This window comes from Nocardia sp. X0981, from assembly GCF_977089955.1.
In genome coordinates, this window is the sequence record NZ_OZ372435.1 from 4873196 (window position 1) to 4929457 (window position 56262).

Genomic DNA, 56262 nt, shown 5'->3' on the forward strand with positions numbered 1-56262 from the left:
TCCTCGACGCGGCGCACGGCGGCGTCCCGCGCGGGGAACTACACCAGGGGTTCCTCGACGCGTGCACCCATGTCGTTCCGCACGCCGAACTCTGGCGCTGGTCACCGGATATCGACCGCGGTCTGGTCGGCTACCCGCATCGCATCACGACACTGGACCTGTACGAGCCCTTACCGGCGCAGGGAAAGCTGACCGTTCGTGCCCGGTTCGCCGGTTTCGAAGACGGCGAGCGTAGGCATCCCTGCTTCGATGTCCAGGTCTGCCGGGAGGACCGGGTGCTGGTCGCGTTCCACCTCGTCGACGCGCTCGTGCCGACCGGCCCGTTGGCCGCCCTCGACCATGCCGAGCGCCGGTCGTTCCTGCGGGACCGGGTGTTCGTCGCCGGCACCGGCCTGTCCCGGACCGAGAACGGGGAAACCCGGGTGACCCGGGCGCAGGTCGACGAACTCGACTGGCTCACCGGGACCGTCGCCGCGATCTACGCCCTCGACGGTACCGACCGGCTGGCGCAGATCGCGATGAAAGACCATATCGGCCGCAGGCTCGGCGTCCACCCCAGCGAAGTACATGCCGACGTCGCCGGATCCTGTGCCCGTTTCGGTAACCGCGTCTATCCGTTGAAGGTCAGCGTCCTGCCCACCTCCGTAGTGGTGCGAGACGCTTAGCGTCCGTCGCGAAGTGGTGTGTGCAGCAGGGCCGGACGCCGCCGCTGACTGGTGGCCACCGGCGGTGAGTGGACCGCCGGCACCGGACCAACTCACCGGCGAGGGCGCGGCCCTACTGATCGCGAAGCGGATAGCTCCCGACCGGCTCCCCCGGCCCCGCACAGCCGTCACAGCCGCGTGGAGCCACACCGAGCGATCAGGCCACCAGCGCGCGACGGGCATAGGCGCGGACATCCGCGTCGGAATCGTCCACCGCCCCCTTCAATGCCAGCCGGGCCGGCTCGTGCCCGGGCCAGCGGGCGAGGGTGAGCACCGCGGCCTTGCGCACATCCAGGTGCGGATCGGCGAGCGCCGCGGTGAGGGCGGGCACCGCGGCAGCGGGGCCGGCGGCGGCCAGGCCGCGGGCCGCACCGACTCGCACCTGCCAGGCGGTATCGCCGAGCGCGGCGAGGCAGCTCTCGATATCGGCCGCGGCGGCCCCGGTATCGGCGAACGCGGCCAGCGCTGCCGCCCGTACCAGTGGGTCGCGGTCGCCGGCCAGGACCCGGACGATCTCGGCCCCACCATCGCCGATGGTGGCCAGGCCCTGGGCCGCCGCGATCCGCACCTCACGATTGGGGTCGGCGGCCGCGGCCGCGATCGCGTCGCGTTCGTTCACCGAGACCAGTGCCCGCACTCCTTCGATTCGCACCCGGTGATCGGGATCCTCCAGTGCCGCGCGATAGTCGGCTGCCGCACCGGCGCGCAGAGCGCGCAGCAGATCCACGACCACCGCGCGGACCACCGGATCGGATGAGTCCAACCGATCCGCGAGCCCCTCGGCGCCGGGCAGGAGCTCCACCAGTTCGCGCAGCGCGGCCGCGGCGGCACCGCGCACGACCACCGCCGGGTCGTCGAGCGCACGCATCAGCAGCGGGGCGAAACCTTCCGGGGTGTGCTCGGTCAAGGCCGCGACCGCCGCGACCCGCACCCGCTCGTCGGTATCGGCCAGATATCCGGCGAGTTGCGCGGCGGTGGGCGCGTCGAGGGCGAGCAGTGTCACCAGCCGGGGCGATGCGGGTGGCGCGCCGGCGGGCACCGGGGCCCGGTTCGCGGACGCGGCGGTATTCGGGGCGCGCCGGTGCCCGACGAGCTCCGGCTGCGCGATCACGGTGGGCTCCCCCGGTGAGGGCAGCTCGTCCAGGCCGGGCACGGGCACCAGATACGGCGCCACCGGTCGTTTGAGGAACTCCATGCCACCATCGGCTCCCTTGCGGAGGTTGAGGTGGTAGCGCCACTGCTGGTCGTCGCGTTCGGGCAGGTCGGCGCGCTCGTGGTAGAGCCCCCAACGGGATTCGGTGCGGGTCAGGGAACTACGGGCCGCCATTTCGGCGCAATCCCGGATGAACGACACCTCGACCGCGCGCATGAGCTCGTGCGGGGTGCGCGCGCCCATTTCCGCGATATCGCCGCGCATTCGTTCGAAGGTCTCCACCGCCAGCGACAGTTTCGCCGCGGTTTTCGGCGGCGCCACATAGTCGTTGACGAAACGCCGCAGTTTGTATTCCACCTGGGGCTGTGGCGGCCCGTCGGGATGGCGCAGCGGGCGGTAGACGAGTTCGTGCGCGGCGGCGACCTGGTCGGCGGGCAACTCGCCGGGCGCGGCCACCTCCGCGCGGGTCGCCGCGGCATGGGCGCCGGCCAGTTCACCGAATACGAAGGCACCGATCATGTAATTGTGCGGGACGCAGGCCAGATCACCGGCGGCGTACAGGCCGGGCACCGTGGTCCGCGCGTTCTCGTCCACCCACACGCCCGAGGCGGAATGGCCGCCGCACAAACCGATCTCGGAGATGTGCATCTCGATATCGTGGGTGCGGTAGTCGTGGCCGCGGTTGGTGTGGAAGGTGCCGCGGGTGGGGCGTTCGGTGGTGTGCAGGATCCCTTCGAGGGTGCTCAGGGTTTCGTCCGGCAGATGTGACACCTTCAAATAGATGGGTCCGCGTGCCGAATCGATCTCGCGTGCGACCTCCGCCATCATCTGGCCCGACCAGTAGTCCGAGTCCACGAACCGCTCGCCGCGGGCGTTCACCTGGTAGCCGCCGAACGGGTTGGCCACATAGGCACAGGCGGGACCGTTGTAATCCTTGATCAGCGGATTGATCTGGAAACATTCGATACCGCTCAGTTCCGCGCCGGCGTGGTAGGCCATCGAGTAGCCGTCACCGGCGTTGGTGGGGTTCTCGTAGGTGCCGTACAGATATCCCGACGCCGGCAGCCCCAGCCGCCCGCACGGGCCGGTCGCCAGAACGACCGCTTTCGCGCCGACGGTGACGAATTCGCCGGTGCGGGTGTTCAACGCCGCCGCGCCGACGGCCCGTCCGTCCGCGGTGAGCACCCGCACGGGCATCAGCCGGTTCTCGATCCGGATCCGCTCCCGGTTCCTACGTTGCCGCAACACCCGGTACAGCACCTTTTTCACGTCTTTGCCCTCGGGCATCGGCAGTACGTAGGAACCGGAGCGGTGTACCCGCCGCACCGCGTAGTCGCCGTACTCGTCCTTCTCGAATTTCACGCCGTACCGTTCCAGCCGCTGCACCATGGCGAAGCCGCGGGTCGCGGTCTGATACACGGTGCGCTGGTCGACGATGCCGTCGTTGGCGCGGGTGATCTCGGCGACGTAGTCCTCCGGTTCGGCCTTTCCGGGGATGACCGCGTTGTTCACACCGTCCATCCCCATGGCCAGCGCCCCGGAGTGCCGGACGTGCGCCTTCTCCAGCAGCAGCACCTCCGCGCCCTGTTCGGCGGCGGTGAGCGCGGCCATCGTCCCGGCGGTGCCGCCGCCGATCACGAGCACATCGCAGTCGAGACGGACGGTGTCGGCGAGATCAGGCGCCACGAAAACAGGGGCGTTCACGACAGGGCCTCCACGAGTCGGGCACGATCGGCCTGCCGGTCGGCGGCCGCGCGCGGGGTCGGGACATCGATCAGGGCGCGCAATGGTCGACCGGCCCGCCCGAGTACGGCGACCCGGTCACCCAGCAGCAGCGCCTCGTCTACGTCGTGGGTGACGAACACGATGGTGGTGGGGTGGGTGCGCCAGGTGTCGATCAGCAGGCGCTGCATGGTGTGGCGGGTCTGGGTGTCCAGCGCGCCGAACGGTTCGTCCATCATCACCGCTCGCGGCGCTCCGGCCAGGCCGCGCGCCAGCTGGACGCGCTGGCGCATCCCGCCGGACAGATTCTTGGGCAGGAAATCACCGAAACCGGTGAGCCCGACTTCCTCGATCCATCGGTCGGCGGCGGCGCGCCGCCCGGCTTTCGGTTCGCCGCGCAACCGCAGCGCGAGTTCGATATTGGCGCGGACACTACGCCACGGCAGCAGCGCGTTGTCCTGGAAGACCACGGCACGGTCACGGGAAGTGCCGGTCACCGGTTCACCGTCGGCGAGTACCCGCCCGGCCTCGGGCGCCAGCAGACCGGCCAGGGCGCGCAGCACCGTGGATTTACCGCACCCGGACGGCCCGGTGAGGACGAGGATCTCACCGGGGCGGATAGCGAGGGACAGGTCCGTGATCACCGGTTCGCCGGTGTAGGACAGGCAGACATCGTCCAATCGCAGGCTCATCCCGTACTCACCGGAGTCCGCGCGCGCATCCGGGGTGGTGAGCGTGGTGGTCATCGGGCCTTCTCCTCTCCCCTGGGGAGCCAGCGGGTGACCCGGCGGCCGAGTAGTTCGATCGCCGCCGAGGTGCCGAAGCCGAGCACCCCGATGGTGACGATCCCGACGAACACCCCGGGGTAATCGACGATGGTGTAGGCCTGCCAGGTGCGATAGCCCACGCCGAGCCTGCCGGAGATCATCTCCGCGGAGATCAGGCAGATCCAGGCGACGCCGATACCGACCGAGAGCCCGCCGAAGATACCGGGCAGCGCCCCCGGGAACACCACTCGCGCCAGCACATCCCACCGGTTGCCGCCCAGGGTGCGCACCGAGTCCTCCCACAGGGTGGGCAGAGCGCGTACCGCGTGCCGGGTACTCACCATGATCGGGAAATACGCGGCGAGACCGGTGATGAACACGATGCCGGCTTCGTCGTCGGGAAACAGCAGGATGGCGATGGGTACCACCGCGATGGCGGGGATCGGCCGCGCCAGTTCGGTGAGGGGGCCGAGGATTCCGGCGAACAGCCGCGACCGGCCCAGGGCGATACCGCTGGCCACCCCGAGTACGGTAGCGATACCGAAACCGGTGAGGATGCGGATCAGTGATTGGGCGAGGTCCAGATAGTAGACCTCGGTGCCCAACTGCCGGCCGAACGCGGTGACGATATCGGTGACGGTGGGCAGGGTGTCGAACCGCAGCCACAACCGGACGTCCGCGGCGGTCAGTAGCTGCCAGATCAGGACCGCCCCGGCCACCGACCCCAGCCGCAGTGCCCGCCCCGGCCACACCGAGCGGGTGGTGTGCCCGGTACGGCCCCGGTCGCTGTGCAGGGCCGCGCCGGAATCGGCGGTGGCGGCCGCGGTCACGACCGGACCTCGGCGACGGCCTGCTCGTAGCTCACCGGCCGGGCGGCGGGATGCGCCTGCCGGTGGCGTTGCGCGGCGGCCGGGGTGGTGAACGCCAGGTAGGTGTCGCCGGCGCGCAGCCATACCGCTTTGTCGGCGAACCAGCGGGTGCCCAGTTCGGAATCGAGGACATAGGCGGCACGGATCCCCGTCCCCTGTGCGCGGGCGGTCTTGACGGCGCGCAGCAGTTCGGTGGGACTACCGGCCGGCCGGGTGGTGTCCTGTCCGTCGAGCCACAGCTCGGTACCCGAGCCGGCGGTGTGGTTGGTGGTGTCGGCCACCGCGGTGTCGTAGTCGAGGCCGCGGGCGGCGTAGGCGGCGCGCAGCAGACGGTCGTCGGCGAAGGCACCGGTGTCGAGGTCGGCGAAGTCGCCGATCGATTCCAGATACCGCACATCGTCTTCGAACGCCGCGAGCAGGCTCGGTTTGAGGGTGGTGTCGAAGGAGGTGCCGCCGGGCCCGTTGTAGAGGTACACCACCTCCTGCGGCAAGCCCGAGCCCTCGGCCACGATACGTGCCGCCTCCAGCGGTTCGCGCCACAGGAATTCGGTGGCGTCCAGCTGTGCCTGCAGGAACGCGTCGACCACCTCGGGATGTTCGGCGGTGTAGGCCTTGCGGGCCACCACACCGTGGAAGGTGGGGACGTTCAGCTCGGCACCGTCGTAGAGCAGTTTCGCCTTGTCCTGGAACACCAGCAGACCCGGCCATGCCACGAACTGCGACAGGGCGCTCACCTGCCCCGATTCCAGCGCCGATGCGCCGACCTGCGGCTGCTGGTTGAGTACCGCCACACCGTGGACCGGGTCGATACCCGCCCGGGTCAGCGCTTGTACGAGGGTACCGTGCCCGGCGGACCCGACACTGGCGGAGATCTTCGCCCCAGCCAGGTCGCGGAGTCCGGTGGCGGGCGAATCCGGGGGCACCACCACCATGTTCAACGCGCCCTTGGGGTTGTAGCCGGTGACCGCGATGAATTCGGTGCGGGAACGTTCGCCGGCCTGGGTGCGTGACCCGTTGATCAGCAGCGGATAGTCGCCCATCGAACCGATATCGATTTTCTCCGCCACCATCTGCGCGGTGATCGGTGCGCCGGTGTCGTAGTCCTGCCATTCGACTTCGTAGGCCGGGCCGCCGTTGTCGGTGAGTTGCCGCAGCCGCTGCTCCAGGTAGCCCTGGGCGCGGAGGAGGGTGCCCGCGGTGACGGTGTTGATGGTCTTGGACTGATAACCGATGACGACGCGCACGGTATCGCCGCCGGCGGCGTCTTCCAGCGAGCAGCCGCTCAGGGCGAGGACCCCGGCGGCGAGGAACGCGATCAGGCGTTTCGGAATGGACATGATGGGTCTACCTCAGGAGATACGGCATGTTGACGGTGACGGCACCGGTCGGGCAGCGGGCGGCGCAGGGACCGCAGTACCAGCATTCGTCGACGTGCATGAAGGCCTTGCCGTTGTCGGGATTTATGGCCAGCGAGTCGAGCGGGCATATTTCGACGCACAATGTGCATCCCTCGATACACAGGGATTCGTCGATGGTCACGGGGATATCGGTGCGCTGGTTCACCAGTGCCATCTACAGGACCTTCCATTCGGGGATGCCGCGGGAGAGGCTGCCGCGCAGCGTGATCCGGTCGCCGCGCATCCGGATGTATTCGAGGTCGACGGGGGTGCCGTCGTCGAGGTGGGTGAGGCGTTCGAGCATGAGCAGCGGCGCCCCGTCGGGGATGTCGAGGGTGGCGGCGGTGTGCCGGTCGGCGGGGATCGCCTCCACGGTGAGTTCGGCCGAGCCCAGCGACTGCCCGCTGAGCTGTTCGAGCAGGACGAACACGTCGGTGTGCGCGAGGTCGTGTCGCAGTACCCGGTCACCGATTTCGGGGCTCAGATAGGTGAGGTCCAGGCTCAGCGGCTGGTCGCCGAGGTAGCGCAGGCGTTCCAGGTACACCACCTGTTGCCCGGGGTCGAGCCCGAGACGGCGCGCCACCGTGGGCGGGGCGGTGATGCGCTGGCCGGCCCGGACTTCGTTGCGCACCGTCCCGCGACCTTCCAGTGTTTCCTGCAACCCCAGCAGCGCGTCCAGGCCGTGATCGTATTTACGCGCGGTCACCCGAGTGCCGATCCGGGGGGCGCGGGCGATCAGACCTTCGTCGCGCAGCAACGCCAGCGCGTCCCGGATGGTGTTACGGGAGGTTTCGTGTTCTGCGGCCAGCCGCTGTTCGCTGGGCAGGGTGTCGCCGACGGCGCCCGCGTGGATCTGCCGGCGGAGGATATCCGCGATGCGCCGGGCCTGGTCGGCGCGCAGCCGCCGGACGGTGGCCGCGCCGCCCGCCCGCTCGGTGTTCGTCTCGCTGACCTGCATGGACGCTGACGATAGTGGCGGCGCGGGCCCACCCTGGCCGCCCCGGCTGCCGATACTCGGGGCGACCCCGGGAATTCGCCGGTCGCTCCGCGCCGCGACCAGCACCGATACCGTGGCTCGTGGCCAATGCGCCACCCGGCACGTGAGCGGCCGGGTTGGGATCAGGCCGATTCGAATGATCGACGGCACGATCACCGGCTCGTCGGACCGGACGGGTCGAGCCACACGCAGGCGACCCGCGCAGCCGGGCCGGTGTTCGCTGTATCCGTTCGGGAACGATCTCCCGGTCGGTGTGCTCGACGAGAGAGGCGGTGTCGTGCCGCGAGTGGGTGTGCGGCACAGTGGCGGTTGTGGACGGCGGCCTGGACGAAGTGTGGCGGTCTGTGCGCGGTGCGCTCGGCGCGGCGGCCAAGGACTTCGGTGCGGCGGCCGCAGTGTGGCCCGCGCGAGCCGCCGACGGTCTCGGTGCGGCCCGCATTCATCGCCGGCCCGGTGCGGCCCGGCCGCGGCCCCACCGGATCCGGGACCTATGCCTCGCCGCTGCGGGAGGTCGCACTCCACTACGCCGATCCCACCCAGGCGAAGGACCCTTCCGCCCGGCAGGACCGGGTGGTGCGGATGGCGCTACGACCCGAGGCCGAGACGATCACTCTGCGTGCACTCGAGTCCGAACGTGCCAGCACCCTGAGGCACCTCGAGCGTGAACTACGGGCTGCGCGCGTGACAGCGGAACACACGGCCGCGGACAGAGCTCGCTACAACGCGCTGCTGAACAAGGAACTGGCGCTGGCCGATATCGGCCAGTACGGTGCTCTGCGCGGCTGGGACGCCATAGACGGATCCGATACCTGGTCGAACAAGGAGTGGGTCGTACTCAACCCGACCGCCCTGTTGATCCAACGCTGAGCCCCCACCGGGCGCCGGCGCACCGTTGCTTCTGTCTCCCATGATGTTTTCCTGCCGGCGCCGACTGGGCACGCGGTCCCCGACGATCATGGCGGTACGCCCGGGCCGCCCGTCGGTAACACTTCCGCGCGCCTTGACCTGGAGAGCACTCCAGGTCGTAGCGTATGGCCGAGGACCATCCACTACGGCAAGGGGAGAAAACCTGATGGAGCTCGGCTTCCACATACCGATTTTCGAAATCGACGGCGGTACCGGCGCCATCGCCGGGGAACTCGCCCGCGTGGGCGCGGCCGCGGAGAATGCCGGCGGAACCTGGCTGTCGTTCATGGACCATTTCTTCCAGATCGAGCCGACCGGGCTACCCGCCGAAGCGAACATGCTGGAGGGTTACACCTCCCTCGGGTTCCTGGCCGCGCACACCTCCACCATCGAGCTGGGACTGCTGGTGACCGGCGTGACCTACCGGCATCCGGGGCTGCTCGCCAAAACGGTCACCACGCTGGATGTGCTGTCCGGGGGCCGGGCCGCCCTGGGTATCGGTGCCGCCTGGTTCGAGCGGGAACACCACGGGCTCGGTGTGCCGTATCCGCCGGTCGGCGAGCGGTTCGACCGTTTGGAGGAGACCCTGCGGATCTGCGCGCAGATGTGGGATCCGCAGAACAACGGCCCCTTCGAAGGCAAGCACTATCGGCTGGCCGAGACGATCTGCTCGCCGCAACCGCTGCACCGGCCGACGGTGCTGATCGGCGGCGGCGGGGAGAAACGCACCCTGCGGCTGGTCGCGCGGTACGGCGACGCCTGCAATCTGTTCGCGTCCGCGCCGGAGGAGGTCGCGCACAAGCTCGATGTGCTGCGCCGCCACTGCGACGAGGCCGGCACCGATTACGAGCGGATCCGTAAAACCATCCTGGCGGGCACCCCGGATCCCGGTGCGCACGACGACTTCGTGCGTCAGATGGCCGGCTACGCCGAGCTCGGGGTGCACACCGCCATCGTCATGCCGCCCGGCGGGTCGCCGGCCGGGTGGATCGATACCCTCGCACCGGTGGTGCCGCGCCTGGCCGAGCTCTGAGCGGCGCCGGGCGGGCGCTATCCGGTGATCCGCACGGGTACCGCCCGCCCCTCGACGGCGTCGGCGGCCATATCGCGGAATATCCCGTTACCGGCGCTGGACCGAGACAGTGCGTCCGCGGCCAGGATTACCGCGGCACCGGTCCAGGTGGTGCGTTCCACCGGCCAGCGTTTCCCGTCCGCGTACACCAGTCCCGTCCAGTAGGAGCCGTCGGTTTCGCGTAGATGCTGCATATCGGCGAACAACCGGCGGGCGCGGTCGTGATCACCGAGCGCTTCCAGGGACAGGACGAGTTCGCAGGTTTCGGCGCCGGTGACCCACGGCCGGTCACTGACACAGCGGATGCCGATATTGCCGACCACGAAGGTATTCCAGCGCTCCGCGATCCGGGCGTACCCGGCGCGACCGCGCAGCGCGCCGCCGAGGACCGGGTAGTACCAGTCCATCGAGTACCGGTCCTTGCGGGTGAACACCTCGGGATGCTCCCGCAGGGCGGTGCCGAGCCGGATCCGGGCACGCTCCCAGTCGGGGCGGGGGTCACCGAACCGGCGCGCGAGCTCCAGTGCGGCGCCGATGCTGTGGTACATACTGGCCGAACCGGTGACCAGCGCTTCGGGCAGGACGTTCGCGCCGTCACGTAACCAGTAGATCTGTCCGTGCTCGCCCTGGGAGTCGATCACCAGGTCGATCGCGGCGGACACCACCGGCCACAGGTCGGCGGCGAACGCGGTGTCACCGGTGACGGCGAGATAGTGCCACAGACCGGTCGCGATATAGGCGCAGAAGTTGACGTCGGTGGCGGGGTCCTCCACCTCGCCGTCACGGAACTGCCGGGGCCAGGACCCGTCGGCACGCTGGGTGCGCGCCGACCAGGTGTAAGCGGCGACGGCTTCGTCGCGCAGACCGGCCACGGTGAGCGCCATCGCGGATTCGATATGGTCCCACGGGTCGGTGTGCCCGCCGGGGAACCACGGGATGGCACCGGACGGTTCCTGGGCCGCGGCAATGGTTTCCGCGGTGCGCAGGCACTGGCGACGGGTGAGAACCGAAGGTACCGACGGTAGTTCAACCGGCGGCACGGGTCACCGCCGGTTTACTGAAGTACAGGGCCACGCTCTTACCGATCAACGGGTCGAGCAACCGCTCGGCCGTCCGGGTGAGCGGCGGCTGTTTCATCATGTCCCACACCAGCATCCGATGGTAGGCGCGGACCAGCGGATGTTCGGTCTTGTGCACGCCGACCGCGCATTTGATCCACCAGTACGGTGAGTGCAGGGCGTGCACATGGGTGCGGTGGGTGTGCCGCAGACCACGCGCGGTGATCTTGTCGCGTAATTCGTCGGCCCGGTAGATGCGGATATGCCCGCCTTCGTTGGCGTGGTACTCGTCGGACAGCGCCCAGCACACCCGTTCGGGCAGCCAGCGGGGCACGGTCACCACCAACCGGCCGCCGGGCCGCAGCACCCGTACCAGTTCGGCGATGGCCGCGTCGTCGGCGGGGACGTGTTCCAGGATCTCCGAGGCGATGACGACCTCGAATTCGCCGGCGCCGTAGGGCAGGTCGAGCGCATCGCCGTGCACGGTCTCGGCTTTCGCCCCCGCGGGAACCTCCCCGGCCCGGTCCATCGCCTCGAACATGGTGGCGACATTCGCGAGTTCGGGCGCGTCCTGGTCGAAGGCGACCACATCGGCGCCACGGCGGTAGGCCTCGAAGGAGTGCCGGCCGGCGCCGCAGCCCACATCGATCACTCGCGTTCCGGGGCCGATTCCGGCGCGGTCGAAGTCGACGGTCAGCACGACGGTCCTCCTGTGGTGGTGAGTTCTACCGGTTTCCCGGCGCGCCGGTCGATGGCCCGCTGATACACCCGCACGGTCTGGGCGGCCACCGATTCCCAGCTGAATACCGAGACGGCGCGTTCGCGGCCGGCGCGCTGCATCCGCTGCCGGGTCTGCGGGGAATCCAGCAGACGCCCGATCACCCGGGCCAGGGCGGCGGAATCGCCGGGTTCGGTGAGTTCGGCGCACACCCCGGGTTCGCCCACGACCTCCGGCAGGGCCCCGGTCCGGCTGACCACCAGCGGGGTGCCCGAGGCCATCGCTTCCACGGCGGGCAGGGAGAAGCCCTCGTAGAGCGACGGGATGCAGGCGAGCTCGGCGGAGGCCAGGACCTCGGCGAGCTCGGTATCGGTCAGCCCGGAGCGGACGGTGACGATATCGGACAATCCGAGTTCGGCGATCTGTTTCTCGGTGGGACCGTTCGGTTCCAGTTTCGCGACCAGCTGCAGTTCGACGCGATGGGTGATCCGCAGGCGGGTGAGTGCCCGCAGGAGGTGGGTGATGCCCTTCAGGGGTTTGTCGGCGCTGGCGACGGCGACGATCCGGCCGGGTACCCGCGGCCCGCGTGGCGCGAAGAGTGCGGTGTCCACGCCGAGGGGTACCACCTGCAGTTGAGCGGGGTCGACCCCGAAGTCGGCGGCGATATCGTGTGCCGACGAGGAGGAGACGGTGAGCAGATCGGGGATCTGCCGGGCGATGCGCTGTTGCATTCCGAGGAATCCGTACCAGCGGCGCACCAGGGGTTTGCGCCGCCGGGTCGCGGCGGCCAGGTCGACTTCGCGGTCCTTGGTGATCGGGTGGTGCACGGTGGCCACCAGCGGCAGCCGGGCGGCGATATCGAGCAGCCCGCTGCCGAGGCACTGGTTGTCGTGGACCACGTCGAAGTCGCGGGCCCGCTCGCGCAGCAGCCGGGCCGCGCGCAGGCTGAAGGTGCGGGGTTCGGGGAACCCGGCGGTCCACATGGTGGCCAGTTCCAGCAGATCTATCCGGTCGCGGATCTCACTGGGACGCGGGGTACGGAACGGGTCGTCCTCACGATAGAGGTCCAGGCTGGGAACCTCGGTCAGGGTCACGCGCGGGTCGAGATCGGCCGGGTAGGGCTGGCCGGAGAACACCTCCACCTGATGGCCGAGGGCGGCCAGGCCGGCGCTGAGCCGGCGCACGTAGACCCCCTGCCCACCGCAATGAGGCTTGCTGCGGTAGGACAACAAGGCGATCCGCACTAGCTGTCCCCACCCGTCTCGGTGATCGAATTCATGCTTCGCAGTTTGCCAGCCAAGCGTTCGAGATAAGCACGCACCTCCGGTCCGGGCTTATCGGGCAATCCGTACAGCACATCGGTGACCCCGGCGTCGGCCCAGGCGGCCAGGCGTTCGGCGTCGGGTTTGACGTCCAGGGCCACCACGCGCGGCATACCCTCCCGGCCGGCGTCGGCCCAGGCCTTTTTCAATGTCGCCAGCCGTTCGGAGATATCGGTTTCTCCGGGGGTGGTGATCCAGCCGTCGGCGTGCGCGGCGATCCAGGCGCAGGTGCGTTCGGTGCCGGCTGCGCCGACGAGTACCGGCACCGTGCGGTCGACCGGTTTGGGCCAGGCCCAGCTCGGTCCGAAACTCACGTAGTCACCGTCGTAGGAGGCTTCGTCCTCCCGCCACAAGGCCCGCATGGCCTCCAGGTACTCCCGCAGTACGGTGCGTCGTTTGTTACCGGGCACGCCGTGGTCGGCGAGCTCGTCGGTGTTCCAGCCGAAACCGGCGCCCAGGGTGACCCGCCCACCGGAGAGGTGATCGAGGGAGGCGATGGTTTTGGCGAGGGTGATCGGATCGTGTTCGACCGGCAGCGCCACCGCGGTGGCCAGTTCGATACGGTCGGTGACCGCGGCCGCGGTCGCCAGGGACACCCAGGGGTCGAGAGTGCGCATATAGCGGTCGTCGGGGAGGGAGGAGTCTCCGGTCTGCGGGTGCGCGGCCTCGCGTTTCACCGGGATATGGGTGTGTTCGGGGACGTAGAACGAGGAAAATCCGTTCTCCTCGGCGGCGCGGGCCGCGGCGGCGGGGGTGATCCCGCGGTCACTGGTGAAAAGGACGATGCCGAAACGCATACCTCTGGGCCTTGTCTGTGGTGGGGGCCGGCGGGCCGCGGCGCGTCCCGGCGGATGGACAACGCGGTCGTCAGCGACCGTTGCGGTCGGCTTTCTTCGTCTTCTTCGCGTGCTGGTCGAGCTGGGCGCCGATCACATGGTCGAGGGAGGTACCGGCCGGCCAGCCGACGTAGTGGCAGAGGAACAGGGAGATCTCCCGCAACTGGGTTTCGTCGAGCTCTTCGTTGTGCAGTGCGGCACCGATCTGGATACCGGCCACGTCGAACAGGCCCTGCGCGGTGAGTGCGCCGAGGAGCAGCAGCCGCCGGTCGCGCAGGGTGAGGCCGGGGCGTGACCAGATATCGGCGAAGAGGTGGTCGGCGGTGACGGCGAAATGATCGCCGGGGCCGTCCCGGAATTCCCATCCGTAGACTTCCGCCATCTTGGCCAGTCCCCGCTCGCGCACGGTGGGCCCGGGGGTGGAGTCGGTCATGGTTGCTCCTTCCGCGCCGCAGCGATCCGGCGAGAGTGTCTGGACAGGTGTACGGAATATAATTCGGACACTTCCCGGCACGCAAGAACATGTTCCTGTTCGGCCGGTCGCCGGCGGGCGCGGTCGCATCGACGGCAACATCGGTGAATTCATCCGCGTCCCCCGTGAAATCTGGAAAAATTGCTGAATCGTTGTCGGCCGCAGGTGTCGGTGGTAGCGTCCAGACACATGTCCAGCTATGTGTCTCTCCCGCGGTCGGGTCCCCCGATACAGGGGAGGAACTCGTTCTCGGACCGGGTGGGTTCCACCTCGGAGACACCCGCTCCGGCGGCTCGGCGAACCCACCCCGCCGCGGCCGCCGGTCACCGCGCCCGGCCCGTCCGCGATGCCCGGCACACCGGCGCGCTCCGCACATCCGACGCCGAGGGAGCACACACCATGAAAATCGTGGCCGATCTGGACCTGTGCCAGGGACACGCCGTCTGCGCCGCCGAAGCGCCCGATCTCTTCTCCGTCCCCAAACGCGGCCAGGTGCAGATCCTCGATCCGAATCCGGGCCCGCAGTACGCGGCCGACGTCGGCAACGCCGTCCGCTACTGCCCGACCCAGGCCCTGCTACTCGTCGCCGACGACACCGACGACTGACTCCACACAGCCCGACTGGTTCTTTTCGAAAGGGACACGATGACAGGTTTCGATCGCGCCGAACTCGACGAGATGGTGCGCCGCTGGGTGGCGGAGAACGAACGCTGCGAGAAGGCCGGTGACTGGAAGCCGCTGGCCGAGATGTACACCGAGGACGCCACCTACGGCTGGAACTACGGTCCCACCGAGGAATTCATGGCGGTGGGCCGCGCCGAGATCCGCGACCTCGCGCTGGGCCAGGAGATGGAAGGCCTGGAAGGCTGGGAGTACCCGTACCAGAAATTCGTGATCGACGAACACAGCGGCGATGTCATCGGCTTCTGGAAACAGGAGTACCAGACCACCACTCGCGCCGACGGCAGCAAATACACCGTCAACGGTATCGGCGGCAGCTGGTTCCGCTACGGCGGCGACTACCAGTGGTCGTGGCAGCGTGATTTCTTCGACTACGGCAACGTCTCCGCGCTCTTCCTGGAGATGATCACCGACAAGGCGATATCGGACGGGATGAACGCGCGTATCGCGAAGGCCACCTCCGGCCGGCTGCCCGGCTGGTACAGGATCGGCACCGCCCCGGCGTCCCTGTGGTGAACCCGGTGACCGTACCCACCAGCCGGTTCCACGCGCTGAGCCGGGCGGAGCTGGCCGCGCTGGTCCCCGAACTGCTGCTGTGCGGACAGCTGATCGACCGGTCCGGTATGGCGCACTGCATCTCCGCATTCGGCCGGGAGGGAATGGCCGAGGTCGCGATCGAGGAGTGGCAGCTGTCCAGCCCGGTCTACACCCGGCGGATGCAGCAGGCCCTGGGATACACCGGCGACGATGTGATCACGATCTTCAAAGGTCTGCAGCTCGATATCGGCGCCCCACCACAGTTCATGGATTTCCGCTTCCGGGTCGACGATGCGCACCACGGCGAATTCTGGCTCGACCACTGCGGCGCGCTCGCCGATGTGGAACCGATGGGCACCGACTATGTGCGGTCGATGTGCCACGACATCGAAGACCCCACCTTCGACGCCACCGCTCTGGCCACCAACGAATACGCTCAGGTGCGGCCGATCCACCGGCCGCCGCGGGAACCCGCCGACCGGCACCCGGTCTGCGCGTGGACGGTGGTCATCGACGAATCCCATGTGCCGCCGCAGGTTCCGCGTAACGCACCGCTGGTCGCCGGGTCGGTGGCGGCACAGCTACCACTCGCCGATATCGACCGCACCGACGAAGGCCGGGGCGATTACGCCGGGCCACTGCTCAGCGATCTGCGGTTCGCCGACTTCTCCCGCTCGGCACTGGTACGGATCGCCGAGGAGGTATGTCTGCAACAGCATCTGCTGGTACTCGGGTTCATGATCGCGGTCCACGAACGCACCGACGACGATTCGGCACTCGAGATCGGGCGCAAACAGTTCACCGGTATCGCCGGGGTGGCCTCCGAGCGGATCCGCGCCTGCCTCGGGCTCGGCAACGATATCGAGGCACTCGCCCGGGTGATGGCCGTACATCCGGCGCTGAACCCCCGGCACTACACCGGTATCGAAGTCGAGCCCGGTACCGATGTTCTGCGAGTACGTTTCCCCCGGACCAGCGGCGCGCTCACCGACCGCGGCTGGGCATCGATGATCGACCCCGACCATCTCGGGCCACTGGACTCCCTGGTGCGCGGGGTCGACGCGCGGTTCCACAGCCGGGTCACCGATACGGGCGCACACGGGTGGACCGCCGAGATCGCGCTCGCCGCCGAACCTTTCGCCGAAGCCCCGGAGGTGGCGATCACCCGGTTCAGCACCGGCGTCGACTTCCGGTTCACCGATCGCGGGATACCGCTGCCTCTCACCGTTCTCTGATTCCTCCCCGCCCGGTGGAGGATCGGCACACCGCAGGATTGATATGGCCAACAATTTCGCCGACCTGTTCGAACACTCGGTCGACGCCATGCCCGACCGGATCGCGTTGATCGAGGAGGGGCGGCGCGTCACCTACCGGGAGCTGGACGAACGCGCCAACCAGCTCGCCCACCATCTGGCGTCGGTGGGCGTCGGCCGCGGCACCCACGTCGGGTTCCAGATGCACAACAGCATCGAGACCATGCAGACGCTGATCGCCTGCTTCAAACTGGCCGCGGTGCCGATCAACATCAACTTCCGGTACGGGCCGGACGAACTCGTCTACCTCTACGACAACGCCGATCTCGAATACCTCGTCTACCACGCGCGTTACGGAGACGCGGTCCGTGCCGCGCACCGCCGCGCACCGCGATTGAAATATCTGTTGTGCGCGGCCGACGACCGCACCGCCGCCGACCCGGACGTGGACTGCCTCGCCACGGTCACCGCCGCCGCGCCCACCACCCGGCCCGAGGTGCCGCGCACAGCCGACGACCTGTTCGTCATGTATACCGGTGGCACCACCGGTATGCCCAAAGGTGTGCTGTGGCGGCAGGAGGACATGTGGCGGGTCCTCGGCGGCGGCATCGATTTCTACAGCAACGAACCGGTCACCGACGAATACCAGCAGTCCCGCACCGGAGCGGCCGGTGCACCGTCCACCTGGCTGATCCTGCCGCCGCTGATGCATCTGGCGGCGATGATGCCGACCTTCATCGCGCTGTGGTCCGGTAACTGTGTGATCTTCGTGCCCCGGTTCGATCCCGCCCATGTGTGGCGGACGGTGGCCGCCGAACATCCGGGAGTCATGGTGATCACCGGCGACGCCATGGCCCGGCCGCTGATCGACTCCTATCGCGCCGGCCCGGTCGATACCACCGGACTGTTCATGATCGCCTCCGGCGCCGCGCTGCTCACCCAGCCGACGAAGAACGCGCTGCTGGAACTGATACCGGGTCTGTTCGTCTCCGATTCCATCGGCTCCTCCGAAACCGGTTTCGGTGGTATCGGCTTCGCGAGCAAGAACGACGATCCGGCCCGTAAACCGCGGGTTTCGATCGGGCGAGGCGCGGTGGTCGTCGACGACGAGGGGCACCCGGTGGAGCCGGGGGCCGAAGGCTGGCTGGCGAAAACCGGCGCGGTCCCGCTCGGCTACTACAAGGACGAGGCGCGGACCGCGACCTTGTTCAAGGTGGTCGACGGCCGGCGGATCGTGGTGACCGACGACCGCGCCCGGCTGGAGGACGACGGCACCATCAGCCTCATCGGCCGCGGCAACATGGTGATCAACACCGGCGGGGAGAAAGTGTTCGCCGAGGAGGTCGAGGGTGTGGTGAAGGCGTATCCCGCCGTCTACGACGCCACGGTGATCGGGGTGGACCATGTGCGGTGGGGACAGCAGGTCGCCGCCGTGGTCGCTCTCGCGGAGGGGGCCGGTGGCGAACTCGACCTCGCCGATCTCCAGGCCCATGTGCGCCGCCATCTCGCCGGGTACAAGGTGCCGCGGGCCATCTGGGTCGCCGAGGCCATCACCCGCTCGCCCAGCGGCAAACCCGATTACACCTGGGCACGCGGATATGCCGCCGGGCGGGCCCCCGATCATCGGTCGGAGTGATCACCTGTCCGTGCCGGGGAGGGTACGGTCCGCGCCTCCCGGTCGGAGTTCGGGGGACGGGACGGTCCGTTCCAGGATGCGCAGGGAATCGGTGGCCGAGACCTCCCGGAACTCGCCGCTGTCCAGGGCACGGCGGTAGATCCCGTAGGGCGCCTGCCCGCCGTCGGCCGGGTCGGGGAAGACGTCGTGGATGGCCAGGCCGCCGCCCGGTACCACCCATTTGGCCCAGCCGCGGTAGTCGCGGCCGGCGGCCTCCTCGGTGTGACCGCCGTCGATGAACAAGAATTCGATCGGCGTGCGCCAGGCGGCGGCGACCCGCGCGGAGGTGCCGACGACGGCGATCACGGTATCGCCGAGGCCCGCGGTGTCGATGGTGTGCCGGAAACGGGGCAGTGTGTCGAACAGGCCGGTCACCGGATCCACCAGGGTGGTGTCGTGGTACTCCCAGCCCGGTTGGTGCTCTTCGGAGCCGTGGTGGTGGTCGACGGTGAACACGACCCCGCCGCGGGCCCGGGCGGCGGCACCGAGCAGGATCGCGCTCTTACCGCAGTAGGTGCCGATCTCGGTGATGACGCCGCCGTGGCAGTACTCCGCGGCGGCGGCGTGCAGCGCGCGGCCCTCCTCCTCCGGCATGAAGCCGGTGGCGCGGCGGGCGTGCTCGAACAACTGTTCATCGGTCAGCTGCCGGGCGGGAGCCGGGAGGGACATCGAGTCTCCTTCGAAGCGGGTACATGCGGTCCGTGGCAGCGGCGGAGCGATCGCCCCATCGAGGTGGGTCCCTCTTCCGTAGCGCACCGGGGTCACGGCGGTGACCGACATTACGCGCCGGTCGCGGGCGGGGGAAGTTGATCCGGCACCTGACCGACACTACTATCTAGACACATGTCCGAAGGCGATTCCAGAATTCTCGAGGCGACCAGGCGCCGCCTCAGCGGCAAGCAGGCGGACACCGTCGACAAACTCACCAGAGCCGCGATGGAAGTCCTGGCCCGGGAAGGTTTCTCCGGACTCACCATCCGCATGGTCGCCGGAACCGCCGGCGTGGGCACCGCCACCGCCTACACGTACTTCTCCTCGAAGGAACACCTGGTCGCGGAAATCTTCTGGCGTCGCATCCGGTCCTCGCCGTCACCGGTCAGCCAGGACACCGACCCCACGGTGCGCGTCCTGGCCGAACTCCGGGGTATCGCCCTGCTCGTGGCCGACGAACCGGAACTGTCCGGCGCCGTGACCAGCGCGCTGCTGGGCCGCGATCCCGACGTACAGCACCTGCGCACCCGCATCGGTATGGAGATCCGCCGGCGGCTCACCCGCGCCCTGGAACCGGAAGCCGACCCGGAAACCGTCGAATCACTGGAACTGCTCTACGCGGGAGCGCTGGTACGCGCCGGAATGGGCTACGAATCGTATGCCGATATCGCCGACCGCCTCGAAAAAGCCGCGCTGCTGGTCCTGAAATAGCGGAACCGCCGCGCACCGCGGCCCTCAAGCGGAGGCAGCGGGACGACGCGTATGCGAGTAGACCAGCCGCGCGTACTCCCCGAGCAACTGCTCCAGGCTCACCTGCTGGCCGGCGGCCACCATCTGCTGATACCCGATCAGCATCGCCATCCCGAGTTCGGTATCGACCGCGGCGATCTCCTCGTCCCCGACCACACTCGCGATGGTCTTGCGCACGGTGCGCCGCCGGGATTCGTCCACCCGCTTCAACGCCACACCCACCGATTCGTCATTGGCCGCCCACGCCCGGATCGCGGCCTCGGCCCGATGATGCAGGCCCAGCGTGAGATCCGACAGCGCGCGAATCGCCTCATCGGGAGTGGACGGATCGAATCTCAGGGTGCGCAGGATCAACACCTGCCGGTTCTCCCAATGCTCCAGCAGCGCATCGACATAGGACTGCCAGCTGCCGAAATGATGATAGAACGAACCACTGGTCACACCCAGTCGCCGGCACAGCACGCCGATGTTGAGATGCCGGAAACCCAACTCGGACAAAACCTCCAGGCCGGTGTCGAAGTAGTTGTCCTTACTGACGATACGAGACATACGGCGCCGATCTCTTCGGTGAACGGGAGGGGATTCGAGCATCGAACAGTACCCCATCGGAGCCCGGAATCACCTACATGTAGGCAACGTTCACGAATCCGCCCGGCAGATCACCGACCACCCGACGACCGGACCGCGCCCGGTTCAGCGCAGCGGCACACCCAGCAGCGCGTCCACGGCCGCGGCGATTTCGTCCCCGGCACCGGGATCCGTACCGCCGTAGTCGAGTGTGTCCCGCGCCCAAGCCTCCACAGCCGCCAGCGCCCGCGGAGTGTCCAGATCATCGGCGAGATGGGTGCGCAAACGGGTCACGGTCTCGGTCGCCGACGGAGCGGCCGCGGCCGCGGCGGCCGCGCGCCAGCGCCGCAGCCGAGCCTCGGCATCGGTGAGCACGCTATCGGTCCACATCCGGTCGGCGCGGTAGTGACCGGCATACAACCCCAACCGGATCGCCGCCGGATCCACTCCCGCCGCGCGCAATTTCGACACCAGCACGAGATTGCCCCGGGACTTCGACATCTTCTCCCCGTCCAGCCCGATCATCCCGGTGTGCACATAGTGGCGAGCGAAACGACGCCCCGCCACCAGCGCCTCCCCATGGGCCGCCGAATACTCGTGATGCGGATAGATCAGATCACTACCCCCGCCCTGGACATCGAACTCCGCCCCCAGCCGGTTCACCGCGATCGCCGCGCATTCGATATGCCAGCCGGGACGTCCCGCGCCGAACGGCGCCGGCCAGGACGGCTCACCCGCCCGTTCGGCACGCCACAACAGCGCGTCCAGCGGATCGCGTTTCCCGGGCCGCTCGGGATCACCACCGCGTTCGGCGAACAACCGCTCCATCGTCGGCCGGTCGTAACCCGACTCGTACCCGAACTGTCCGGTGGCGTCGGTGCGGAAATAGATATCCGGGTAATCCGGGTCGTCGACGATGTAGGCGGCGCCTGAAGCCAGTAGTTTGCGCACCAACTCCACGACCTCGTCCACCGATTCGATCGCGCCCACATAATCCCGCGGCGGCAGCACCCGCAGCGCCGCCATATCTTCGCGGAACAACTCGATCTCACCGGTGCCCAGCTCCCGCCAGTCCACCCCGTCCCGCGCCGCCCGCTCGAACAGCGGATCGTCGACATCGGTGACGTTCTGCACGTAGTGCACCTCGTGACCGGCATCGCGCAGCAACCGGTTCACCAGATCGAACGTCAGATAGGTGGCGGCGTGACCGAGATGTGTGGCGTCGTAGGGGGTGATCCCGCACACGTACATGGTCGCCGTCGCACCCGGGGTGAGCGGGCGGATACAAGAATCGGCCGTGTCGTACAACCGCAACGGTGGCCCTGTTCCGGGGACCGCGGGGATCGGGGTATCGGACCAGGACTGCATACCTTCGAGAGTAGAGGCCGGGACGAGCCGGTCCCCGCCCACCCCACCGCACACTCCCGCACCACGGCCACCGGCGTGGCCTGTACCTGCGCAGAACCGGATTGCCGGCGAAAAGCAACCGTTACCCTCCGGCGGAACGGATCCCCGGCCGGACACCGGCGCGCCGAGTCAGAACGCCGGCCACGGGATCGGCCGCGCCGACGCCGGAAACGGCATCACCGGTTCGTCGAGCAACCGCTTCGCGCGGCGCAGCAGCGCATCGATCTCGGCGTCGGTGAGATGCTCGGCCAGCCGGTCGGCCGGCGCGCCGGGCAGGGCTTCGGTGAACGCGCCGATATCGTCGAGCAGGTCCGCCGGTATCGCCTCCCCGGCCCACCCCCACAGCACCGTCCGCAACTTGTTCTCCCGATGCAGGCAGATCCCGTGGTCCACGCCGTACACCCCGCCGTCCACCGCCTCCAGGGCATGCCCACCTTTACGGTCGGCGTTGTTCAGCAACACATCCAGCACCGCCATCCGCTGCAACCGCGGATCATCGGCATGAACCAGCGATACCTCGTTGCCGGCGCCGTCCTCGGCGCGCAGGATCTCCCGGTAGCCGTCCGGCACCAGCTCCGGCGGGCACAGATCCACCAGATCCATCCGGGCACCGCCCGGCTCCCGCGGCTCACGGGTGGTGACCCAGCGCTGCACCATCCCCGGCCCGTACGGCCCGTCCCGCAACACCGTCTCCGGAATCACCGCCCAGCCCAGCTCCGCGCAGATCAGATACGAGGCCACCTCCCGGCCGGCGAGCGTACCGTCGGGAAAATCCCACAGCGGCTGCTCCCCGCGCACCGGTTTGTACACCACCCGCACCGGCTCGGCGCCGGTCGCGAGCTCACACACCAGGGTCACGTTGCTGGCGACTCCCACCCGGCCCAGCACCGTCAGCTCACCGGTGGACAACGCGTCCCCGGTATCGGGCACGCTCATTCCTCCAGGTCGCCCGCGCCGAACAGCTCGCCCCGTTTGTACCCGTTGGTGCGCACACACATATGCCCCCGCGCGGACAACGGCTCACCACACAACGGACACGGCGGCCGCCCGGCCGCGATGACCCGCGTGGAACGCAACGCGAATTCCCGCGCCTGCCCGGGAGTGAGGAAAACCCGCACCGCGTCCGGCCCCTCGTCGGTATCGTCGAGCACCACCGATTCGTCGACCTCGGTCTCGGTGATCGCCAGCAACTCCACCACGACCGCACCGGCGTCGGCATCCCAGCCCAGCCCCATGGTGCCGACCCGGAACTCGGCATCGATCGGGGTCACCAGCGGTGCGTTGTCGTTGACCTGCTCGGCCTGCGGCGGCACCTCGGCGCCGAATCGGCGCGCCACCTCGTCCAGCAGCAGCCCCATCCGGTCGGCGAGAACCTTGACCTGCTGCTTCTCCAGCAGCACGCTCACCACCCGGGGTTCCTCCACTGCCTGCAGGTAGAACGCGCGATCGCCCGGCTCACCGACGGTTCCGGCGACGAAACGTTCGGGGGTGCGGAAAACATGGATTGCTCGTGACACATGCACCTCCTGATACGTGACCCTGTTCGGCTGCGGTACCCCGCTGCGCCGTCTCCCGACGCGGGCGTCGATCCGCCCGATGCCGAGAGGTAGCATGCCCGCCGGTTCCGGACATACCCATTATCCGTCCTTCCTTCCCGCCCCGATCTCCCCACCGGGTACCGGGCCGGCCGCGCCGGACTCGACCGACTGCGGAGGCACCAGGCCGGAGAGGTCCGAGCCCGTGTCGTTCATCCGGGTGACGAACGGCGCGGTACGGGTGTAGCGGACAACGCTGAGGGACGCGGGCTCGACCATGATCCGCTGGAATCCGTCCAGGTGGATACCGAGCGCGTCGGCGAGTACCGCCTTGATCACATCACCGTGCGTGCAGGCCACCCACAACCGGTCCCCGTCGTGTAACTCCGCCAGGGCCCGATCGTGTTCCCGGATCGCCGACACCGCCCGCGCCTGCACCTGCGCCAGACCTTCCCCGCCGGGGAACACCGCCGCCGAGGCGTGCCGCTGCACCACCTGCCACAGCGGCTCGGCCAGCAGATCCTTGATCCGGCGACCGGTCCACTCCCCGTAATCGACCTCCGCGAGCCGCTCGTCGATCACCGGTTCCAGCTCCAGATCGGCGGCCAGCGGCGAAACCGTGCGCTGGCAGCGCAGCATCGGCGAGGTGACGATCCGGGTGATCGGCAGACCCGCCAGCCGCGCCGCGACGGCGCGTGCCTGCTCGCCGCCGCGATCGGTGAGTTCCACGCCCGGGCTGCGGCCCGCCAGAGTGCCACCGGTATTGGACGTCGACACACCGTGTCGCAGCAGGATCACCGTCATGCTGCCAGCCTAATGGCCGCGGCCGCGCCCCGAGGCCCACTCCGCGGCGGTACCCCGGCCGCCCGGCCCGTGTGGATCATGTGGCCGAAACGACCCCACCGGCGAGCAGACCCAGAATCACCGCGCCCAGCACGATCCGATATCCGACGAACCAGTACAGCGAATGCTTCTCCACGAACCGCAGCAGCCACGCCACCGACGCGTACCCCACCACGAACGACAGCAGCGTCGCCACCAGCAGTTGCACCCCCGACGCATTCAGCCCTTCACCGGCCGGCTCGAAAGCATCCGGAAGGCTGAACAGACCCGACGCGGTGACCGCGGGAATCGCCAGCAGGAACGAGAACCGCACCGCCGCCTCCCGTTTCAGCCCGCAGAACAGGCCGGCGCTGGAGGTGGCACCCGACCGCGACACCCCGGGAATCAGCGCCAGGCACTGCGCGAAACCCATCACCAGACCGTCGCGGGTGGTGATCTCCTCCAGCGGGCGCTCTTTCGGGCCGAAATGCTCGGCCGCCGCGATCACCAGCGCGAAAACGATCAACATGATCGCGACCAGCCACAGATTGCGTGCGCCCGTACGGATCTGGTCCTTGAAGACGAACCCCAGCACCCCGATCGGGATGGTGGCGATGATCACATACCAGCCCATCCGGTAATCGAGTGCGCGCTGCGCCTCGGCATCGGGGTCGTAACCGACCGGGCCGGAGCCGGTGACAACCGGAAGTTTGGTGGTGACCTGTTCGCTGAGCGGCACCGTCTCCCGGGAACGCGCGGTCAGCTTCTCGAACACGGTACTGCACCACACGCGCACGATGCGCCAGATGTCCTTGGCGAAGAACAGCAGCACCGCGGCTTCGGTACCGAGCTGGGTGACGGCGGTGAACGACGCACCCGCGTCCGCACCGAAGAACACCGACGACACGATCCGCATATGCCCCGACGACGAAATCGGCAGAAACTCCGTCAGACCCTGCACCAACCCGAGCACCAACGCCTGCACCCAGGTCATCGACTCGCCAACCACACATCCTCCTGAACCATGCCGAAAACCCGCTCCGCCTGCGCTCTTACGGCAACCCGGCCGCGGCGCGGCCCCGGCGATCGACGGCAGCGACCCTACAGTGCCGGTCCCGGACCGCGCGCGGCGGCCGTGTCCACCGGTGGACACGCCGCGCAGGAGTTCGCCGCGAACCGCCATCGCGCCGTCACGCTCTAGGCTGGGCGCCGTGAGGAAATGTGCAACCGTGCCGGACACGGAGACCCGGTGATGGAACAGCGCACCGTCGGCCGCAGTGGACTGCGGGTCTCCCGGATCGGGCTGGCCACCCACACCTGGGGTAGCCGCACCGACCCCGAGACCGCCGCCGCCCAACTGATCGCGTTCGCCGAATCCGGTGGCACCCTCGTCGACACCTCCCCCGCCTACGGCGGCGGAGCCGCCCAGCGCATCCTCGCCGACCTCCTCGGCGATCTGGTGTCCCGCGACGAACTCGTCCTGTGCGCCGGGGCGGGCCAGGTGCCGTATCTGCCCGCCGTACCGGCCGGCAGCGAACCCCCGGCCCCCGACCAGGCCCGTATCACCATCGACTGCTCCCGCCGCACCCTGCTGCGACAGCTCGACCGCACCCTGCTCGAACTGGGCACCGACCACCTCGACCTGTGGCAGGTCACCGCCTGGGATCCGAACACCCCGCTCGACGAGATCGCCGCAGCCCTCGACCACGCCGTCACCTCCGGTCGCGTCCGCTACGCCGGCGCCCGCGGTTTCACCGCCTGGCAGCTGGCGAGCCTGGCCGCGATCACCCCCCTCACCGCTGTCCAGGCCCCCTACTCACTGCTCACCCGCGGCGCCGAGGACGACACCGTACCCGCCGCCGCCCACCACGGCGCCGGCCTCATCGCCACCGCCCCCCTGGCCGGTGGCATCCTCACCGGCAAATACCGCGACGGCGTACCCGCCGACTCCCGCGCCGCCGACGAAGCCGGCGCCGCCGAGATCCGCGGCCGCCTCGACGACGACCGCGCCACCGCCGTCGTCGACGCGCTCGTCACCGCCGCCGACGGGCTCGCCACCTCCCCGCTCGCCGTCGCGCTGGCCTGGGTGCGCGACCGGCCCGGGGTCGCCAGCATGCTCGTCGGGGCCCGCGATATGGGCCAGCTCACCGGGATACTGGCCGCGGAAACCCTGGAACTGCCGCGCGCTATCGCCGCCGCCCTCGACGATGTGAGCTCCACCCCCTAGACCGGGGCGGGCGGCGACCCCGCCCGCCGGGACGGATTAGCCTTGCCTCCATGAGGTATCCCCGGGCCCGATCCGGACGGGCACGCGCGCTCCTGGCGGTACTGGCCACCGGCCTGCTCGTACTCACCGCCGCCTGCGACAGCCCCGAACCCGCCGGCGCCGCCGGACAGCGAGGCCCGGCGACCGCCGTCCTGGAGAACCTGGACCCGGTGCCGCTCACCCCACCACCCACCCCCGCACTGCCGGCCACCGTCCGCTCCTTCGACGGAACCGACGTCACCGTCACCGACGCCTCCCGTATCGTCGCCGCCGACCGGTACGGCACCCTCGCCCAGATCGTGTGGGCGCTCGGTCTCGGCGAGAACCTGGTCGGCCGCAGCACCGCCGCCTCGTTCCCCGCCGTGGCCGGCCTGCCGAACGTCACCGGCGGCAACGGCGCGCTGAACGTGGAATCGATCCTGGCGCTGCGCCCCAGCGTCTTCCTCACCGACACCACCAGCGCTTCCCCGGCCGTACGCGAACAACTACGCGCCACCGGGATCACGGTCGTCTACTTCGACCCCGAACGCACCATGGACGGGGTGGTACCGCAGATCGAGGCCGTCGCCGCCGCCCTCGGCGTACCCGACCGCGGCCGGGAACTCGCCCAGCGCACCAGCGACGAAATCACCGCCGCCTCCGCCGCCGTTCCCGCCCAGGACCCACGACTGCGGATCGCGTTCCTCTACCTGCGCTCCAGTGCCATCACCATGCTCGCCGGACCCGGTTCCGGCGCCGACGCCCTCATCGCCGCCCTCGGCGCCGAGGACGCCGGCGCAGTAGCCGACCTCACCGAACCGTTCACCGCCATCACCAGTGAAGCCATGATCGCCGCGGCACCCGATGTGCTGCTGGTCATGACCGACGGGATGAAATCACTCGGCGGGGTCGACGGGATCGTGCAGATACCGGGTATCGCGCAGACCCCGGCGGGCCGCAACAAGCGCATCGTCGACATGTCCGATGCCGTCCTGCTGTCCTTCGGCCCCAACACCGGCCGCGTCATCTCCGCCCTGTCCGAGGCCGTCTACGGTCCCACCGGCGCATGACGGCCGATCTGGACGAACACCCCGCGCCACCGGCCCTCGGCCACCCGCACCGCCGCGCCGTCCTCGCGTTCACCGCCGCCACCGCGGCGCTGATCGCGCTGGCGATCGCCTCCGCCGCGATCGGGCAGGTTCCCACCGGGCCCGCCGAAGTCGCCGGCAGTATCGCCCACCGCATGGGCCTGGACTGGGGTCCGCTACCGGCCCACCCCGCCGGCGAAGTAACCCTGTGGGAGGTCCGGTTCCCCCGGGTGCTGCTGGCCGTGCTGGTAGGCGCCGCCCTCGCCACCGCCGGAGCGCTGCTGCAAGGTGTCTTCGCCAACCCCCTCGCCGAACCCGGCGTCATCGGGGTGTCCTCCGGCGCCGCGGTCGGCGCCGGAGCCGTCATCGTGTTCGGCGGTGCGTTCGTCGCCGCCTGGTCGGTGGCCGCGGCCGCCTTCGCCGCCGGGCTGCTCACCACCGCACTGGTGTATGTGCTGTCGCGCGCGAACGGCCGCACCGAAGTGGTCACCCTCGTACTCACCGGCGTCGCGATCAATGCCTTCGCCGGTGGCCTCATCGCGTTCCTGCTGTTCGTCGCCTCCCCCGCCGCCCGCGACCAGATCGTGTTCTGGCAACTGGGCAGCCTCAACGGCGCCACCTGGGACTCGGTCGCGGTGGTCGCGGCCCTCACCACCGCCGGAATCACCGCGGCCGTGGCCGTCGCACCCCGCCTCGACCTGCTGTCCCTCGGCGAATCCGCGGCACGCCACCTCGGCGTGGACGTGGAACAGCTACGGCGCACGGTGATCGTGATCGTCGCCGTCCTCACCACCGCCGGAGTCGCGTTCACCGGCATCATCCTGTTCGTCGGATTGATCGTGCCGCATGTGGTGCGCATGCTCGTCGGCCCCGGACACCGGGCACTGATCCCGGTCAGCGCCGTCACCGGGGCCGTGGTCCTGCTCGCCGCCGACGTCGCCGCCCGTTCCCTGGTCGACAACGCCGACCTGCCGCTCGGCATGCTCACCTCCCTGATCGGAGGACCGTTCTTCTTCTGGCTGCTGCGCCGCACCCGCGCCCGGGCAGGAGGCTGGGCATGATCGGCACCCCGCTGCGCGGCGGCCTGCCCCGGCTCTGGCACCGCGCCCACGAACTGCCCGCCCCACCCGAACCCGGGACCGTTACACTCCGCGCCCACGGAGTCGGCCTGGACCGGCACGGCGGTGGCGGCGGCACACGACGAGTGCTCGACGATATCGACTTCGAGGTGACCGCCGGCGAAGTCGTGGCGCTGGTCGGCCCCAACGGTGCGGGTAAATCCACCCTGCTCGCCGTCCTCGCCGGTGAACTCGCCCCCGGACGCGGCCACGTCGAACTCGACGGCCGCACTCTCACCCACTGGACCCCGCTCGATATGGCCCGCCGGCGCGCGGTCCTACCCCAGTCCCATACCGTCGGATTCCCGTTCACTGCCGCCGAAGTGATCGCCATGGGCCGCGCGCCCTGGCAGCGCACCACCCGCGCCGACGCCGACGACGCGGTGATCGCGGCCGCCATGGCCGCCACCGACAGCACCCACCTCGCCGGCCGCGCCTTCCCGAGCCTGTCCGGCGGCGAACGCGCCCGCGTCGCCCTGGCCCGGGTACTGGCCCAGGACACCGCCACCCTGCTGCTGGACGAACCGACCGCCGCGCTGGACCTCGGCCACCAGGAGGCCGTACTCACCCTGGCCGCCGACCGCGCCGACCGCGGCGCCGCGGTCGTGGTGGTCCTCCACGATCTGGCCTCCGCCGCCGCCTACGCCGATCGGGTCGCCGTCCTCGACGGCGGGCGACTGGCAGCCGCCGGGCCTCCACGTGACGTCCTCACCGGCGATCTGCTCAGCCGCGTGTACCGGTATCCCGTCGAAGTCCTCGACCACCCCGAAACCGGGGCGCAACTGGTGCTGCCCGCCCGGCCGAAGGTACGCCGCTGAGCATTCACCGCCAGATCAGTTTGAGCACCGCCGGAGTCAGCAGCATCCGGATCACCGTCGCATCCAGCACCAGCGCGGCGATCATCCCGTAGGCGATGTACTTCATCATCACCAGCTCCGAGAAACCGAACGCGCCCGTCACCACGATCAGAATGGCCGCCGCCGACGTGATCACACCGCCGGTGTGCGCGATACCGTACCGGATCGCCTCCGGCGCCTCGGCCCCCTCCGACCGCGCCTCCGCCACCCGCGACAGCAGGAACACCTCGTAATCGGTGGACAACCCGAACACCACCGTCACAATCAGCACCAGCACCGCGAACATCAGCGGACCCGGCGTGAACTCGAACAGATCCGCCCCGTGCCCCTCCACGAAGATCCAGGTCAAGATACCGAGAGTGGCGCCCAGCCCCAGCGCCGACATGGCCACCGCCTTCACCGCCAGGATCAGCGACCGGAACGCCGCGTACATCAGCGCCACCGCCGCCACCACCAACAGCGACACCAGCAACGGCAGCCCCGCCAGCAACCCGTGGATACTGTCGCGCTCCAGTGCCGGCACCCCCGCCACCATGACCCGCACCCCCGCGGGCTCCTCGATGCTGCGCAGCACCGCGATCGCCGTATCCGCGGACCGCTCGTCCACCAGCCCCGCCTCCAGCACATTGATCCCGTCACGGGTGGGCGCGGCCGGTTCGAACGGTCCCGTCAGCCCGGGCGTCGCGTTCGCCTGCAACCGGATATCGCTCAACTGCACCGGATCCGCGCCCGTGACCACCAACCGCAACGGCTCGGTGCGGAAACCCGGGAACAGGGCGTCGAACTTCTCCTGCGCCACCCGCGCAGGATTGTCCTGCGCCAGATACCGTTCGCTGAGCCCCCCGAACTCGATATGCCGGAACGGCACCATCAGCATCAGCAATCCCAGCACCACCGGCACGATCACCGCCCACGGCCGCGCCATCGCCCACACCGCCAGCCGGGAGAAGATCCCGCGATCGATCTCGGTCTCCGTACTGGCCCGGGCGAAACGCCGCCACTGCCACAGATCGATACGCTCACCCGCGATCGCCAGCATCGCCGGCAACGCGGTCACCGACAGCACCGCCGCCAGCAGCACCGAACTGATCCCCCCGTACGGCACCGAACGCAGCACCCCGTTCGGGTAGATCAACAGCGCCCCCAGACTCACCGCGATGATCGCCGCCGAGAACAACACCGTGCGACCGGCCGTCGCGACGGTCGCGACCACCGCCTCCTCCACCGTCCGGCCCGCCGCGAGCTCCTCCCGGAACCGGGTCACCGTGAACAGGCCGTAATCGATCGCCAATCCCAGACTCACCAGCGTCACCACCGCGCTGGCGAACACGTTCACCTCGATGAGGCCGGTGAGCAGCCGCATGATGCCCTGACTGCCCAGAATGGTCATCCCACCCACCAGCACCGGCAGCAGCGCCGCCACCACCCCGCCGAACACGAAATACAGCAGGATCGCCACCAACGGTAACGCGATCATCTCCGCCCGCCGGATATCGTCCTGCATACCGGTGTTGATACCTTCGACCACCGGCTGCAACCCGGCCAGTTCCACCGTCGTCCCCGCCGGACCCGCCCCCGGACCGTCCGCGTCCAACTCCCCGGCGATCGCCATATAGTTCTCCACCGTCGCGGTGCCCTCACCGCGCAGGCCGATACTCGCGAACGCGTACGTCCGCGAATCATCGGCGAACGCGCCCGACAGCGCGCTGTCCCAATAGCTATCGATACGCAACACCCGGTCGGGATGCTCCCGCAGCAAACCGTCCAGCTGCGCGGTCACCGCGTCCCGCACCTGTGGATCGTCGACGGTCGTACCGGCGGGCGCGGTGTAGAGGGCGATCACATCGCTATCGGTGTCCCGGCCGAACGTCGCATCCGCCAGTTCCGACGCGGCCACCGATTCGCTGGACTCGTCGAACCAGCCCTCCTGCGTCAACCGATCCGACAGATCCCGTCCGTACACACCCGATATCGCGACCACGAACGCGAAAACCGCGAGCACCGCCACCCGATGCCGGTACACGAAACGACCCCACCGGTGGGTTCCCGCGGTGACCATCGACGAAGCCCGCTACCTACCCGCAGGCGGCCGTACGGTAATCCGCCGACCGCAGAATCCCGCACAGATCCGTCCGCGACAGCTTCCACGCACCGTCCAGATAGACGAAATGCACCACCGTCGTCCGGACCGCGGTCCCCGTACCGTCCTTGTCCAGCCGCAATGTCGCGGTCACCGTCCCGTCGTGATTGTCGAACACCGGATCGGTGACCCCGTAGACCGCACGCGGATTGTCCTGCAACGCCTTGTACATATCCGGAATCGCGTCCCGGAAAGCCTCCCCGTCCTCGATCAGCGCCGTACGCTCCGAATCGGGCAGCGCCGGATCCAGCGCCCGCTTGATCTGCGCGTCCAGATCAGCCGCCGTCGGCAACCCGCGCGTCGCCAGCTCCTGCGAGGTCGCCGCCGCCGAGGACGACAGGGCGGCCTTGGCCGACGAGCGCGCCGCCGCCACCGCATCCGAATCGGCACCGGAATCGCAGCCGGCGACCAGAACCACCGCCGTCACCGCGACGACACCGGCCCACGCCGACCGGGAAACAGAGGTGTACCGCATCACGTCCCGCATACCACCGTTCACTGCATACCTTCGATCACCGACCCGATGCGCGCCAGTAATGCCCGCACCGTCGGAACATTACGGCCACCCGGCGGCGTGGCCACCGCCGGTAGCAGATCCCGCACGAGGGCCACCACGCTGCGCTCGTCGTCGAGATCGATATCGCTCACCGAAGCCTCCGCGACCGCCACCACATCCTCCGGCCCGGGCACTTCCGTATCGAGGTCCGGCCGGTAGACCTCCAACTGCAGCGTCGCCTTCACCGTGCGGAAAGCGAACGACCTGCCGTCACCGGTGCGGCCGAATCCGTGTGCGAACGGTCCCGTTGTCACCTCGTCGGCGGAAAAACCCGACACCTCGTGCATCGTCTGCTCCTGACCTCCGCACCACCCGATACATACGGTAATCCGGTCTTCCCGGACACCGCTGCCAACACCCCCGTATACCCCGCTGACATCCCGCTCTACCCGCTCATGGTCAGATAACCGAATGCAGTATCGGGCGTTTCCGGGCACAGCGCGAAGGGTTCGGCACCGGCGGCCACGCGGCGGCGCCGTCGCCGCGGCAGTCGCCGCCGCCCTCCTGCTGGCCGGCTGCTCCACCGGATCCGACACCGGGGCCGGGGACGCACCCACCCGGGAACCGGCCACCCCGGCCGTCTCCCCTCCCGTCGCGACCGCCCCGGCCGGACAGGTCCTGCCGGTCGCGGCGCCGCTGACCGCCCTGATCACCGAACCCGGCAGCGGGAACCTTGCCGGGCTCGACACCGGCGGAACCACCCTCACCCTGCTCGCCTCCGGCTCCGAATCTCCCACCGGTCGTCAGGTGCGGCTACCCGCGCCGGTCGCCGCCATCGCCCCCGGCGCCCCCGGCGAGATTCTCGCCGCCGCCGACGGAATGATCCTGCGTATCGACGCGGGCACACGCGAAATAACCGAGATCCCCGTCGACGGCGACCTACGCTCCGTCCGGGCCCGCCCGGACGGAACCCTCGTGGCCGGTACCGCCGACGGCCGCGTCCACCTCCTGGGGCGCGACGGCACGATCCAGCGCACCGTGACCGGCCTCGCCTCAGCCGACGCCCTCGCGCTCACCGGCGACACCCTCGCCGTACTGGACCGCCGGCAGACCCTGCTCACCGAAATCGAACCCGGAGAGGATCACCTCGGGCTGGCCCTGCGGGCCGGCACCGGCGCCGCGAATCTGGTCGAAGCATCCTTCGACCGGGTGATCGTCACCGATCCCGACAGCGGGCAGCTCCTGGTGTTCACCACCGATCCCCTCGTCCTGCGACAGCGTTACCCGGTAGGATCGTCGCCTTACGCACTCGCCTACGACCGGCGTTCTGACACCGTATGGGTGACGTGCACGCAGAGCAACGAGATCGTCGGCTACGACCTGTCGACGGGAACACCGGACGAGGTGGGCCGCTACCCCACCGTGCGACAGCCCGATGCGGTGACCGTCGACGACGCAACCGGCGATCTCTACATCGGCTCCGCCACCGAACCAGGTCTGCAGCGGATCACCGCGGACCAGCGCAAGGAAGGGCAATGATGGCATCCACTCCACGTGCAGTGACCCCGCGTACCGCGCTCCCGCCCACCTGGGAAACAAGCAGCGACGACTACGAGTACATACCGCTGCGTCTACCACCCGATGTCACCCGCGTCACCGCGTCCATGAGACTGGCCATCCAAGCCGAATTCGGCGGCTGGGAACTGTCCCGTGTCCGCGCCTACACCGACGGCAGCCGCCGCGTCCTGCTGCGCCGCCGCAAAACCGCACTCACCAGCCCTGCGGGGCACGCCACGGAGCTATGACCACAGTGCTGTACCGATTACTGCTCCGCCTGATGTTCCTGGTTCCACCCGAACGTATTCACGGCCTCGTATTCGGCGTGATCCGCGCCGCCACCGCCCTGGCGCCCGGCCGGGCACTGCTGCGCCGCTTCTTCGCAGTCGACGATCCGATCCTGCGCACCACCGCGTTCGGCGTCGAATTCCCCGCGCCCCTCGGACTCGCCGCGGGATTCGACAAAGACGCCGCGGGAGTGAACGCGTGGGGGCCCCTGGGGTTCGGATTCGCCGAAATCGGCACCGTCACCGCCGCCGCCCAGCCCGGCAACCCGCGGCCCCGGCTGTTCCGGCTGCCTGCCGACCGGGCATTGATCAACCGGATGGGCTTCAACAACCACGGTGCGGCGGCCGCCGCCGCCCGGCTGCACGGCCGCGTGCCCAGCGTGCCGATCGGCGCGAACATCGGCAAGACGAAGGTCGTCGCGGCCGACCGCGCCGCCGAGGACTACGCCACCAGCGCCCGCCTGCTCGGCCCTCTCGCCGATTTCGTGGTCGTCAACGTCAGCTCCCCCAACACCCCCGGCCTCCGGGACCTGCAGGCCGTGCAATCACTGCGGCCGGTGCTGACCGCGGTACTCGACAGTGTGCGGGTCCCCGTGCTCGTCAAGATCGCGCCCGATCTGTCCGACGAGGATATCGACGCCGTGGCCGACCTCGCCGTGGAACTGGGCCTGGCCGGGATCGTGGCCACCAATACGACCATCGGGCGCACCGGGCTGGCCAGCGATCCGGCGGAAGTCGCCGCCCTCGGCGCCGGCGGGCTGTCCGGGCCGCCGGTGGCCGACCGTTCGCTGGAAGTGCTGCGCCGGCTCTACGCCCGGGTCGGCGACCGGCTGACCCTGGTCTCCGTCGGCGGTATCGAAACCCCCGAACAGGCCTGGGAGAGGATTCTCGCCGGCGCGTCGCTCCTCCAGGGATACACCGGGTTCATCTACGGCGGTCCGCTGTGGGCCCGCCGTATCCACCGGGGTATAGCCGACCGGCTCCGCGCCGGCGGGTACCGCAGCCTCGCCGACGCCGTCGGTGCCGGTCACGCGGCGCACCGCTGACCGGCACCGCGTGAATCAGGCGGCCGATCCGCTGCGGATGGGGCCGGGCCCGTGCACCGACGGGCCCGCGGGCACCCGGTCGTCGAAGAACTCGGCCTCCAGCAAACGCGCCTGCACCCTGTTCGCCAGCAGATGCACGACCTGCTCCCAGACCAGCCCCAGCAGATCCACCTGCTGGGCCGCATAGGCGAGCGCCGCCTCGTCGTTCACGAGAGCGGGATCGGACAGGATCTCGTCCACTTCCATACCGGCACACGCTTGCTCGAAGGACAGGTCACGCTCCGGCAGCCAGCTCAGCCGCCACCAGGAGCCGTGCCGGGTCTGCACACGCTCGGCGAATTCGGGGGAGATACCACTGGTCATCAGCCAGTGGGTGAGATGGATGGTCACAGCTGCCTCCTCAGGGAGCTCGGCACCGAGACCGGGCCGGGAACCGATCGGCCGGCACGGCATCGCTGCCGTCGAGGGAAATGACTCGCGGGCGCTCAGCGCGCCTTCGCAGAGGATGGCTCCGGATCCGTTTTGGCGCGGTCCGCTCCCCGGCGCGGTTCCACACGACGCCCGAGACCCAGGACTGTCCTCAGTGTCATCACAAGCCCTCCCGTTCCCTGAGGGGAAAAAGCTACTCTTAGAGTGTCATTTGACAGTCTACCGGGTCAACTGTCATGTCAAAAGCCGTTTGAACTATGGTTATTGCCGACAGCAGGCCGACCACGGCCCGGGCGACGGGAAACAGCAGAAAGGTGCACCGAATGGCCCCTCACGACGACACGGCCATCGTCGCCATCCGCGATATCCTCACCCGGCTCTGCAAACGCTCCGGCCTGAGCCTGGACCGGTTGCACACCACCGAGATAGACATAACCCCCCTGCTCGACCTGCCCGCCGTCCGGCGGTATGCCGAAACCCACGCCACCACCCGGATCCGAGCCGTCCTACCCGTCGTGCGCGAGCACGCGCGTAAGCTACCCGCAACGCACCGGGTGATCGCCGACGCGGAACTCTCCCTGGGACTGCTGCGCGATACCGGCCGAACCGAGATCGACCCGAGCGCGCTCTACTCACAAGACCTGGGCACTCGCCGCGAATACCTCGCCGCGAACTGGCGGCGGCTACACGAAATCGCCGACGCCGATCCCATACCCCCCACCCCCACCGTACGGTCCCTGCGGGCCACTCCCGAACGCCGCGCCTTCACCGCGCTCGCCGCCCTACTGGTCACCGGCGCCGTCCACACCGACGATCGGCACGGCCGCACCGCCGGCCGCCGCGCGCACACCGGAACCCTCACGGTCGTCGGCGACGCCGTCATCGACCACGTCTACCAGGTGGACACCATCCCCGAGGCCCGCGGCTTCGCCCGCGGCCGTTTCACGGCCAATCCGGGCGGCAAAGGCCTCAACTGCGTGGTCGCGGCAGCCCGCCTGGGACTCGACGTCCGGTTCGTCACCTCGGTCGGCGACGACGAGGGCGGGCACCGCATCGTCGACTATCTACGCTCCGAGAACATAGACACCTCCATGGTGAAGGTGGTGCCGAACGCGGCCACACCGATCACCGCCCTCCTCGTGAGCCGGACCGGAGTCACCGGCACCATCGCGTGCACCGACGACCGGATCCGGCTCACGGACACCGAGCTCACCGGCCCCACCATCCGGTCCGCTGTAACCGGCTCCGATGCCGTCCTCTTCACGCTCGAACCACCACTCCCGGTCATCGAGCAGGCCCTGGCCATGCTCCAGGCACTACCCGATCGACCGCCGGTCCTGGTGACCTCGGCAAAGGTCGAAACACCGCAGATCCTCTATCGCTACCTCGGTTCGGTCGACTACCTCATCGGCTCCACCCGCGAACTGGACTACCTCATCCCCGAGGTGCCGGCCCGCTCGGGACCTCATATCGCCGAGCAACTGCGGATGCTCGGCGCGCCGGCCGTATGCGTCATCGAAGATTTCGGGTGCACAGTACGCTCCGACCGCCTGACCCTCGATATCCCCCGTATGCAGGCAGCAGCCCTCACCGATATCCCCGGTTCCCGGTCCGCTTTCGTCGGCGCGCTCATCTACCGCCTCCTGTCGGCAACCCGCGACCGCGATACAGCCGCGGCCCGTAAATTCGCGGACGAACACGATTTCGCCTGGGCTACGGCCGCAATGGTCGCCACCCAATCCTTCGCCGGCGATATCCCCGGCACGATGCCGACAGTCGACGAGGTGGACCGGATCATCCGGCTCACCGCCGAAAAGCACTGATCCCACAGGGCAGAACAGGCACTAGAGGAGCACCCGGCCGAAATCCGGTGCTAAGCGCCGTGACGGTCGTTCCCTGAGCGGGTGTTGGGCTGTAGAGGTGATTTCATGTCTCGGTCTCGGATTGGCCGAGCACTACAGCTTCGTACTGCCCGACCTGGGGGGGGGCAGGTCCGGCCGCTGCGTGACCCCGACGACCCTGCCCTCGAGTAGGACCGCCGGGGGGGCAGACTCGAACCCGGCATTGAACCCCGAGGTAGAGCAGGCACAGAGTGGTGGCAGCTGTGCATCGGATCTCGTATGAGCCCGGTGTGGTTGCGCGTTCGCGCGGAGCAGTTACCTGAACAGACTCTCCCCCAGCGCTGGTCCGGGAGTATCAGTTCGGCGCTGGGCGTTCGGGTCCGGGGGCACACGGTCGAGCAGGATCCGTAGCAGGTCGTCGGGGGCATCGCGCATCAAGTTGTGTCCCCCGTTCAGTGCGTGGGTGGACCAGTCGGGGTCTGAGCGCAGGCGTTCATAGACGGAGGTGAACGGGGAGGGAGTTTCCCAGCCGGCGGCGTAGATGTAGGTTCTGCGCCGGATGTGGGCGAGGTCGGACTCGAGGCGCAGGGGTTGGAGGAGCGCGGCCAGGGGATGCGGTGTGGCTCGCGCATCGAAGAACGGGAGCGGGCGGGTGGCGGCGCCGGTGTCGTCGACATCGAGGTACCACTGCCTTTCGGCGTCGGAGACGAGGCCGAAGCAGGAGTCGCCGTGCCCGGGAACCATCGCGTCCACATAGACCAGCGAGCTGACCCGCTCGGGTGCGCGGTCGGCGGCACCGGCGATGACCATGCCCCCATAGCTGTGGCCGACGAGCACCGCGTTGCGGATGTTCTCGGCTTCCAGTACGGCGGTGACGTCCTGGATGTGGGTGTCGAGGTTTACGAGGGTGTGCCGCAGATGGTGGCGCTCGGCGATTCCGGTCAGCGTCAACGGTATGACCCGATGACCGTGCCGGTGGAGTTCGTCGGTGAGCTGGTCGAAGCACCAGCCACCATGGCACATGCCGGGGATCAGAACGAACGTCGTCATGGTCGAGCTCCTTGTGGTGATCGGGACGTTGTGATGGGTTGGGCCGCCGCCATTGCTGCTGCGGCGGCGCAGAGAATCGCGGTCCAGGCCAGCGTTGTGGCGGTGCCGGTGTGATCGGCGACGATGCCTGCGACCCACGGACCTGCGGTCTGCCCAGCTGCGAATACGGTGGTGCAGGCCGCGAGCGTGGCGGTCCAGCCGGACTGTGGGACAGTGTTCTTGACGAGGGTGGTGACCACTGCGGGAACCATCATGAATGTCGCGCCATAGATGGCGGCGGAGCCGATGACCATCGCGGGGGTGGGCGCCACCAGTGTGAGCGCCGCGCCGCCGCCGAGAGTGGACAACACCGTGGCAAGCGTTCTGTTGGTCGGCCAACGCGAAATCGCCTGTCGCCAGACCAGCGGAGCTACGACAACCGCCAGCCCCAAGGTCACCCATACGGTGATGATTCGGGCGATCGGGGCGTCATTATCGGCGAGATAGGCGGAGAGAAAGGTGATGTAGGTGATATAACCCGCCGCGAACAACAGGTACGCGAGCAGTGTCGGGCCCAGTGGCCGCAGTTGTGCCCGGCCGGTAGCGCCGGGATCCGGTGTATCGCCGTCGCCGATGGCAGCCGACCAACTCACCACTGTGGCGATTACCGCCGCGATTCCCAGGACGATCCAGCCTGCTCGCCAGTTGTCCTGCAATACGGGAAGGGTTGCACCACTTGCGATGATGCCCAGTCCGGCGCCGGCGAAGTACACGGTGATGGGCGTACCGGATGAGCTTCGGACGGACAGACGCGATGCGATCACTCCGCCGCTGATGAAGACCGCCGCGCCTGCCGCACCCGCTATTGCCCTGGTGGCGAGTAGGAATAGCTGGTTGCCATACACGGCCGAGGCGGCCAGCGCCACGGCGGTCAGGATCATGGCGCCCCGGAAGGTGGTCGCAGTTCCCAGTCGAGCAGCGACAGCCGTGGTCGCCAACGCGCCGACAAGGTATCCGAAACCGTTGGCGGTGCCGAGAGCAAGGCGAGCGGCTTGCCATGTCGGCCTGAGCTGTTCGGTTGCTACGACCATCCGAGCGACCGCCGCGTACCGGTGCCTGCCGTGGGGTGATGGTGATGTGCGCAGCCCATGTGTACGCCGATTCGGGCGATCTTCGACATGACATCCTCTAGATGGAACTGATCGGTACCATCAAACGCTAGCATGCCATCGAACCTATCGGTACCATCTAGGTGTGCCCGTTGCCAAAGGTTCGACTATCGACCCCGCCCGCACCCGCTCCACCATCATCGAAGCGGCGGCTCCACTCCTGTACGAGCGAGGAATCGACGGCCTCGGCGTGGCGGAACTATGTGTCAGGCTGGGCATTTCGAAAGAGACCCTGTACCGGCATTTCGGCACCAAAGACGGGCTCGTGCACGCTGTACTGCAGGCACGCAGCGACAAGGTGATCACGTGGCTGACCGAAGCAGTCGACTCTGCGGGCGGAGACCCGGCCGAGCAATTGACCGCCGTGTTCGACGCCCTCGGCCGGTGGTATGCCGAACCCGCATTTCGCGGTTGCGCGATGGTGAATGCCGCCGCCCAGCACCGCGACGAAGCCGTCTTGTCCATCACCGCCCAGCACCTGGCCGGCTATCGCGACCTGCTCACCGGCATCGCGACCCGCGCGGGAGCCGCCGACCCGGCGCGACTGGCCGGCCAACTCCTCATGCTCGTCGAGGGGGCGACCATCGTCGCCGCGCACCAACCTTCAACGACCGTCGGCGACGAGGCACGCGCCGCCGCTCTCGCCCTGCTGTCCGCCGGCCGGAAGATGTGATGATCCGCGGCTACGCCGGAATCGACCTCGCCGCCTACACCCGCACCGGGCATCTCGCCGCCGCCGCGAACGTGCTGGCCGGGTCGACATCGGTGAGCGCCACCGACAGCTTCGCCTTGCGGTCGGTGAGAAACAGCGGGCCACCTCGACGGCCCGCGATCATCCGCGGTAGTAGCCCGGTCTGCCAGTAGACGACATCGCGGGCACCGCCCTTGCGGACCACGGTGGCGCAGCGGTTGACCGGGTCGAGATCGTCAACATCGAGCGTCGGGATCTCCTCGGCGCGGGCGGTAGTCTCATACAGCATCGTCCACCGGCCCGGACAGAAACGCATCGCTTCATCCGATTCCCGGCTAGTATTGGTGATCTGTGTCACTTGCGCGGCCGGTCGGTGCCCGTTCAGCAGCGCCACCCCCAGAGAGCCGCGGCACACCCAGCACCTCGGGAAGCGGACCATGACAACAGAAATCGCCTACGCGCACCGCACCGGCACCATCGTCCACACGGTGCCCGCGGCTTTTCAGCAAACCCTCACCCTCCGGCCGGACGCTGTCGCCCTACGCACCGTCGGCGGCACCCAGGAGATCACCTGGCGCGAATACGGCGAACGGGTCCGAGTCCTCGCCGCCGGACTCTCCGCCCTCGGAGTCCGGCGCGGCGACACCGTCGGTGTGATGCTCACCAACCGCCCGGAATTCAACCTGATCGATACCGCGGCACTCCATATCGGCGCGACCCCGTTCTCCGTCTACAACACCTGCTCCCCGAAGCAGATCGCGCATGTCTTCACCAACGCCGGCAACAAGGTCGTGATCACCGAACAGCAATTCCTCCCCACCATCCGCGCCGCCGGCATACCCATCGAACACCTCGTCGTCGTGGACGGGCCCGCCGAAGGCGCCACCACCCTCACCGACCTGGAGAACAACCCCGACCCCGGCTTCGACTTCGACGCCGCCTGGCAGGCCGTCGAACCCGGCGACCTCGCCACCCTCATCTACACCTCGGGAACCACCGGCCCCTCCAAGGGCGTGGAACTCACCCACCGCAATATCCTCGCCCAGATCGTCGCGCTCGCCAGCGGTCCACTCGACGTCGGTATCGACGACCGTGCCGTGTCCTATCTACCCGCCGCACATGTCGCCGACCGCATCTCCGGGCACGCCATCAACCTCGTCACCGGTATCCAGATCACCACCGTTGCCGATCCGCGCGAGATCGCCGCCGCCCTTCCGGACGCCCGCCCCACCGTCTTCTTCGGCGTTCCCCGGGTGTGGCAGAAGATCAAAGGCGGCGTGGAAGCCAAACTGGGCGCCGAAACCGGTGCGAAAAAAGCCATCGCCACCTGGGCCGTCGCCACCGGCATCGCCGCCGCCAAAGCAGACCTGGCCGGCACCGGCCGCGGCCCGTTCCTCGGCATCCAGCACGCCCTCGCCGAAAAACTGCTCCTCGCCAAGGTACGCGCCGCACTCGGACTGGACGCCCTCCGCGTCGCCTCGTCCGGCGCCGCACCCATACCGCCGGAAACCCTCGAATTCTTTCTCGGCCTCGGCTTCTGCGTATCCGAGGTGTGGGGCATGTCCGAAACCACCGGAGTAGCCACCTACACCGAACTCGACAAACCCCGGCCCGGATCCGTCGGCCGGCCCGTGGACGGGCTCGAACTCCGCCTGGCCGAGGACGGCGAAATTCTCGTCCGCGGCGATATCATCACCCACGGCTATCGCGGTATGCCCGACAAGACGGCCGAAGCTCTCGACCCCGACGGCTGGTTGCACACCGGCGATGTCGGCAGCCTCGACCCCGACGGCTATCTGCGGATCATCGACCGCAAAAAAGAACTCATCATCAACGAGAGCGGTAAGAACATCGCCCCGAGCAATATCGAGAACGCCGTCAAGGCCGCCTCGTCACTCGTGGGTCAGGTCGTCGCGATCGGCGAGGGCAAACCGTACATCACCGCACTCGTCATGCTCGACCCCGATATGGCCGCCGTACGCGCCAAGGATATCGACGCCACCGACGCCGATATCGCCGCCCTCGCCCACCACCCCCGTATCGTCGAGGACGTCCGCGCCGCGGTCGTGGCCGGAAACACCAAACTCTCCCGGGCCGAACAGATCAAACGGTTCACCATCGTCGACACCGTCTGGGAACCGGGCGGTGACGAACTCACCCCGAAGATGTCGCTCAAACGTGTACCGATCGCCGATAAGTACGCCACGCAGATTACGGCGCTCTACCGAGATCCGGTGCCCGAGAACGTGTTCGACATACGCGGCTGAAGCAGCACTGTGGCCCCGGTGGTGTACCGGGGCCACAGTGCTCGGGCACGACTCGTCACTGCTCGTATGTACCGACCAGGATCGCGCGAGCCAACGTATGCGTGAACAGGTTGAAGCCCAGGAAAGCGGGCGTGGCCTCCGGGGGCACACCCAGCGAATCCACATCCACCGCGTGCACCACGATGTAGTAGCGATGCGGCCCGTGTCCGGCAGGTGGCGCCGCGCCGACGAAACCGGGGAAACCGGCATCGTTGCGCAGGGTCACCGCGCCCGCCGGCAACTGTCCACCCTCGCTACCGGCCCCCGCCGCCAGCTCGGTCACCGAAGCCGGAATATCGGCCACCGCCCAATGCCAGAAACCGGAGGCGGTCGGGGCGTCGGGATCGTAGACCGTTACCGCGAAACTCCTGGTTTCCGGCGGAAAACCCGACCAGCTCAGCTGCGGCGACACATCCCGGCCACCCGCACCGAACACACCGCTGACCTGATCGTTGCCCAACGGCGCACCGTCGGTCACATCGGCGGAAGTCAGGGTGAACGACGGTACCGCGGGCAAAGCGTCATAAGGGTTGTCGGTCATTACTCCTCTTTCGAATCGGATCAGCTGTGCAACAGGAAGTGTTCCAGCACATCGGTGCCGAATTCGAGCGCCTCGACCGGAACGCGCTCGTCGACACCATGGAACAGTGCCGCGAAATCCAGCTCCGGTGGGAGCCGCAGCGGCGCGAAACCGAAGCAGCGGATGCCCAGATCCGCAAAGGCCTTCGCGTCCGTGCCCCCGGAGAGCATGTACGGCACCGTACGCCCCTGCGGATCGTGGGCCAAGATCGCGTCGTTCATCGCATCCACCAGGTGGCCGTCGAAGGTCGTCTCGTACGAACCGAGTTCGGTTACCCACTCGCGCTCCACATCGGGGCCGATCAGCTCGTCCACTTCGCGCTCGAAGGCCGCGAGACGGCCCGGAAGGACACGGCAATCCACCACCGCTTCCGCCGTCTGCGGGATGACATTCGCCTTGTAGCCGGCGTTCAGCATGGTGGGGTTGGCCGTATCCCGAAGGGTCGCACCGATGATCCGGGAAATGGAACCGAGTTTCGCGAGGGTCCCCTCGATATCGGGGCCCCCCGGATCGAACTCCAGTCCGGACTCTTCCGAAACGGCGGCCAGGAACTCGGCGACCGAATCGGAGAGCACCAGGGGGAACGTATGGGTACCCAGGCGCGCCACGGCAGCCGCCAGGATCGTCACCGCATTGTCCTCGTGCAGAAAAGATCCGTGCCCCGCGCGGGCTTTCGCCCGCAACCGCATCCAGCCCAGACCCTTCTCCGCGGTTTCCACCAGATACAACCGCCGCTCACCACCGTCCGGGCGTGGAACCGTCAGCGAGAAACCGCCCACCTCCCCTACCGCCTCGGTGACTCCTTCGAACAGGTCGGGTCGATTCCGCGCCAGCCACTGCGACCCCCACTTACCGCCGTTCTCCTCGTCGGCGAGGAAGGCGAACACCAGATCCCGCGGCGGGACCGTGCCCTCGATCTTGAACTGGCGAGCCACCGCCAGCATCATCCCCACCATATCCTTCATATCGACCGCGCCCCGGCCCCACACATAACCGTCCCGGACGGCGCCCGAGAAGGGGTGCACGCTCCAGTCCGCCGCCTGCGCCGGCACCACATCGAGGTGCCCGTGGATCATCAGCGCACCTCGGCTCGGATCGGCTCCGGGCAATCGGGCGAACACATTTCCTCGTCCGGAGGCGCCGGATTCGACGTACTCCGTGGTGTACCCGGCATCCTCCAGTTGCCGGGCCACCCACTCGGCACATTCCCGTTCCACCTTGGTGGTGGCCGGGTCGCCGGTATTGGAGGTATCGAAGCGGATCAGCGCACTGACCAGCTCGACCACCTCGGAGACGGCACGTGAACGAGCGGGCACCGAGTTATCACCTGTAGCGGCCACGCTTCTTTCCTACCATTGAGGGCTTCTTTGTTCCTTTTCGGTCTTTCGGTGTGATGGAAGGGATACATAGTTAGATGCGCATATCTACGTATGAATATTTTTTAAGTGAGTAGTGGCGGGTCCCGTGGAGCGTCGGCAGGAATTCTCGCCGGATGATCCCTCAGCACGGGATCCGCGGCTCGCGGCGTAAGCCTCGGGCTCCTCCGGTTCCGCGTTTCGGCACCGGAGCGACCACAGCCCCCTCTCCCCCGTCCCGGCATCGCGGGAGCTCTTACTCCATGGGGGTTTCGGACAGCACCTGACGCAGATAGTCGCGGCTCTCGCCGGGGGTGAGGGCGATAACGCTGAGTTTGTTCATCACGGTCATGTACACCTCCACATCCGGTTTCTTCTCCAAATAGTGCGAGGTGGTGAGCTGCTCCATGTAGACCATATCCGGCAACTCGGGCTCCGGGAACCGGAGGATACTGAAGGACCCGCCGGCCGCGGGATGCCCGCCCACGGAGTACGGCAGCACCTGGATTTTGATGTTCGGGCGCTCGGCGACCGCGATGAGATGCTCGATCTGCCCGCGAAGTACGGGATACCCGCCGAAGGGGCGGCGTAGGGCGTTCTCGTCCACCACGGCCCACAGCGTGGGCGCCGCCGCGCGGCTCAAGATGTCCTGGCGGCGCATCCGCATGCCGACCCGGCGCTCGGTCTCGTCGTCGTTACCGAGCGTGATGATCGAGCGGGCATAGGCCTCCGTCTGCAGCAGACCGGGAACGAACTGCGCCTCATAGGTACGGATCGTGGTAGCGGCCTGCTCCAGGCCGATATAGGTTTCGAACCAGTTCGGTAGAACATCGTTGAAGGGCTGCCACCACCCCGGATCGTTCGCCTTCTTCATGAGGTCCAGATACACCGCGAGCTTGTCCGGATCGTCGACTCCGTACAGCTTCAACAGGTCCAGCAGATCCCGTTCCCGGAACCGGGTGCGACCCAGCTCGAGCCGGCTGATCTTGGCATGCGAGCCGCGAATGTGCTCACCGGCATCCTCACGGCTGATTCCGCACGCCTCCCGCAAACGCCGCAATCTGCTACCGAGCGATATACGCAATACGGTCGGCCCCCGATCGGCTTCCGCCTGATCCGGGATATCGGAATAGTCCTGCTGGTGTGTCATGATCGCCTCTGGCCAGTTCGTGCTGTGCTGCATCGTACGGCGCCCGCCACCGACGAACCGCACCGGTCGGCGAGCGATCCTACTCTCCGGTACGTGATATTTCCGGCAATACACGCACCGCGGACGGGACCGGCTTCTCCCTGGCAAACTCCGCTGTAATCCGGAAATCGAATCCTACAGCGCCGCTTGCACGTAGCTTCTTCGCGTTCGCACGCGGTATCGGTTTTCCTTGCGTAGACTCCCCGGGACACGACTCACCGGCCCACCATTACCTCGAAAACCTGGGGAGACGACACCGATGAGGGCATCGGCAGACGCAGTGAGTATCGCTGGAGCGGTTCCCAGCATACCGTGCGTCCCCCCGCCCCGCGCCGACGTACCGGCCGGTGTGTTCGATTCCGGGTCCCGGCGCGACCTCTCCCCCGGGCCGCGCATCGGGGAACCGCGCGGGCCGGATCGTGTCCGAAGATCTCCGCTTCCGGAGTTCGCGACCCCGCACCACCCAGCACACCGAAAACGCTTGGAGAGCACCATGGCCGACGATGTCACCACCCTCGAGATCCGCAAGAAGCTCACCGAAGTCCTCACCCACTCCACTATCGACCTGGCCACCTCCAAAGAGGGTGTCAACTGGGCCACCAGCGCCTTTTTCGCCAACCTCGACGATGATCCGTTCCGCCTCACCCTGATCCTGGAGAACCGGGGCCGGACCCTGAACCAGTTGGCAGCCAATCCGAACGCGGGCGTCAAGGTCGTACCGGGAAGTATCGCCGATCCTTTCGCACAGGGACTGGGCACGGCGACCCTGCTCGACGACGCCGACCGAGACGAGACCTTTCAGGCTCTGCTGCGCAAGGAACCCCAGGTCGAGCCGTTCCTCGCCACTCCCGTCACGGCCGTTGTCATCGATATCGACTGGTGGCGCGTGACTCATCTGGGTGGGGGCTGGCTGCCGGGCAAGACGCTCGAACGCGATACCCGAGCCTGACGGAACGCCACCGCGGGCACGGCATACCATCGCCCTGTTCGATTCCTAACGTAGAGAGAGGTATTCATGGCCGAGCCGGCTCCTCGGACAGGGGTTCGCGTACCGGTCGGAGTGGACACCACCCGGCCCAGTATCGCCCGCGTCTACGACTACAGCCTCGGCGGCAAGGACAACTACGAGGTGGACCGCGCGGCCTTCGAGAAAATCCAGCGGATCGCACCGCGCCAGGGTGATGTCTCCCGGATGAACCGGCGCTGGCTGCACCGGGTGGTCCGGTATCTGGCCGGCCCCGCCGGTATCGACCAGTTCCTCGATATCGGCGCGGGTCTCCCGACCGTCGGCAACACCCATCAGATCGCCCAGCAGGAGAATCCGGAAGCCAAGGTCGTCTACGTCGACAACGATCCCGTGTGCAACGCGCACGGGCGGGTGCTGCTCGAGCAGAACGAGAACACCCATTTCGTCTCCGCCGACCTGCTCGAGGAGAACACCCTGCTGGAGAACAAGAACGTTCTCCAGTATCTCGATCTCGACCGCCCCATCGGTATGGTGCTGTGCGGGCTATTGCACCATCTCGACGACGAGCTCGATCCCGCGGGTGTGATGCGCGAGTACATCGCGCGACTGCCCGAAGGATCGTATGTGGCGATCACCAACTTCTGGGACCCCGCCGAGGAGAATCCCGAACTCCACGAACTCGCGAAGAGCCTGGAACGGGCGTTCACCGAAATGGGGCTGGGTTCGGGGTGGTACCGCACCCGGAAGCAGCAACTCGAGTACTTCGACGGGCTGGAATTCATACCACCAGGGCTCGTGGAGCTGGAGGACTGGTGGCCGGCCGGACCGCCGGCCCGGCCCCGTCTGCCGGAGGAACAGGTGGTCCTCGGTGGTGTCGGGTACAAACGACCCACCGGTGGTGCCCGGCTACACAGCGTGAAGGCCGACCGCTAGCCGATCCAGGGGTTCGGCGCCGGATCAGCCGTCGGCGTCGGACCATCCCCTCGCGCGTATTCCACTGCCCCACAGATTTCTTTCCCTACTCGCGGTCGGCCACGACGAGGTGATGCCATCCGGCGAGCACGGTGATCCATTGCCGGACAATTCTTTCGGCGCCGATTGCCTGCCTCGTCCCCGCGCTCTACGCTAGGTGACCTGATTCACATATTCTTCAATTTCTTTCGTACAGAGAGAGGTCGACATGGCCGAACCGGCTCCCCGGACCGGCGTACGTAAGCCTGTCGGAGTGGATACCACCCGCGCAAGTATCGCCCGTGTCTACGATTACAGCCTGGGCGGTAAGGACAATTACGACGTCGACCGAGCGGCGTATGCCGCCATTCTCGAGGTCGCCCCGCGACAAGGCGATGTCTCGATCATGAACCGGCGTTGGTTGCACCGGGTCACGCGGCATCTGGCCGGCCCCGCGGGAATAGATCAATTCCTCGATATCGGCGCGGGCCTGCCGACCGTGGCGAATACCCATGAGGTCGCCCAGCAGCAGAATCCCGACGCACAGGTGGTGTACGTCGACAACGATCCGGTATGCAATGCGCATGGGCGGGTCTTGTTGGAGCAGAACGAGAACACCCATTTCGTACCCTCGGATCTTCTCGAAGCGGGCACACTGCTGCGCCATCCGGCCGTCACCCGGTACCTGGATATGGACCGGCCCATCGGGCTCATCCTGTGCGGGCTCCTGCACCACGTGGACGATGAACTCGACCCTGCCGGACTCGTGCGCAACTACGTGGATCTACTTCCACCGGGCTCCTACGTCGCCATCAGTCATTTCCACGATCCGGGCCCCGCGGAGCCGGAATTGCATGTACTGGCCAAGGAACTCGAGCGGCGGTTCACCGAAAAGGGGCTGGGTTCGGGCTGGTATCGCACCACCCAGCAGATACTCGAATACTTCTGCGGGTTGGAGTTGATCGAACCCGGCCTGGTGCAGTTGGACGACTGGTGGCCCGCCGGACCGGCCCTGCGGGAACGGTTTCCCGAGGAACGGGTCATGGTCGGCGGGGTCGCCTACAAACCGGTGGACGACCGCGATTGAGCGGTCGCCGCCGGTCCGGGGGCCTCACCGGCCCTCGGACCGCCGGAAGGCCGTGAGAACCCCGGAGGGTATCCGGCCGCGCGCCGCGACCTCGTGACCGTTGCGCAGGGCCCATTCCCGGATCGCTTTCGCCGAGACCGACCGGCCCGGCCGTTCCCGCTTCGTCCGGCCTGCCCGGCCCACCTTCCGGGCGAACGGGGTCCATTTGCCGAAGACCGCGCGTAATTCCGTCGCGTTGGCTTCGGTCAGGTCTATCTCGTACGTTACGCCCTCGAACGCGAACACCACCGTCTCGGCCGCGGGTGATTCGCCGTCGAGGTCATCGATCAAGCTGATGACGACCTTGCGCGCCATGGGCTTACTCCTCCGATCCCCAGATACCTTGCCAGATACGACCTCAACTACCCCGCGGCTGTGTGGAACCGGGCCCGCCCGCAGCACCGGCACAGCGATATCGTCCGGGAGAACCGAGCATACCGCTGTCGGCACATGCGATATCGCCGGGGCAGTGACAGCACGGCACGGCGGTCACCGTGGCGAGGACCAGAAAGGAGCGACCGGATGGACACACACCCGGCCGAACAGCCGGAAACCCTCGAATTCCGGCTGCCGCATCTGACGATGACCGCCCTCGCCTGGGGCGACCTGGGCGGGCGTCTCGCGCTCTGCCTGCACGGTTTTCCGGACAGCGCCTGGACCTGGCGTCATCTCGGTCCCGCGCTCGCCGCGCGGGGTTTCCGCGTGATCGCCCCGTTCACCCGCGGATACGCTCCCACGGCCGTACCCGAGGACGGCGACTACCACCTCGGTGCGCTGGCCTTCGATACGATCGCGCTCCATCGCGAACTCGGCGCACCGGACGACGCGGCGCTCATCGGTCACGACTGGGGTGCGCTGACAGTCAATACGATTGCCGCACACCCGGATTGCCCGTTCCCGCGCGTAGTTTCCCTGGCGGTTCCCCCGGTGCCGGCGATGAGGCCCCGGCGTGGAGGTGGGATACGTTCGGCCGGAGCGTATCTGCGGCAGCTGCGGTACAGCTGGTACATCCTGTTCAACCAGGTGCCGGGAATCGCGGAACGCGCCCTGGACCGGCTGGTGCCCCGGCTCTGGCACGATTGGTCGCCCGGGTACGCTGCGGAGACCGATATCGCCCATACCCTCGCCGCGCTGCCCACCACTGCCCACCGCACGGCCGCGCTCTCCTACTATCGCGCGTTCGCCCGGCTGTCGGCCCCCGGCGCTCCCCACACGGACTGGCACCGCTACTGGGATCAGGCGCCGCGGGTGCCCATGCTCTATCTGCACGGTTCGGCCGATACCACCCTGCATCCCGCGTTCACCGCGGGCGCGGCCGAAACGCTGGCCCCGGCGGGCGGCTTCGCCGGAACGCTGGCCGGGGCGGGGCACTTCCTGCACTTGGAGCGGCCCACCGCCGTCGCGGAGTCGGTCGGTGGGTTCCTCATCGAGGGCCGAGCCCCGTAAACCCGGGGCTCCCGGCACCGAGACGGGACCCTCCGCGTACTTTCTGTAGCTCCGGCCGCCGTCCAGGTGAATTCCCGGGGCCATACCCGGGTCGACACCGCTATGTTTCCGGTCACAAACGAAATATTCCCGCTTTCGCGACTATTTCGAAGAACCATATGATCGCGCGGTGGCAAATGAGTCGGAGACGAGCACCCTGATCGAGCGCTTCGTACTCGCCGTCTGCGATCCGGGGCGGTGGCGAGGGGTCGACCGGCTCGCGGAACTGGATCTGACGCTGTCACAGGCCCGGGTGCTGTTCACTGTGGTCCGGCACAGCGAACCCCAGCCGATCCACATCATCGCCGATGAGCTCGGCCTGTCGATGACCGCCGCCGGGCGCAATATCGACCGGCTGGTGCGTCTGGGACTGCTCACCCGGGAGGAAAGCCGCACCGACCGGCGTGTCAAACTCGTCGGCCCCACCGAACACGGGCAGCGCCTCGCCTGGGATCAGATCGCGGTCCACCGTGCGACGATCGACGGTATCGCGCACCGTCTGCCCGATGCTCTACGTGCCGATCTCCAGAAGGTCCTCACCGCAGTCCTCGAGTCCGGGGCCATACACAACGTCGTGGCGTGCCCCCCAGCATCGTCAGGAGACAATTCGTGAATGCAAGCCCCGCCCCCGCGGCCGATGCGGGGGCTCCGGACAGAATCGACGCCTCGGTCCTGAAACTGGCCGGTGTCGTCGTTCTGGGCGCCATCATGTCCATTCTGGACATCACGGTGGTGAACGTGGCCATGCCGACGTTCCAGGCCGAATTCGATGTCGCCAACTATTCCACGGTGGCCTGGACGGTCACCGCCTACACGCTCGCCCTGGCCACCGTCATTCCACTGACCGGCTGGGCGGCCGACCGGTTCGGCACCAAACGGCTCTACATGACGGCCCTGGTGCTGTTCACCGTCGGTTCGGTGCTGTGCGCGCTGTCCTGGAACATCGGTGCGCTCATCGGATTCCGGGTGATCCAGGGTCTCGGCGGCGGCATGCTCATGCCGCTGGGTATGACCATCATGACCAAAGCGGCCGGGCCGGAGCGGATGGGCCGGCTGATGGCGATCCTGGGCGTGCCGATGCTGCTGGGTCCGATTCTCGGCCCGATCCTGGGTGGCTGGCTCATCGAGGATGCCTCCTGGCACTGGATCTTCCTGATCAACCTGCCGCTGGGCGCGATCGCTCTCGTGTACGCCTGGTTCGTCCTCCCCAAAGACGAAGCGCATCCCGGTGAATCATTCGACTTCATCGGCATGCTGATGCTGTCCCCCGGTCTGGCGCTCTTCCTCTACGGCATCTCCTCCATCCCGGAGGAGGGCACCGTCAACACCCCGAAGGTGTGGGCGACCATGCTGGTCGGTGGCGTGCTGGTGATCGCGTTCGTCTTCTACTCCTTCAAGCCCACGAATCCGCTGCTGGATCTGCGGCTGTTCCAGAACCGCGATCTGACCGTCGCCACCATCACCATGTTCCTGTTCTCCGCCTCGTTCTTCGGCGGCCTGTTGCTCATCCCGACCTACTTCCAGCAGGTCCGTGCCGAAAGCGCACTGATGGCAGGCTTGCTGGTGGCACCGCAGGGGCTCGGCTCGCTGCTCACCATGCCCATCGCCGGCATGCTGGTGGACAAGGTCCCCGTGGGCCGGGTCGTGCCGGTGGGTCTGACGATCCTCACCGCGACCATGTTCGGGCTGACCCAGATCGAGGCCGACAGCTCCTACTTCTATGTGCTCGGCGTCCTGTTCGTGATGGGCCTCGGTATGGGCCTCACCATGATGCCGCTCATGACGGCCGCGCTGCGCACCCTCAAGGAGGCCCAGGTCGCTCGCGGCTCCACCCTGCTCAACATCATTCAGCAGATCGCCAGCTCGGTAGGTGTCGCGGTCATCTCGGTGGTACTCACCAACCGGATGCAGGATTCCGAGGCGGTATCGGCCGGCCAGGCACTGATGGAGGCCGAGCGGACCGGGACACCGCCCGACCCGTCGGCACTGCAGTACATCATGAGCCTGGGCGACAAGTTCGAGTCCCTCGTACTGAACGAGATGACAGCGGCCTACACCAGCAGCTTCTGGGTGGCGTTCGCGCTGTGCCTCGTCACCGTCGTCTTCTCGCTGCTGCTGCCGCGCAAGGCGAGTGCCGTACCCGCATCCGATTCGGAGAAACCGGCGCCGGTGCTCATGCACTGATTCCGCTCACTCCGCACCGCCCGCCCGAGCTCGGAGCTCAGGCGGGCGGTGCTATTTCCCGGAACCAGTCGAGGATCCGCGGGAGCGCGGCGCGCACCGTGGCGCCGTGATCCATATCGCCCAGGTCGACGAGCTCGGTGCTCGCACCCAGTTCGGCTTTCGTGCACCGTTGTGAATTCTCGAAGGGAACGCTGCGATCGCCCGAGGCGGCATAGAGCCGCACCGGAACGTCCGGGGTCCAGTCGCAGACGGTATCGCTCTCGGCCATGGCGCGCAGGGCAGCGCCGGAAGGGTTCTGCGCCAGCGCCAGGTACTGCGGGGTGAGTAATTCCTGCGGGGTATCCGGCAGGCCCGAAGAAACCGCGAGCAGATCGTGATAACCGTCGAACAGATCCTCGATCCGTTGATTGTAGGGCGCCCGGAACGCCTCGGCCGGATCGTCGTAGAGGTGATGGATCCGGTTCATCGCGGTGATCCAGTACCCCAGATAGAGCACCGCTCGACGGGCCTCGACCCGCCCGTCCAGGGCGGCCGGCGCCTGAACCTCCTGGACAGCGTAGGCGCCACTCACCGCCGCCAGCGCGGCCGAGCCGAATTCCGGGACGGTCCCGGCGCTCAATTCCGCCCCGAGCGCCAGTGCCGCCTGGGCACCCTGGGAGAAACCGGTCACCAGAACAGCGGGATCGAGCTCACGGCCCTGGTCCGCGAGCAGGGTACGGGCGGCCGTCAGCAGATCCGCCGACGCAGACGCCTCGGTCGGGGCGTGGGCATACGGATGCGGCCCGGGTCCCTCGCCGAGGCCGAGATAGTCCGGGGCGACGGCGGCGTACCCGGCGGCGGCGAACATCACCGTGCGGGCGCGCTCGGTTTCCCCGTCGGTAGAGGGCGCCTCGTCCCGGCGCACCGTCGTGCCGTGGGCGTAGGAGACCAGCCGCAACCGTCGCGTCTCGGTCTCGGGCACCACCACCAGGCCACTGGCGGTGGTGGGCGCTCCGTCCGGTGCGACGGTTCCATAGACCACTCGGTAGGCGGTGACACCGTGGGCCGCGGGCACCGGGTACGTCCATTCTTCGAGGTAGCCGCTGGTCTCCGGACCCGTCATCTCCAGGACGGGGGTCGCGGAGACGAGATCGCCGCGGCCGGCCGGTTCGACAGCCGGGGTTTCCTGCCCGCCACCGCACGCGGCAGCCGTCAGGCAGAGCACACTCATGATCGACAGCAACACCCGGCGCACTGCTCACCGTTCCTTCCGGGGGTGGTGGATTCGGTCCGGTGGGGACCCGCCGTCAACGATGCCGCACCGCGTCCGTGAGCGATGCCCGGGGTGCGTGGTCGGGACGGAAGGGCACCCCGGAACGACGGATTCCACCCGGAGCGCCGGGTGCGGTTGACCCGGGGTCCGCGGAGGGCCCATCCGCATTCCGCGATAGCCGGCGGCACCACCGCAGCGGATAACTTACTGTTTGCCCGAAGGGCGGTTTCCTCGGGTCAGCGACCCTTTTCCAGTAAATACGTAAGCATGAAACAAATTGCGGACCAGGGGAGATAACCTCACCGTGGACACGGAAGCGCTGCCGCCGGCCGAGCGGCGGAACACGGTGCGACGCCTGATCGCGCTCTGCCATATCGCCGACGAGCTCGTGGACCTCGCCGATACCGGCCCGGATACCGGAGCGGTCACGCCGGCTTTGCGGGAGAACGCGATACGGCTCCGCGCCGTCCTGCGTGACATGGTGGTGGACCTGGTGGCCAACGGCCGGGCGAACCATCCGGACATGGCCTGAGCGCTACGGCCCCGGGCGAATCGCCGCGCTCTTCCCACTGCTGGGCGCAGATTTAGACTGGTTCGATGGTCAAGGCGAGTCCGTGGGGAACGAGCGGAGACACCGGCGCCGAACCGTCCGGCTCGAAGGCCGCGGCGCCTCCCACGCATGACCGGAACGAACAGTGGGAGCATCGGCGTGCGGTCGCTCGCGCCGGTCTCCGCCAGGCCCGGGAACGTGCCGAGGAGATTCGTAGTTCACCGCTCATGAGCGGTAAATGGGGGTATGTGTTCACCGCCCTCGGCGGAGTCGTCACCTTCGTCCTGATGTTCCAGCACTGGATGGTGGCGAACGGCCCGGACGGTATGGCCGCGGCAACGCCGTTCGGCCAGGTCGACTCCACCACCCGGTATCTCAGCGTATGGTCCTCCGCGGGCCCGCCACCTGCCGCCGATCTCACGGGTTCGTGGGCGGTGGCCACCAGCTCCGTCATCGCCCTCACCATCGCGGCGGTGGCGATCCACATCACCACCGACTCCGCACGATTCGCCCGGATCGCGACCGGCGGGGCCGCACTCACCGCCCTGCTGGTGATCGTGAACCTGCTGTATCTCACCTCCCGGCAGAAGCAGCTCAAGAGTATGACCAACCGCCGCTGGGACCTCGGCGGCCAGGTCGGCTCCTGGATCAACTGGGCGGTCAACGACGGCTCGAAACCCGTAGCCGGTTTGAATCAGGTCGAATACGTCGCCAGCGGTACCCTCACGACCGCGGCCATCGCCGCGGTCATCATCTCGGTCGGTTCCGCGGTGGTCGCATTGGCCACCCTGCCCCGGAGCTCGCGGCCGCGGATCCCGTGGCGGATCAGCATATCTCGCGAGGCCGGCGCGGAGCATGTCGTGAGGAGCGGGGCGGCCCGGAAGTCCCCCATCACGGGAACAACGACCGGCGAGCAGCATTCCGCTCCCCCGCCACATACCGGAGCGGGGGCCGGCACCACCCGAGCGACTGCCGAGCAGGCCGGTGGCGGAGCGGACGATGATCCCGGCGCGGACGGATCCGATACCGCGCAGCGCTAGTGCCCGCCGTCTCCGCCCCGGCGTCGTACGTATCGGACCCGGTTGCGCGGAGCGCGGCCCGGAGAACCCGCGCCGCGCAACGGCAGGCAGTGTAGTGTCGCGCGCGTGCCGGATCAGTTGCGGCACAGGAAAGGTTCTCGAAACACCCTTCCGCGGCCCTGTCGGCTCGAGCGATCGCGAGGCGTATGTTCCCTGATCAGACTTCTACCCAGTACCCGGTTTCCCCCATCCCGGACGACGTCTACGGCCGGGGGGCGCCGATCCCGGCACCGCGTGAACCGGATCTGGTGATCACCGCATTGCTGTGGTTCCTGCTGGCCACCCTGGCGATCGTTTCCGTCGCGATATCGCCGTGGTTCCTGCTCGCCATGGGGGTCTGCGAAGGGCGTACCGGTTGTAGCACCGATCCGAGTATCGGTAACTGGATCATCGTCCTCGGTGGCTGCTTCGGCTTCCTGCTGGGTGCGGCGACATCGCTCAACGCGGCCCGCAGTGGCCGCTCCCTCTACCCCGGCGCATTGATCGGGGTGGGACTGGTACTGGCGGCCTGGCTGGCGGGCTCGCTGCTGATGGGCTGACCCGGCCCGCCGCTGCGACCGGTACGGTCGCGGCGGCGGATGGGTCACAGTTGCGCCGCGGGCGCGAAACGCCGGTCGGTGTAGCGGCGCAGATTCGCCAGGAACCGGCGGAACGCCAGATTCATGAACGGGACCGCGAGGAACGCGGTGAAGCGGGCCGGTCCGGCCAGGCGTTGCGCGAGTGTCCAGGTGAGCCGGCATCCCTGGGCCGTCGGTTCGATCCGATAGTCCTCGGCGAACGCTGCCACCGCGCCGGTCGAGCAACTGTTGAACCGGAAAGCCATCCGGGTGTACGGCTCCCAGGCCAGGAATTCCTCGTCACCGACAAGTCCTGCGCGCATATCGACGAGCCGCGTGGTACCGACTCCCCGGGGTTCGGGAGTGGTCCAGGTGACCTTGGTGATCACCGAGGCCCAGTGCGGCCAGGATTCGGCGTCGGCCAGAACCTCGAACAATTGCTCCGGTGTGATCGCCAGGTCCACGCTGTTGCTGACTCGCACCGGCGCATTGTCGAGGAACTCGAGGCCTACCCGCTCACAGGGACGTAATACGCTCATCGCCGCTCACCCCCGTGTGCTCGCGGTCCGCAGAATCGTCCATGGGTATGGTCCTCCCGTCGATCGGCACAGCCCGCTGGCCAGCTGCACACCGATAGTTACACCTGTCCAGTCATCTGTCCATAGCCCGGCATTGCCGGCCCCGGTGGCGGGAAAGCGGGATCGCACCTACTCGCCCGGCGGATGACGGACTCGCTGCGCTCCGCGGCCCGCCGGGC

General features: G+C 68.2%; 58 protein-coding genes (1 of these 58 running past the window's edge). 27 read left to right on the top strand and 31 right to left on the bottom strand.

The window, feature by feature from the left end:
* Nucleotides 1-665, top strand: the final stretch of a protein-coding gene (locus tag ACYR7D_RS21305) for a beta-ketoacyl synthase N-terminal-like domain-containing protein (RefSeq protein WP_459546297.1). Its footprint begins 6841 nt before the window's first position; only the last 665 of its 7506 coding nucleotides appear in the window; its start codon lies beyond the left edge, outside the window; its stop codon occupies nt 663-665.
* A gap of 196 nt (nt 666-861) precedes the next feature.
* Here ACYR7D_RS21305 and ACYR7D_RS21310 read toward each other — a convergent pair whose 3' ends face one another.
* From ACYR7D_RS21310 to ACYR7D_RS21335, 6 genes are all read right to left on the bottom strand, one after another.
* The gene (locus ACYR7D_RS21310) at nt 862-3561 is read right to left on the bottom strand and encodes a fumarate reductase/succinate dehydrogenase flavoprotein subunit (protein WP_459546298.1); all 2700 of its coding nucleotides are present in this window, start codon (nt 3559-3561) and stop codon (nt 862-864) included.
* Nucleotides 3558-4325, bottom strand: a complete 768-nt coding sequence (locus tag ACYR7D_RS21315) for an ABC transporter ATP-binding protein (RefSeq protein ID WP_459546299.1) — start codon at nt 4323-4325, stop codon at nt 3558-3560. The genes ACYR7D_RS21310 and ACYR7D_RS21315 overlap by 4 nt, the downstream gene beginning before the upstream one ends.
* Entirely contained in the window at nt 4322-5098 is a 777-nt protein-coding gene (locus tag ACYR7D_RS21320; RefSeq protein WP_459550233.1) for an ABC transporter permease, read from the bottom strand. Before ACYR7D_RS21320 ends, ACYR7D_RS21315 begins: the two co-directional genes overlap by 4 nt.
* A 74-nt stretch (nt 5099-5172) precedes the next feature.
* Nucleotides 5173-6552, bottom strand: a complete 1380-nt coding sequence (locus ACYR7D_RS21325; protein ID WP_459546300.1) for an ABC transporter substrate-binding protein — start codon at nt 6550-6552, stop codon at nt 5173-5175.
* A 7-nt stretch (nt 6553-6559) separates the two neighbouring features.
* Nucleotides 6560-6787, bottom strand: a complete 228-nt coding sequence (locus tag ACYR7D_RS21330; RefSeq protein WP_280401792.1) for a 4Fe-4S dicluster domain-containing protein — start codon at nt 6785-6787, stop codon at nt 6560-6562.
* The gene (locus ACYR7D_RS21335) at nt 6788-7570 is read right to left on the bottom strand and encodes a GntR family transcriptional regulator (RefSeq protein WP_459546301.1); all 783 of its coding nucleotides are present in this window, start codon (nt 7568-7570) and stop codon (nt 6788-6790) included. It lies immediately after the preceding gene.
* 420 nt (nt 7571-7990) lie between these two features.
* Between ACYR7D_RS21335 and ACYR7D_RS21340 the strand changes: the two genes are divergently transcribed.
* Both ACYR7D_RS21340 and ACYR7D_RS21345 read left to right on the top strand, forming a co-directional pair.
* Nucleotides 7991-8476 carry a hypothetical protein gene (locus ACYR7D_RS21340; protein WP_459546302.1) on the top strand — a complete coding sequence of 162 codons (486 nt, stop codon included), beginning with the start codon at nt 7991-7993 and terminating at the stop codon, nt 8474-8476.
* Nucleotides 8477-8681: 205 nt separating this feature from the next.
* Nucleotides 8682-9548 (top strand): LLM class F420-dependent oxidoreductase, encoded by an 867-nt coding sequence (locus ACYR7D_RS21345; RefSeq protein ID WP_459546303.1) that lies wholly within the window; start codon nt 8682-8684, stop codon nt 9546-9548.
* Between the two features lie 17 nt (nt 9549-9565).
* Here ACYR7D_RS21345 and ACYR7D_RS21350 read toward each other — a convergent pair whose 3' ends face one another.
* The 5 genes from ACYR7D_RS21350 to ACYR7D_RS21370 form a co-directional block, all read right to left on the bottom strand.
* Nucleotides 9566-10627 (bottom strand): glucosidase family protein, encoded by a 1062-nt coding sequence (locus ACYR7D_RS21350; protein WP_459546304.1) that lies wholly within the window; start codon nt 10625-10627, stop codon nt 9566-9568.
* Nucleotides 10614-11345, bottom strand: coding sequence for a class I SAM-dependent methyltransferase (locus ACYR7D_RS21355; RefSeq protein WP_459546305.1), 732 nt, complete (start codon nt 11343-11345; stop codon nt 10614-10616). Before ACYR7D_RS21355 ends, ACYR7D_RS21350 begins: the two co-directional genes overlap by 14 nt.
* Nucleotides 11339-12607, bottom strand: a complete 1269-nt coding sequence (locus ACYR7D_RS21360) for a glycosyltransferase family 4 protein (RefSeq protein WP_459546306.1) — start codon at nt 12605-12607, stop codon at nt 11339-11341. Before ACYR7D_RS21360 ends, ACYR7D_RS21355 begins: the two co-directional genes overlap by 7 nt.
* Nucleotides 12607-13482 (bottom strand): LLM class F420-dependent oxidoreductase, encoded by an 876-nt coding sequence (locus ACYR7D_RS21365; RefSeq protein WP_459546307.1) that lies wholly within the window; start codon nt 13480-13482, stop codon nt 12607-12609. The genes ACYR7D_RS21360 and ACYR7D_RS21365 overlap by 1 nt, the downstream gene beginning before the upstream one ends.
* Before the next feature lie 70 nt (nt 13483-13552).
* Entirely contained in the window at nt 13553-13954 is a 402-nt protein-coding gene (locus ACYR7D_RS21370) for a carboxymuconolactone decarboxylase family protein (protein WP_459546308.1), read from the bottom strand.
* 438 nt (nt 13955-14392) lie between these two features.
* On the opposite strand from ACYR7D_RS21370, the gene ACYR7D_RS21375 reads away from it, so the two are divergent.
* From ACYR7D_RS21375 to ACYR7D_RS21390, 4 genes are read left to right on the top strand one after another with little or no spacing between them, the layout of a single operon-like run.
* On the top strand, nt 14393-14599 hold the full coding sequence (locus tag ACYR7D_RS21375; RefSeq protein ID WP_459546309.1) for a ferredoxin: 207 nt from the start codon (nt 14393-14395) through the stop codon (nt 14597-14599).
* Nucleotides 14600-14638: 39 nt separating this feature from the next.
* Entirely contained in the window at nt 14639-15190 is a 552-nt protein-coding gene (locus ACYR7D_RS21380) for a nuclear transport factor 2-like protein (protein WP_459546310.1), read from the top strand.
* Nucleotides 15191-15195: 5 nt separating this feature from the next.
* Nucleotides 15196-16446 carry a hypothetical protein gene (locus ACYR7D_RS21385; protein WP_459546311.1) on the top strand — a complete coding sequence of 417 codons (1251 nt, stop codon included), beginning with the start codon at nt 15196-15198 and terminating at the stop codon, nt 16444-16446.
* Nucleotides 16447-16489: 43 nt separating this feature from the next.
* On the top strand, nt 16490-18100 hold the full coding sequence (locus ACYR7D_RS21390; protein WP_459546312.1) for an acyl-CoA synthetase: 1611 nt from the start codon (nt 16490-16492) through the stop codon (nt 18098-18100).
* On the opposite strand, the gene ACYR7D_RS21395 is transcribed toward ACYR7D_RS21390, so the two are convergent.
* Nucleotides 18101-18808, bottom strand: a complete 708-nt coding sequence (locus ACYR7D_RS21395) for a class I SAM-dependent methyltransferase (RefSeq protein ID WP_459546313.1) — start codon at nt 18806-18808, stop codon at nt 18101-18103.
* Nucleotides 18809-18982: 174 nt separating this feature from the next.
* On the opposite strand from ACYR7D_RS21395, the gene ACYR7D_RS21400 reads away from it, so the two are divergent.
* Complete coding sequence (locus tag ACYR7D_RS21400) at nt 18983-19561, top strand: TetR/AcrR family transcriptional regulator (RefSeq protein ID WP_459546314.1); 579 nt, start codon at nt 18983-18985, stop codon at nt 19559-19561.
* Nucleotides 19562-19585: 24 nt separating this feature from the next.
* Here ACYR7D_RS21400 and ACYR7D_RS21405 read toward each other — a convergent pair whose 3' ends face one another.
* The 6 genes from ACYR7D_RS21405 to ACYR7D_RS21430 all read right to left on the bottom strand — a co-directional run bounded on the left by ACYR7D_RS21405 (nt 19586) and on the right by ACYR7D_RS21430 (nt 24925).
* A complete protein-coding gene (locus tag ACYR7D_RS21405; RefSeq protein ID WP_459546315.1) occupies nt 19586-20149 on the bottom strand; it encodes a TetR/AcrR family transcriptional regulator in 564 nt (187 codons plus the stop codon).
* A gap of 144 nt (nt 20150-20293) precedes the next feature.
* Nucleotides 20294-21535 carry a cysteine--1-D-myo-inosityl 2-amino-2-deoxy-alpha-D-glucopyranoside ligase gene (gene mshC / locus ACYR7D_RS21410; protein WP_459546316.1) on the bottom strand — a complete coding sequence of 414 codons (1242 nt, stop codon included), beginning with the start codon at nt 21533-21535 and terminating at the stop codon, nt 20294-20296.
* Nucleotides 21536-21703: 168 nt separating this feature from the next.
* A complete protein-coding gene (locus tag ACYR7D_RS21415; RefSeq protein ID WP_459546317.1) occupies nt 21704-22510 on the bottom strand; it encodes an SCO1664 family protein in 807 nt (268 codons plus the stop codon).
* On the bottom strand, nt 22507-23091 hold the full coding sequence (locus tag ACYR7D_RS21420; RefSeq protein WP_459546318.1) for a DUF3090 domain-containing protein: 585 nt from the start codon (nt 23089-23091) through the stop codon (nt 22507-22509). The genes ACYR7D_RS21415 and ACYR7D_RS21420 overlap by 4 nt, the downstream gene beginning before the upstream one ends.
* 120 nt (nt 23092-23211) lie before the next feature.
* Nucleotides 23212-23913, bottom strand: a complete 702-nt coding sequence (locus tag ACYR7D_RS21425; protein ID WP_459546319.1) for a histidine phosphatase family protein — start codon at nt 23911-23913, stop codon at nt 23212-23214.
* Nucleotides 23914-23989: 76 nt separating this feature from the next.
* Nucleotides 23990-24925, bottom strand: coding sequence for an undecaprenyl-diphosphate phosphatase (locus tag ACYR7D_RS21430; protein WP_459550234.1), 936 nt, complete (start codon nt 24923-24925; stop codon nt 23990-23992).
* Between the two features lie 258 nt (nt 24926-25183).
* On the opposite strand from ACYR7D_RS21430, the gene ACYR7D_RS21435 reads away from it, so the two are divergent.
* From ACYR7D_RS21435 to ACYR7D_RS21450, 4 genes are read left to right on the top strand one after another with little or no spacing between them, the layout of a single operon-like run.
* Complete coding sequence (locus ACYR7D_RS21435) at nt 25184-26158, top strand: aldo/keto reductase (RefSeq protein WP_459546320.1); 975 nt, start codon at nt 25184-25186, stop codon at nt 26156-26158.
* 50 nt (nt 26159-26208) lie between these two features.
* Complete coding sequence (locus ACYR7D_RS21440) at nt 26209-27246, top strand: heme/hemin ABC transporter substrate-binding protein (RefSeq protein WP_459546321.1); 1038 nt, start codon at nt 26209-26211, stop codon at nt 27244-27246.
* The gene (locus ACYR7D_RS21445; protein WP_459546322.1) at nt 27243-28325 is read left to right on the top strand and encodes a FecCD family ABC transporter permease; all 1083 of its coding nucleotides are present in this window, start codon (nt 27243-27245) and stop codon (nt 28323-28325) included. Before ACYR7D_RS21440 ends, ACYR7D_RS21445 begins: the two co-directional genes overlap by 4 nt.
* Nucleotides 28322-29200, top strand: coding sequence for a heme ABC transporter ATP-binding protein (locus ACYR7D_RS21450; RefSeq protein WP_459546323.1), 879 nt, complete (start codon nt 28322-28324; stop codon nt 29198-29200). The genes ACYR7D_RS21445 and ACYR7D_RS21450 overlap by 4 nt, the downstream gene beginning before the upstream one ends.
* A gap of 4 nt (nt 29201-29204) precedes the next feature.
* Here the strand turns inward: ACYR7D_RS21450 and ACYR7D_RS21455 are convergent, their stop codons facing one another.
* From ACYR7D_RS21455 to ACYR7D_RS21465, 3 genes are read right to left on the bottom strand one after another with little or no spacing between them, the layout of a single operon-like run.
* The gene (locus tag ACYR7D_RS21455) at nt 29205-31298 is read right to left on the bottom strand and encodes an MMPL family transporter (RefSeq protein ID WP_459546324.1); all 2094 of its coding nucleotides are present in this window, start codon (nt 31296-31298) and stop codon (nt 29205-29207) included.
* 16 nt (nt 31299-31314) lie between these two features.
* Nucleotides 31315-31854, bottom strand: coding sequence for a hypothetical protein (locus tag ACYR7D_RS21460; protein ID WP_459546325.1), 540 nt, complete (start codon nt 31852-31854; stop codon nt 31315-31317).
* A 20-nt stretch (nt 31855-31874) separates the two neighbouring features.
* On the bottom strand, nt 31875-32222 hold the full coding sequence (locus tag ACYR7D_RS21465) for a hypothetical protein (protein ID WP_459546326.1): 348 nt from the start codon (nt 32220-32222) through the stop codon (nt 31875-31877).
* Between the two features lie 124 nt (nt 32223-32346).
* Between ACYR7D_RS21465 and ACYR7D_RS21470 the strand changes: the two genes are divergently transcribed.
* The 3 genes from ACYR7D_RS21470 to ACYR7D_RS21480 are packed head-to-tail and all read left to right on the top strand — an operon-like array spanning nt 32347 to nt 34765.
* Nucleotides 32347-33414, top strand: a complete 1068-nt coding sequence (locus ACYR7D_RS21470) for a YncE family protein (protein ID WP_459546327.1) — start codon at nt 32347-32349, stop codon at nt 33412-33414.
* Complete coding sequence (locus ACYR7D_RS21475; protein WP_459550235.1) at nt 33414-33680, top strand: DUF5703 family protein; 267 nt, start codon at nt 33414-33416, stop codon at nt 33678-33680. Before ACYR7D_RS21470 ends, ACYR7D_RS21475 begins: the two co-directional genes overlap by 1 nt.
* A gap of 8 nt (nt 33681-33688) precedes the next feature.
* Nucleotides 33689-34765 (top strand): quinone-dependent dihydroorotate dehydrogenase, encoded by a 1077-nt coding sequence (locus ACYR7D_RS21480; protein WP_459550236.1) that lies wholly within the window; start codon nt 33689-33691, stop codon nt 34763-34765.
* Nucleotides 34766-34780: 15 nt separating this feature from the next.
* On the opposite strand, the gene ACYR7D_RS21485 is transcribed toward ACYR7D_RS21480, so the two are convergent.
* Nucleotides 34781-35155: a hypothetical protein gene (locus tag ACYR7D_RS21485; protein ID WP_459546328.1), complete on the bottom strand. Its 375-nt coding sequence runs from the start codon at nt 35153-35155 to the stop codon at nt 34781-34783.
* A 362-nt stretch (nt 35156-35517) separates the two neighbouring features.
* Between ACYR7D_RS21485 and ACYR7D_RS21490 the strand changes: the two genes are divergently transcribed.
* On the top strand, nt 35518-37017 hold the full coding sequence (locus tag ACYR7D_RS21490) for a carbohydrate kinase family protein (protein ID WP_459546329.1): 1500 nt from the start codon (nt 35518-35520) through the stop codon (nt 37015-37017).
* 333 nt (nt 37018-37350) lie between these two features.
* Here the strand turns inward: ACYR7D_RS21490 and ACYR7D_RS21495 are convergent, their stop codons facing one another.
* Both ACYR7D_RS21495 and ACYR7D_RS21500 read right to left on the bottom strand, forming a co-directional pair.
* Nucleotides 37351-38085, bottom strand: a complete 735-nt coding sequence (locus ACYR7D_RS21495) for an alpha/beta fold hydrolase (RefSeq protein ID WP_459546330.1) — start codon at nt 38083-38085, stop codon at nt 37351-37353.
* Nucleotides 38082-39209: a YbfB/YjiJ family MFS transporter gene (locus ACYR7D_RS21500; RefSeq protein ID WP_459550237.1), complete on the bottom strand. Its 1128-nt coding sequence runs from the start codon at nt 39207-39209 to the stop codon at nt 38082-38084. Before ACYR7D_RS21500 ends, ACYR7D_RS21495 begins: the two co-directional genes overlap by 4 nt.
* Nucleotides 39210-39318: 109 nt before the next feature.
* Here ACYR7D_RS21500 and ACYR7D_RS21505 point away from each other — a divergent pair, with 109 nt between their 5' ends.
* The gene (locus tag ACYR7D_RS21505) at nt 39319-39906 is read left to right on the top strand and encodes a TetR/AcrR family transcriptional regulator (RefSeq protein ID WP_459546331.1); all 588 of its coding nucleotides are present in this window, start codon (nt 39319-39321) and stop codon (nt 39904-39906) included.
* A 34-nt stretch (nt 39907-39940) separates the two neighbouring features.
* On the opposite strand, the gene ACYR7D_RS21510 is transcribed toward ACYR7D_RS21505, so the two are convergent.
* On the bottom strand, nt 39941-40213 hold the full coding sequence (locus tag ACYR7D_RS21510; protein WP_459546332.1) for a hypothetical protein: 273 nt from the start codon (nt 40211-40213) through the stop codon (nt 39941-39943).
* A 148-nt stretch (nt 40214-40361) separates the two neighbouring features.
* On the opposite strand from ACYR7D_RS21510, the gene ACYR7D_RS21515 reads away from it, so the two are divergent.
* Entirely contained in the window at nt 40362-42191 is a 1830-nt protein-coding gene (locus ACYR7D_RS21515; RefSeq protein WP_459546333.1) for an AMP-dependent synthetase/ligase, read from the top strand.
* Nucleotides 42192-42246: 55 nt separating this feature from the next.
* Here the strand turns inward: ACYR7D_RS21515 and ACYR7D_RS21520 are convergent, their stop codons facing one another.
* From ACYR7D_RS21520 to ACYR7D_RS21530, 3 genes are all read right to left on the bottom strand, one after another.
* Nucleotides 42247-42771: a YbhB/YbcL family Raf kinase inhibitor-like protein gene (locus ACYR7D_RS21520; RefSeq protein ID WP_459546334.1), complete on the bottom strand. Its 525-nt coding sequence runs from the start codon at nt 42769-42771 to the stop codon at nt 42247-42249.
* A 20-nt stretch (nt 42772-42791) separates the two neighbouring features.
* Nucleotides 42792-44126, bottom strand: coding sequence for a M20/M25/M40 family metallo-hydrolase (locus ACYR7D_RS21525; RefSeq protein WP_459546335.1), 1335 nt, complete (start codon nt 44124-44126; stop codon nt 42792-42794).
* Nucleotides 44127-44421: 295 nt separating this feature from the next.
* Nucleotides 44422-45315 (bottom strand): helix-turn-helix domain-containing protein, encoded by an 894-nt coding sequence (locus tag ACYR7D_RS21530; RefSeq protein ID WP_459546336.1) that lies wholly within the window; start codon nt 45313-45315, stop codon nt 44422-44424.
* A 532-nt stretch (nt 45316-45847) separates the two neighbouring features.
* On the opposite strand from ACYR7D_RS21530, the gene ACYR7D_RS21535 reads away from it, so the two are divergent.
* From ACYR7D_RS21535 to ACYR7D_RS21545, 3 genes are all read left to right on the top strand, one after another.
* Nucleotides 45848-46303: a hypothetical protein gene (locus ACYR7D_RS21535; protein WP_459546337.1), complete on the top strand. Its 456-nt coding sequence runs from the start codon at nt 45848-45850 to the stop codon at nt 46301-46303.
* 66 nt (nt 46304-46369) lie between these two features.
* Entirely contained in the window at nt 46370-47254 is an 885-nt protein-coding gene (locus ACYR7D_RS21540) for an SAM-dependent methyltransferase (protein ID WP_459546338.1), read from the top strand.
* A gap of 292 nt (nt 47255-47546) precedes the next feature.
* Nucleotides 47547-48359 (top strand): SAM-dependent methyltransferase, encoded by an 813-nt coding sequence (locus ACYR7D_RS21545; protein ID WP_459546339.1) that lies wholly within the window; start codon nt 47547-47549, stop codon nt 48357-48359.
* A gap of 24 nt (nt 48360-48383) precedes the next feature.
* On the opposite strand, the gene ACYR7D_RS21550 is transcribed toward ACYR7D_RS21545, so the two are convergent.
* On the bottom strand, nt 48384-48713 hold the full coding sequence (locus tag ACYR7D_RS21550) for a histone-like nucleoid-structuring protein Lsr2 (RefSeq protein WP_459546340.1): 330 nt from the start codon (nt 48711-48713) through the stop codon (nt 48384-48386).
* A gap of 207 nt (nt 48714-48920) precedes the next feature.
* Here ACYR7D_RS21550 and ACYR7D_RS21555 point away from each other — a divergent pair, with 207 nt between their 5' ends.
* From ACYR7D_RS21555 to ACYR7D_RS21565, 3 genes are all read left to right on the top strand, one after another.
* Nucleotides 48921-49844, top strand: coding sequence for an alpha/beta fold hydrolase (locus tag ACYR7D_RS21555; RefSeq protein ID WP_459546341.1), 924 nt, complete (start codon nt 48921-48923; stop codon nt 49842-49844).
* A 169-nt stretch (nt 49845-50013) separates the two neighbouring features.
* Nucleotides 50014-50496, top strand: coding sequence for a MarR family winged helix-turn-helix transcriptional regulator (locus ACYR7D_RS21560; protein WP_459546342.1), 483 nt, complete (start codon nt 50014-50016; stop codon nt 50494-50496).
* On the top strand, nt 50493-52067 hold the full coding sequence (locus ACYR7D_RS21565) for a DHA2 family efflux MFS transporter permease subunit (protein WP_459546343.1): 1575 nt from the start codon (nt 50493-50495) through the stop codon (nt 52065-52067). The genes ACYR7D_RS21560 and ACYR7D_RS21565 overlap by 4 nt, the downstream gene beginning before the upstream one ends.
* Nucleotides 52068-52104: 37 nt before the next feature.
* Here ACYR7D_RS21565 and ACYR7D_RS21570 read toward each other — a convergent pair whose 3' ends face one another.
* The gene (locus tag ACYR7D_RS21570; protein WP_459546344.1) at nt 52105-53301 is read right to left on the bottom strand and encodes a lipase family protein; all 1197 of its coding nucleotides are present in this window, start codon (nt 53299-53301) and stop codon (nt 52105-52107) included.
* A 322-nt stretch (nt 53302-53623) separates the two neighbouring features.
* Between ACYR7D_RS21570 and ACYR7D_RS21575 the strand changes: the two genes are divergently transcribed.
* The 3 genes from ACYR7D_RS21575 (at nt 53624) to ACYR7D_RS21585 (ending at nt 55487) form a co-directional block, all read left to right on the top strand.
* Nucleotides 53624-53851, top strand: coding sequence for a hypothetical protein (locus tag ACYR7D_RS21575; RefSeq protein WP_459546345.1), 228 nt, complete (start codon nt 53624-53626; stop codon nt 53849-53851).
* Nucleotides 53852-53916: 65 nt separating this feature from the next.
* Nucleotides 53917-54909 carry a hypothetical protein gene (locus ACYR7D_RS21580; protein ID WP_459546346.1) on the top strand — a complete coding sequence of 331 codons (993 nt, stop codon included), beginning with the start codon at nt 53917-53919 and terminating at the stop codon, nt 54907-54909.
* A gap of 185 nt (nt 54910-55094) precedes the next feature.
* Nucleotides 55095-55487 (top strand): hypothetical protein, encoded by a 393-nt coding sequence (locus tag ACYR7D_RS21585; protein ID WP_459546347.1) that lies wholly within the window; start codon nt 55095-55097, stop codon nt 55485-55487.
* 44 nt (nt 55488-55531) lie between these two features.
* Here ACYR7D_RS21585 and ACYR7D_RS21590 read toward each other — a convergent pair whose 3' ends face one another.
* The gene (locus tag ACYR7D_RS21590; protein ID WP_459546348.1) at nt 55532-56044 is read right to left on the bottom strand and encodes an SRPBCC family protein; all 513 of its coding nucleotides are present in this window, start codon (nt 56042-56044) and stop codon (nt 55532-55534) included.
* Nucleotides 56045-56262: the final 218 nt, after the last annotated feature.

Coding starts and splice junctions, on each gene's coding strand:
- ACYR7D_RS21330 (WP_280401792.1), bottom strand. CDS start 6,787: ATGGCACTGGTGAACCAGCGCACCGATATCCCCGTGACCATCGACGAA.
- ACYR7D_RS21520 (WP_459546334.1), bottom strand. CDS start 42,771: ATGACCGACAACCCTTATGACGCTTTGCCCGCGGTACCGTCGTTCACC.
- ACYR7D_RS21345 (WP_459546303.1), top strand. CDS start 8,682: ATGGAGCTCGGCTTCCACATACCGATTTTCGAAATCGACGGCGGTACC.
- ACYR7D_RS21555 (WP_459546341.1), top strand. CDS start 48,921: ATGGACACACACCCGGCCGAACAGCCGGAAACCCTCGAATTCCGGCTG.
- ACYR7D_RS21490 (WP_459546329.1), top strand. CDS start 35,518: ATGGCCCCTCACGACGACACGGCCATCGTCGCCATCCGCGATATCCTC.
- ACYR7D_RS21455 (WP_459546324.1), bottom strand. CDS start 31,298: ATGGTCACCGCGGGAACCCACCGGTGGGGTCGTTTCGTGTACCGGCAT.
- ACYR7D_RS21515 (WP_459546333.1), top strand. CDS start 40,362: ATGACAACAGAAATCGCCTACGCGCACCGCACCGGCACCATCGTCCAC.
- ACYR7D_RS21390 (WP_459546312.1), top strand. CDS start 16,490: ATGGCCAACAATTTCGCCGACCTGTTCGAACACTCGGTCGACGCCATG.
- ACYR7D_RS21415 (WP_459546317.1), bottom strand. CDS start 22,510: ATGAGCGTGCCCGATACCGGGGACGCGTTGTCCACCGGTGAGCTGACG.
- ACYR7D_RS21395 (WP_459546313.1), bottom strand. CDS start 18,808: ATGTCCCTCCCGGCTCCCGCCCGGCAGCTGACCGATGAACAGTTGTTC.
- ACYR7D_RS21535 (WP_459546337.1), top strand. CDS start 45,848: ATGGCCGACGATGTCACCACCCTCGAGATCCGCAAGAAGCTCACCGAA.
- mshC (WP_459546316.1), bottom strand. CDS start 21,535: ATGCAGTCCTGGTCCGATACCCCGATCCCCGCGGTCCCCGGAACAGGG.
- ACYR7D_RS21400 (WP_459546314.1), top strand. CDS start 18,983: ATGTCCGAAGGCGATTCCAGAATTCTCGAGGCGACCAGGCGCCGCCTC.
- ACYR7D_RS21530 (WP_459546336.1), bottom strand. CDS start 45,315: ATGACACACCAGCAGGACTATTCCGATATCCCGGATCAGGCGGAAGCC.
- ACYR7D_RS21475 (WP_459550235.1), top strand. CDS start 33,414: ATGGCATCCACTCCACGTGCAGTGACCCCGCGTACCGCGCTCCCGCCC.
- ACYR7D_RS21325 (WP_459546300.1), bottom strand. CDS start 6,552: ATGTCCATTCCGAAACGCCTGATCGCGTTCCTCGCCGCCGGGGTCCTC.
- ACYR7D_RS21510 (WP_459546332.1), bottom strand. CDS start 40,213: ATGCTGTATGAGACTACCGCCCGCGCCGAGGAGATCCCGACGCTCGAT.
- ACYR7D_RS21335 (WP_459546301.1), bottom strand. CDS start 7,570: ATGCAGGTCAGCGAGACGAACACCGAGCGGGCGGGCGGCGCGGCCACC.
- ACYR7D_RS21585 (WP_459546347.1), top strand. CDS start 55,095: ATGTTCCCTGATCAGACTTCTACCCAGTACCCGGTTTCCCCCATCCCG.
- ACYR7D_RS21540 (WP_459546338.1), top strand. CDS start 46,370: ATGGCCGAGCCGGCTCCTCGGACAGGGGTTCGCGTACCGGTCGGAGTG.
- ACYR7D_RS21450 (WP_459546323.1), top strand. CDS start 28,322: ATGATCGGCACCCCGCTGCGCGGCGGCCTGCCCCGGCTCTGGCACCGC.
- ACYR7D_RS21375 (WP_459546309.1), top strand. CDS start 14,393: ATGAAAATCGTGGCCGATCTGGACCTGTGCCAGGGACACGCCGTCTGC.
- ACYR7D_RS21470 (WP_459546327.1), top strand. CDS start 32,347: ATGCAGTATCGGGCGTTTCCGGGCACAGCGCGAAGGGTTCGGCACCGG.
- ACYR7D_RS21405 (WP_459546315.1), bottom strand. CDS start 20,149: ATGTCTCGTATCGTCAGTAAGGACAACTACTTCGACACCGGCCTGGAG.
- ACYR7D_RS21430 (WP_459550234.1), bottom strand. CDS start 24,925: ATGACCTGGGTGCAGGCGTTGGTGCTCGGGTTGGTGCAGGGTCTGACG.
- ACYR7D_RS21550 (WP_459546340.1), bottom strand. CDS start 48,713: ATGGCGCGCAAGGTCGTCATCAGCTTGATCGATGACCTCGACGGCGAA.
- ACYR7D_RS21460 (WP_459546325.1), bottom strand. CDS start 31,854: ATGCGGTACACCTCTGTTTCCCGGTCGGCGTGGGCCGGTGTCGTCGCG.
- ACYR7D_RS21440 (WP_459546321.1), top strand. CDS start 26,209: ATGAGGTATCCCCGGGCCCGATCCGGACGGGCACGCGCGCTCCTGGCG.
- ACYR7D_RS21315 (WP_459546299.1), bottom strand. CDS start 4,325: ATGACCACCACGCTCACCACCCCGGATGCGCGCGCGGACTCCGGTGAG.
- ACYR7D_RS21590 (WP_459546348.1), bottom strand. CDS start 56,044: ATGAGCGTATTACGTCCCTGTGAGCGGGTAGGCCTCGAGTTCCTCGAC.
- ACYR7D_RS21425 (WP_459546319.1), bottom strand. CDS start 23,913: ATGACGGTGATCCTGCTGCGACACGGTGTGTCGACGTCCAATACCGGT.
- ACYR7D_RS21495 (WP_459546330.1), bottom strand. CDS start 38,085: ATGACGACGTTCGTTCTGATCCCCGGCATGTGCCATGGTGGCTGGTGC.
- ACYR7D_RS21580 (WP_459546346.1), top strand. CDS start 53,917: ATGGTCAAGGCGAGTCCGTGGGGAACGAGCGGAGACACCGGCGCCGAA.
- ACYR7D_RS21370 (WP_459546308.1), bottom strand. CDS start 13,954: ATGACCGACTCCACCCCCGGGCCCACCGTGCGCGAGCGGGGACTGGCC.
- ACYR7D_RS21435 (WP_459546320.1), top strand. CDS start 25,184: ATGGAACAGCGCACCGTCGGCCGCAGTGGACTGCGGGTCTCCCGGATC.
- ACYR7D_RS21380 (WP_459546310.1), top strand. CDS start 14,639: ATGACAGGTTTCGATCGCGCCGAACTCGACGAGATGGTGCGCCGCTGG.
- ACYR7D_RS21445 (WP_459546322.1), top strand. CDS start 27,243: ATGACGGCCGATCTGGACGAACACCCCGCGCCACCGGCCCTCGGCCAC.
- ACYR7D_RS21365 (WP_459546307.1), bottom strand. CDS start 13,482: ATGCGTTTCGGCATCGTCCTTTTCACCAGTGACCGCGGGATCACCCCC.
- ACYR7D_RS21465 (WP_459546326.1), bottom strand. CDS start 32,222: ATGCACGAGGTGTCGGGTTTTTCCGCCGACGAGGTGACAACGGGACCG.